The sequence below is a fragment of the Erythrobacter sp. genome (assembly GCF_024305245.1).
Lineage (GTDB): Bacteria > Pseudomonadota > Alphaproteobacteria > Sphingomonadales > Sphingomonadaceae > Erythrobacter.
This window is the reverse complement of sequence record NZ_JAMWYX010000016.1, coordinates 1-44,550: the sequence shown is the minus strand read 5'-3', so window position 1 is coordinate 44,550 and position 44,550 is coordinate 1. Positions and strand designations below refer to the sequence as shown.

47 protein-coding genes, 1 tRNA gene and 1 pseudogene are annotated in these 44,550 nt (G+C 63.4%); 17 read left to right on the top strand and 32 right to left on the bottom strand.

Going from position 1 to position 44,550, the window contains the following annotated elements; genetic code table 11:
- Window positions 1–650: 650 nt before the first annotated feature.
- The 6 genes from Q0L48_RS16115 to Q0L48_RS16090 all read right to left on the bottom strand — a co-directional run bounded on the left by Q0L48_RS16115 (window position 651) and on the right by Q0L48_RS16090 (window position 6,456).
- Entirely contained in the window at window positions 651–3,125 is a 2,475-nt protein-coding gene (locus Q0L48_RS16115; protein ID WP_296722661.1) for a hypothetical protein, read from the bottom strand.
- Window positions 3,126–3,174: 49 nt separating this feature from the next.
- On the bottom strand, window positions 3,175–4,314 hold the full coding sequence (locus Q0L48_RS16110; RefSeq protein ID WP_296722660.1) for a hypothetical protein: 1,140 nt from the start codon (window positions 4,312–4,314) through the stop codon (window positions 3,175–3,177).
- Window positions 4,315–4,351: 37 nt separating this feature from the next.
- Window positions 4,352–4,663, bottom strand: coding sequence for a hypothetical protein (locus tag Q0L48_RS16105; RefSeq protein WP_296722658.1), 312 nt, complete (start codon window positions 4,661–4,663; stop codon window positions 4,352–4,354).
- 558 nt (window positions 4,664–5,221) lie between these two features.
- On the bottom strand, window positions 5,222–5,605 hold the full coding sequence (locus tag Q0L48_RS16100) for a single-stranded DNA-binding protein (RefSeq protein WP_296722666.1): 384 nt from the start codon (window positions 5,603–5,605) through the stop codon (window positions 5,222–5,224).
- Window positions 5,606–5,926: 321 nt separating this feature from the next.
- Window positions 5,927–6,202 (bottom strand): Arm DNA-binding domain-containing protein, encoded by a 276-nt coding sequence (locus Q0L48_RS16095; protein WP_296722657.1) that lies wholly within the window; start codon window positions 6,200–6,202, stop codon window positions 5,927–5,929.
- A gap of 167 nt (window positions 6,203–6,369) precedes the next feature.
- A tRNA-Leu gene (locus Q0L48_RS16090) sits at window positions 6,370–6,456 on the bottom strand.
- Between the two features lie 239 nt (window positions 6,457–6,695).
- On the opposite strand from Q0L48_RS16090, the gene Q0L48_RS16085 reads away from it, so the two are divergent.
- A complete protein-coding gene (locus Q0L48_RS16085) occupies window positions 6,696–7,655 on the top strand; it encodes a complex I NDUFA9 subunit family protein (protein ID WP_296722655.1) in 960 nt (319 codons plus the stop codon).
- Between the two features lie 232 nt (window positions 7,656–7,887).
- On the opposite strand, the gene Q0L48_RS16080 is transcribed toward Q0L48_RS16085, so the two are convergent.
- Window positions 7,888–8,766, bottom strand: a complete 879-nt coding sequence (locus tag Q0L48_RS16080) for a dienelactone hydrolase family protein (RefSeq protein WP_296722654.1) — start codon at window positions 8,764–8,766, stop codon at window positions 7,888–7,890.
- Between the two features lie 126 nt (window positions 8,767–8,892).
- On the opposite strand from Q0L48_RS16080, the gene Q0L48_RS16075 reads away from it, so the two are divergent.
- Entirely contained in the window at window positions 8,893–11,064 is a 2,172-nt protein-coding gene (locus tag Q0L48_RS16075) for a PQQ-dependent dehydrogenase, methanol/ethanol family (protein WP_296722664.1), read from the top strand.
- A gap of 10 nt (window positions 11,065–11,074) precedes the next feature.
- Here Q0L48_RS16075 and Q0L48_RS16070 read toward each other — a convergent pair whose 3' ends face one another.
- The 7 genes from Q0L48_RS16070 to Q0L48_RS16040 form a co-directional block, all read right to left on the bottom strand.
- Window positions 11,075–12,343: a serine hydrolase gene (locus Q0L48_RS16070; RefSeq protein WP_296722653.1), complete on the bottom strand. Its 1,269-nt coding sequence runs from the start codon at window positions 12,341–12,343 to the stop codon at window positions 11,075–11,077.
- 19 nt (window positions 12,344–12,362) lie between these two features.
- Window positions 12,363–13,241, bottom strand: a complete 879-nt coding sequence (gene purU / locus Q0L48_RS16065; RefSeq protein WP_296722651.1) for a formyltetrahydrofolate deformylase — start codon at window positions 13,239–13,241, stop codon at window positions 12,363–12,365.
- 1 nt (window position 13,242) lies between these two features.
- Entirely contained in the window at window positions 13,243–14,253 is a 1,011-nt protein-coding gene (locus tag Q0L48_RS16060) for a nitronate monooxygenase family protein (RefSeq protein ID WP_296722650.1), read from the bottom strand.
- 11 nt (window positions 14,254–14,264) lie between these two features.
- Window positions 14,265–15,464 carry a formate-dependent phosphoribosylglycinamide formyltransferase gene (purT, locus tag Q0L48_RS16055; protein ID WP_296722648.1) on the bottom strand — a complete coding sequence of 400 codons (1,200 nt, stop codon included), beginning with the start codon at window positions 15,462–15,464 and terminating at the stop codon, window positions 14,265–14,267.
- Window positions 15,465–15,506: 42 nt separating this feature from the next.
- Window positions 15,507–16,427, bottom strand: coding sequence for a sensor domain-containing diguanylate cyclase (locus Q0L48_RS16050; RefSeq protein WP_296722646.1), 921 nt, complete (start codon window positions 16,425–16,427; stop codon window positions 15,507–15,509).
- Window positions 16,428–16,690: 263 nt separating this feature from the next.
- A complete protein-coding gene (locus Q0L48_RS16045; protein WP_296722644.1) occupies window positions 16,691–17,389 on the bottom strand; it encodes a helix-turn-helix domain-containing protein in 699 nt (232 codons plus the stop codon).
- Between the two features lie 110 nt (window positions 17,390–17,499).
- Window positions 17,500–18,786 (bottom strand): aspartate kinase, encoded by a 1,287-nt coding sequence (locus tag Q0L48_RS16040; RefSeq protein WP_296722643.1) that lies wholly within the window; start codon window positions 18,784–18,786, stop codon window positions 17,500–17,502.
- A 51-nt stretch (window positions 18,787–18,837) separates the two neighbouring features.
- Here Q0L48_RS16040 and ubiG point away from each other — a divergent pair, with 51 nt between their 5' ends.
- A complete protein-coding gene (gene ubiG, locus Q0L48_RS16035; RefSeq protein WP_296722642.1) occupies window positions 18,838–19,575 on the top strand; it encodes a bifunctional 2-polyprenyl-6-hydroxyphenol methylase/3-demethylubiquinol 3-O-methyltransferase UbiG in 738 nt (245 codons plus the stop codon).
- Between the two features lie 107 nt (window positions 19,576–19,682).
- Here the strand turns inward: ubiG and Q0L48_RS16030 are convergent, their stop codons facing one another.
- The 4 genes from Q0L48_RS16030 to Q0L48_RS16015 all read right to left on the bottom strand — a co-directional run bounded on the left by Q0L48_RS16030 (window position 19,683) and on the right by Q0L48_RS16015 (window position 22,354).
- Window positions 19,683–20,705 (bottom strand): glycerophosphodiester phosphodiesterase family protein, encoded by a 1,023-nt coding sequence (locus tag Q0L48_RS16030; protein ID WP_296722640.1) that lies wholly within the window; start codon window positions 20,703–20,705, stop codon window positions 19,683–19,685.
- Window positions 20,684–21,031 (bottom strand): arsenate reductase, encoded by a 348-nt coding sequence (locus Q0L48_RS16025; protein ID WP_296722639.1) that lies wholly within the window; start codon window positions 21,029–21,031, stop codon window positions 20,684–20,686. Before Q0L48_RS16025 ends, Q0L48_RS16030 begins: the two co-directional genes overlap by 22 nt.
- 12 nt (window positions 21,032–21,043) lie before the next feature.
- The gene (gene ruvC / locus Q0L48_RS16020) at window positions 21,044–21,517 is read right to left on the bottom strand and encodes a crossover junction endodeoxyribonuclease RuvC (RefSeq protein WP_296722637.1); all 474 of its coding nucleotides are present in this window, start codon (window positions 21,515–21,517) and stop codon (window positions 21,044–21,046) included.
- 93 nt (window positions 21,518–21,610) lie between these two features.
- On the bottom strand, window positions 21,611–22,354 hold the full coding sequence (locus tag Q0L48_RS16015; RefSeq protein ID WP_296722636.1) for a YebC/PmpR family DNA-binding transcriptional regulator: 744 nt from the start codon (window positions 22,352–22,354) through the stop codon (window positions 21,611–21,613).
- A gap of 50 nt (window positions 22,355–22,404) precedes the next feature.
- On the opposite strand from Q0L48_RS16015, the gene Q0L48_RS16010 reads away from it, so the two are divergent.
- Window positions 22,405–23,157 (top strand): CPBP family glutamic-type intramembrane protease, encoded by a 753-nt coding sequence (locus tag Q0L48_RS16010; RefSeq protein WP_296722635.1) that lies wholly within the window; start codon window positions 22,405–22,407, stop codon window positions 23,155–23,157.
- A gap of 4 nt (window positions 23,158–23,161) precedes the next feature.
- Here Q0L48_RS16010 and Q0L48_RS16005 read toward each other — a convergent pair whose 3' ends face one another.
- The 3 genes from Q0L48_RS16005 to Q0L48_RS15995 form a co-directional block, all read right to left on the bottom strand.
- Window positions 23,162–23,509, bottom strand: a complete 348-nt coding sequence (locus tag Q0L48_RS16005) for a heavy metal-binding domain-containing protein (RefSeq protein ID WP_296722633.1) — start codon at window positions 23,507–23,509, stop codon at window positions 23,162–23,164.
- 87 nt (window positions 23,510–23,596) lie between these two features.
- Entirely contained in the window at window positions 23,597–23,842 is a 246-nt protein-coding gene (locus tag Q0L48_RS16000) for a DUF2312 domain-containing protein (RefSeq protein ID WP_296722632.1), read from the bottom strand.
- Between the two features lie 79 nt (window positions 23,843–23,921).
- The gene (locus Q0L48_RS15995) at window positions 23,922–24,233 is read right to left on the bottom strand and encodes a DUF1244 domain-containing protein (RefSeq protein WP_296722663.1); all 312 of its coding nucleotides are present in this window, start codon (window positions 24,231–24,233) and stop codon (window positions 23,922–23,924) included.
- Between the two features lie 80 nt (window positions 24,234–24,313).
- On the opposite strand from Q0L48_RS15995, the gene pyk reads away from it, so the two are divergent.
- The 5 genes from pyk (at window position 24,314) to Q0L48_RS15970 (ending at window position 27,733) form a co-directional block, all read left to right on the top strand.
- The gene (gene pyk, locus Q0L48_RS15990) at window positions 24,314–25,786 is read left to right on the top strand and encodes a pyruvate kinase (RefSeq protein WP_296722631.1); all 1,473 of its coding nucleotides are present in this window, start codon (window positions 24,314–24,316) and stop codon (window positions 25,784–25,786) included.
- A 69-nt stretch (window positions 25,787–25,855) separates the two neighbouring features.
- A complete protein-coding gene (locus Q0L48_RS15985; RefSeq protein WP_296722630.1) occupies window positions 25,856–26,167 on the top strand; it encodes an I78 family peptidase inhibitor in 312 nt (103 codons plus the stop codon).
- Window positions 26,164–26,553 carry a RidA family protein gene (locus Q0L48_RS15980; RefSeq protein ID WP_296722628.1) on the top strand — a complete coding sequence of 130 codons (390 nt, stop codon included), beginning with the start codon at window positions 26,164–26,166 and terminating at the stop codon, window positions 26,551–26,553. The genes Q0L48_RS15985 and Q0L48_RS15980 overlap by 4 nt, the downstream gene beginning before the upstream one ends.
- On the top strand, window positions 26,550–27,179 hold the full coding sequence (locus Q0L48_RS15975; protein ID WP_296722626.1) for a DUF1214 domain-containing protein: 630 nt from the start codon (window positions 26,550–26,552) through the stop codon (window positions 27,177–27,179). Before Q0L48_RS15980 ends, Q0L48_RS15975 begins: the two co-directional genes overlap by 4 nt.
- Window positions 27,176–27,733: a DUF1254 domain-containing protein gene (locus Q0L48_RS15970; RefSeq protein WP_296722624.1), complete on the top strand. Its 558-nt coding sequence runs from the start codon at window positions 27,176–27,178 to the stop codon at window positions 27,731–27,733. The genes Q0L48_RS15975 and Q0L48_RS15970 overlap by 4 nt, the downstream gene beginning before the upstream one ends.
- Here Q0L48_RS15970 and Q0L48_RS15965 read toward each other — a convergent pair.
- Window positions 27,704–28,087, bottom strand: coding sequence for a hypothetical protein (locus Q0L48_RS15965; protein WP_296722622.1), 384 nt, complete (start codon window positions 28,085–28,087; stop codon window positions 27,704–27,706). The two genes, Q0L48_RS15970 and Q0L48_RS15965, sit on opposite strands and share 30 nt — an antisense overlap.
- 137 nt (window positions 28,088–28,224) lie before the next feature.
- Between Q0L48_RS15965 and Q0L48_RS15960 the strand changes: the two genes are divergently transcribed.
- Genes Q0L48_RS15960 through mmsB form a run of 6 tightly spaced genes read left to right on the top strand, consistent with a single transcriptional unit; the run spans window position 28,225 to window position 32,727 of the window.
- Complete coding sequence (locus Q0L48_RS15960) at window positions 28,225–29,370, top strand: acyl-CoA dehydrogenase family protein (protein ID WP_296722620.1); 1,146 nt, start codon at window positions 28,225–28,227, stop codon at window positions 29,368–29,370.
- Window positions 29,370–29,774, top strand: coding sequence for a VOC family protein (locus Q0L48_RS15955; RefSeq protein ID WP_296722618.1), 405 nt, complete (start codon window positions 29,370–29,372; stop codon window positions 29,772–29,774). Before Q0L48_RS15960 ends, Q0L48_RS15955 begins: the two co-directional genes overlap by 1 nt.
- Window positions 29,774–30,829: an enoyl-CoA hydratase/isomerase family protein gene (locus Q0L48_RS15950; RefSeq protein ID WP_296722616.1), complete on the top strand. Its 1,056-nt coding sequence runs from the start codon at window positions 29,774–29,776 to the stop codon at window positions 30,827–30,829. Before Q0L48_RS15955 ends, Q0L48_RS15950 begins: the two co-directional genes overlap by 1 nt.
- Window positions 30,826–31,620 (top strand): enoyl-CoA hydratase-related protein, encoded by a 795-nt coding sequence (locus tag Q0L48_RS15945; RefSeq protein ID WP_296722614.1) that lies wholly within the window; start codon window positions 30,826–30,828, stop codon window positions 31,618–31,620. Before Q0L48_RS15950 ends, Q0L48_RS15945 begins: the two co-directional genes overlap by 4 nt.
- Window positions 31,617–31,859, top strand: coding sequence for a hypothetical protein (locus tag Q0L48_RS15940; protein WP_296722612.1), 243 nt, complete (start codon window positions 31,617–31,619; stop codon window positions 31,857–31,859). Before Q0L48_RS15945 ends, Q0L48_RS15940 begins: the two co-directional genes overlap by 4 nt.
- Before the next feature lies 1 nt (window position 31,860).
- Entirely contained in the window at window positions 31,861–32,727 is an 867-nt protein-coding gene (gene mmsB / locus Q0L48_RS15935) for a 3-hydroxyisobutyrate dehydrogenase (RefSeq protein ID WP_296722611.1), read from the top strand.
- Here the strand turns inward: mmsB and Q0L48_RS15930 are convergent.
- The 10 genes and pseudogenes from Q0L48_RS15930 to cysD all read right to left on the bottom strand — a co-directional run bounded on the left by Q0L48_RS15930 (window position 32,724) and on the right by cysD (window position 42,772).
- On the bottom strand, window positions 32,724–33,452 hold the full coding sequence (locus tag Q0L48_RS15930; RefSeq protein ID WP_296722609.1) for a hypothetical protein: 729 nt from the start codon (window positions 33,450–33,452) through the stop codon (window positions 32,724–32,726). The genes mmsB and Q0L48_RS15930 overlap by 4 nt on opposite strands.
- A complete protein-coding gene (locus Q0L48_RS15925; RefSeq protein ID WP_296722608.1) occupies window positions 33,449–33,598 on the bottom strand; it encodes a hypothetical protein in 150 nt (49 codons plus the stop codon). Before Q0L48_RS15925 ends, Q0L48_RS15930 begins: the two co-directional genes overlap by 4 nt.
- Window positions 33,599–33,677: 79 nt before the next feature.
- Window positions 33,678–34,814: a non-hydrolyzing UDP-N-acetylglucosamine 2-epimerase gene (wecB, locus tag Q0L48_RS15920; RefSeq protein ID WP_296722607.1), complete on the bottom strand. Its 1,137-nt coding sequence runs from the start codon at window positions 34,812–34,814 to the stop codon at window positions 33,678–33,680.
- The gene (gene wecC, locus Q0L48_RS15915) at window positions 34,811–36,115 is read right to left on the bottom strand and encodes a UDP-N-acetyl-D-mannosamine dehydrogenase (protein ID WP_296722605.1); all 1,305 of its coding nucleotides are present in this window, start codon (window positions 36,113–36,115) and stop codon (window positions 34,811–34,813) included. The genes wecB and wecC overlap by 4 nt, the downstream gene beginning before the upstream one ends.
- A gap of 107 nt (window positions 36,116–36,222) precedes the next feature.
- Window positions 36,223–37,479 (bottom strand): glycosyltransferase family 4 protein, encoded by a 1,257-nt coding sequence (locus Q0L48_RS15910; RefSeq protein ID WP_296722601.1) that lies wholly within the window; start codon window positions 37,477–37,479, stop codon window positions 36,223–36,225.
- A gap of 2 nt (window positions 37,480–37,481) precedes the next feature.
- A pseudogene (locus Q0L48_RS15905) lies at window positions 37,482–38,747 on the bottom strand (nucleotide sugar dehydrogenase).
- 109 nt (window positions 38,748–38,856) lie between these two features.
- Window positions 38,857–39,612 (bottom strand): 3'(2'),5'-bisphosphate nucleotidase CysQ, encoded by a 756-nt coding sequence (locus Q0L48_RS15900; protein WP_296722600.1) that lies wholly within the window; start codon window positions 39,610–39,612, stop codon window positions 38,857–38,859.
- Complete coding sequence (locus Q0L48_RS15895) at window positions 39,609–39,875, bottom strand: DUF2061 domain-containing protein (RefSeq protein WP_296722598.1); 267 nt, start codon at window positions 39,873–39,875, stop codon at window positions 39,609–39,611. The genes Q0L48_RS15900 and Q0L48_RS15895 overlap by 4 nt, the downstream gene beginning before the upstream one ends.
- Window positions 39,876–39,896: 21 nt before the next feature.
- On the bottom strand, window positions 39,897–41,810 hold the full coding sequence (gene cysN / locus Q0L48_RS15890; protein ID WP_296722596.1) for a sulfate adenylyltransferase subunit CysN: 1,914 nt from the start codon (window positions 41,808–41,810) through the stop codon (window positions 39,897–39,899).
- Window positions 41,810–42,772, bottom strand: a complete 963-nt coding sequence (cysD, locus tag Q0L48_RS15885) for a sulfate adenylyltransferase subunit CysD (protein ID WP_296722594.1) — start codon at window positions 42,770–42,772, stop codon at window positions 41,810–41,812. The genes cysN and cysD overlap by 1 nt, the downstream gene beginning before the upstream one ends.
- 121 nt (window positions 42,773–42,893) lie before the next feature.
- On the opposite strand from cysD, the gene Q0L48_RS15880 reads away from it, so the two are divergent.
- Both Q0L48_RS15880 and Q0L48_RS15875 read left to right on the top strand, forming a co-directional pair.
- Entirely contained in the window at window positions 42,894–43,976 is a 1,083-nt protein-coding gene (locus Q0L48_RS15880; protein ID WP_296722592.1) for a CaiB/BaiF CoA-transferase family protein, read from the top strand.
- The gene (locus tag Q0L48_RS15875) at window positions 43,976–44,425 is read left to right on the top strand and encodes a MaoC family dehydratase (RefSeq protein WP_296722590.1); all 450 of its coding nucleotides are present in this window, start codon (window positions 43,976–43,978) and stop codon (window positions 44,423–44,425) included. The genes Q0L48_RS15880 and Q0L48_RS15875 overlap by 1 nt, the downstream gene beginning before the upstream one ends.
- The last annotated feature ends 125 nt before the right edge of the window (window positions 44,426–44,550 follow it).

Sequence of the window (44,550 nt, the reverse complement as noted above, 5' to 3'; positions counted from 1 at the left end):
CCGCGCCCGCAAAGGAATCCCCTCCGAGTCAGAACGTGGGGAAAACGCTCTAAATCAGGCACTTACGTGATGGGATATTTTCGAAAGGACCGGAAAAGGCCCTTAGGGACCAAATAAGCTATTGGTTCGATGCCTTTTTCAGAACTCTAAATTGACTTTTCCCTCCTGAAAGCTGGGTGGAAATCGATGTTCGATTTGCGCCCTCATTGCAGTCATAGCGGACGGTTTGTAATGGGCCTGAAAGCAGACCGTCAGATTTCAGTTAGGTGTCATCAGCCTATGTCCGATCATGAGTAGGCTGCCGACTGGCGTTTTTTATATACGAGTTGAGGTAAGCGTACCTTTGGCCGACGACAAAACTAGGGTCGGTTGCGGACCGTCTGCTCGAGGCGTCAAAACGAGGATGGGGGCCTCTCAGCAGGTCAGCTTGTCGTCGCAGTTCTCGTTGATCCACTGCGAACAAGCTGAGTACCTATCCGGCCCGAAAAGGGTCTTGGGTTCGTAGTCCGGACCTGGCTTAAAATCTCCTCCTAAGGGAATCTTCACCGGCTCGCAGGCCTTGCTCCGCTTACGCCGGAACACCTTGTGGTCTTTACTCTTCTTGGGGGGACGCTCGCCATAATTTATCTCCTCTCGAGAAAATTCTAACGTCACCACGTTACCCGCCAGCGTATCGTGGGTCGCGTATATTTCTTCCAGCCGCGTCCGAGTTCGTCACGGATGTTCTCGAGTGCTCGGCCGGATTCCCGCCACACGGTCTCGAGAACGGGCCCAACCTGCTTAGCCGGAAATCCGACAGCGGTGAGCGTGTCCTTCAACGCCTCCTTGGTCAATAAAGCGAAACCCTCAGCCAGATATTCGGCGGCGTGCCCCACCGAAACTCCAGCCTTGAAAAGAAACTTCGCAACTTCCTTCGGTGACCTGACAAGCTGTCCCATTACCTCGGCTGTCAGCTTCGTGTCCCTCAACATGTCGTGAATTTCGGCGATCGCCTTTTCGGTGCCATAGCCAGCCCGCATCATGAAATCAGCCACGGTGTGAGCGGTAAATTTCGCAACGTCGGCTTTGCCGATCTCTCTCATCCAGTCGAGTACTGCCCTTTCGGCAAAGCCACCCGCGACCTGCAACAGGTCCCTGATGTTTTCGTAGCCCGCGCCGAACCCATTTTCGAGGACGAGGTATGCGTTGTTAATGTCGTAACCGGCGTCGCGCAGCGCTGCTGCAGCCTGTTCTGCCGACTTGCCGAAACGTCTGTTCAGTTCAAATCCGATCGCTGCGGCCAAACGCGCGGAATCTTCAAAAAATTCGATCGTTTCGTCGAGGATCGCTTCCAGCCATTTGACTGCGTTCTCGAGGGCGGCCACGATCTGCTTTTCGACCTCTCGTTGGATTTTCTCGACCAGCCCGTTGACGTCCAGTGGATCAAAATCGAGGGGGAACGCGAGCTGGACTGGCCCTAGCGATGCACGGACATCGGCGCGGCCGGTCGCACTGCCGGGCCGTGCCTCTATCTTGAGATCAGCCTCGACCTTTGCGGCCTTGTTGATGCTGAATTTGCCAGAGCCCCAGTCGGCCTTGACGCTCACCTCCATCTGGACCCGAGCCCTCAACGTCGCCGTATCGTTCGCCATGGCCGCGCTGAAGCCAGTCTCCCCCAATGGCTGCGGCAGTTTGGCCTTGATGACGAAATCCATGGAGCGATCGTTCAGCTTGCCAACCACATCTATGGTCGATTGGCCGAATAGCCGCACCTTGAGCGAAGCAGCGGCCGAATGATTGCGCGAATCGACCTCGACCATGATCGCGTTCTTGCCGACGTTATTGCCCGAAAATCCCCGCGGGCTTCCCGCCCCGCTCCCACTGATTTCGATGATGTTGCCCAACTTGATCGGAGCGAACTGGAAGCGGGCGGCGAACCTGCCGGCAACGGCTTCGACCTCTCCGTAGGTTTTGTATCCCAAGAGCGTCACGTTCGAATAAGCTTTGATCCCTACCTCGCTGGGCACGCCGCTCATCGTAATCATGCCGGGCTTTTGCGCTGTATAGATGTAGGTTTCGCGCAACTCGATAACCCGATCAATGGATTGCGGCAGCCGAACCTCGAAACCCGATGCGAGCGTTGCCACATCGGACAGCGTAAGCCGACTGGACTTCAGCTCGAACAGGTCGGGAATGCCATTCGAGGGCCCCGAGGAATACTTCACCAAAAACCGGCCGGTATTGCCCGACCCGGCGATCGCGAAATCGCCTTCCACCCCCACGGCGTATCCCGCAAGGGATCCGTCGACGCTGGCAATGACTCGATCAAGGACGAGGAATTTGAAAAGGGGGGCGTCGATCTTTGGAATGAAACGACCCAGACCGATCTGGAACGCCACACCGGCGGTGCTCACCCGCACATCGGCGGGAATTTCGAGTTTTTGACCGAAGAAATCGAAGACGCCTTCGCCGGCGAAGCGAATTGCTTGTGCTCCTTCGATTCCGATCGAGCGCACGGTAACCTGAAGCAGTGGCCCAATCGGCAACACGATACGCGTTCTTGTATTGAAATTGAGCGCACCGGGAAAATTGGCCAGATAGAAGATCGTACGATCCAACTTGAGGGAGTTGAGAAGACTGCCGCCAAGTCGAAACATGTAGCTATGCCCCGCCTCGATGACGGCTTCACCAAGTTCATGTCCCGGTGTATGCACGTGAATCGTTCCTTGCGTCTCGGAACTCAGGGCAACCCACATGCCGCTCATTTCTACCGGCAGCGCGTCAAGCACGCGAGCGAGATCGCCAAGCATCGCCTTGGTGGCCGACGGAGTTACAGCAAAGATGACTGTGTATCCGATCCCAGATCTCGCTCGTGTGAACCGCGCATCGACGCCGATCTCGATCTTCCGGTTCCCTCCCGCCGAAAGCCTGACGGGTCCCGCCACGCGCACCGCCGCCTCGCCCTGCTCGAGCAGGCGCACGTTTTCAAGTCGCAAGGTCGTCAGGCCGAGATAGTCGGCAAGGACCCCCGTTAGCCCACCGGCTATATCTGCCGTCGCTATTTCCACTGCGCTCCCGACCGAAGCGACGAGATGATCCCGCAAGTCTTCGAAAGTCAGGCCATTCGCGTTCTTCTGCGGCATCATCGATTCTCTCGTTGAGGCCCGGAATGCGTACCTGCCCGTGGACGGCGCATCACAGGTTGCTGATATCGGCGTAAGTCAGGCAATTATGCGAGGGTTCGGTGAACCACAGGCTATCCGATCCCATATCCAGTCTGAAGAGATCGGAGTTCGGCGTCGCGCAGGGATACTCCTTCACGATCCGCTTGCGGTTGAGCTTGAACAGAGATTGTCCACGCTTGCCCGTAAACCAGATGTTATCCTCAGTAACGACATGCATCCAACGGATTCCGGTGCCTTGAGGCAGCTGGATTTCGACAATCTTATCATAACCTTCGACAAAGCCGATGACGTCGCGTCCGGGGTCCATGTAGATCAGGTTGCCATGGCTGGCCGCGGGGCCTTGGATGAATCCCGGCTTGCTGTTCCCTCCCTTCAGGGCCGCCCACCGTTCCCCGCGTTCATGTCCGGGGAAGAAACACACCAGTTTGGAATTCGCAATCTGCCATGCCGTATCGTCCGCAATGCCAATGAGATCGATGGTGGGGGTCCATGTGGCAAAGCGCCGATTTTTCTGAAGGTCGAGTACGAAACCCGCATCGGTCGCGACTATAGGCGAGTTGAAGTCGCTCCCATTAGGGCCGAACATCACGGGGTGGGCACCGGCCTCGAGAACGATTTCGTCGCCGAAGACGCCGCTGTCCGATATGAAACCGATCCTGCGACCCTGTGGATCCAAATAACGCCAGCCGTAGTCGGGTAAGGACCGCTCGAACCACATCACCGTCGGCATATGGCCAACGGTCCGCTTGACGATCGACAGGTTACGCGCCTCGTCAAAGCGTGCGAAACAATTCGCCGACCCGCTGAACCATACGCTGCCTCCCCAACTCACCCGCACGTCGTTGGGCGTGCCCGCCGCGCCGGTTGCAAAGCGCTTGGTGACCAGGTTGGAAGCACCTCGCTCGTAGGTTGCTTGGCGATATTGGTAATCGAAATCGGGTTGGGGTTCGTCGCGGTAGTAGGGGCCGAAGCTAACCCTTGCGAGTGGAACGCCATGATGTTTGGCGACCTGCTTGCGCACGGCCTCGCGGTCGCCGTTCACCACCATGCTCAATGCGTGATACCCATCTTTCGTAACGTGAGTATAACTAAGACGGCGGATGCCATTGGAATCGACTCGATTGGGTCCAGTTATTTCGATGCTCTCCATCAATCGACCTTTCGAGAAGCTGATAGCCCGATCGCGCCTACTTGCTATCGAGCTTCCACTCGATCTGCTTAAGCTCGGTTTGACCCGTGCCGGTCGCTCCAATCGGCGAGTTCGCAAGCAGCTGGTTGAATGTGGCCACCCATTTGCCGGTGGATGATAAGAGCTTGAGGCCGAGTTCCCCGCTAAGCTGAAAAGTGAACTTGCCTTCTTTAACAGAGAGGTAAGTACTTAGGTGAGTGCCGAACGCAGTCCATATCAAATCATCCGTGTTGAGTAATACGCTAAAGCTTTTGGCGGTGCCGCCGCTGGTTTGCTCGGATTCCTTGCCAATGATTGTCCACTGGGCCATTTCGTTCTCCCTGTTGCATGAAATCTAAACGCTTAGGCCGACAGGTCTATATCACTGTTATACAGACCTAAAAATAGCCACTTTTTGAAAGCCTCCAATTTCTTGATGTTCAAAGCGCCACTGGAACCAGTGGAGCTAATTTTTCTAGCGTTTTCAATATAATTGTAATTAATGGGGATTTGAACGAACGACCTCCAAGTTATGAGCCTGATCCCCTGAAATGCTAGCTTTTGGAACAGCCGTTGACATACGAAGCGGCCGATTTTGTGGCCGCTTGGCAGACTGCTTTTCGGTTTCCGTTTCCGGGTTGAAAGCGCAACGGCAGCTTTTGAGTAAATCTAGACAAAAGGAGACCGCCAGCAACCGGCCCACAATCAGTCAGAGAGTTAAGGGCTAAAGATTTTTGCGGGGCAAACTGAGGGCCTCGATACGAGACACAGTCAGCGTTTCGATTACCCACCAGACAGTTAGATTGTCATCAACGTAGCTTTTTCGGGACTCGGAGCTGTATTTCGAGCCGTATTGGCAGGAAGATGGCTGTCCGAAAACGAGGTCGGCTTACGTGCATCCCGATAGGGCGGCAATTAGGATGTCATCATCGTCGCTGCGGTTGCTGGCGCGCGAGAGAAAGTCGATCTTGTCCGCCAGCACCTCGCAGCCGTAGCGCTTCACGCCGTCCTGATCTTCCCACTGGGTGTAGTGGAGGCGCCCCTGGACCGAGACCAGCTGGCCTTTCGAGCAGTACTGGCCGACCGTCTTGGCCAGGCCATTGAAGCAGGTCACCCGGTGAAACTCGCTGTCCTTGGCGGTGAAGCCGTTCTCGTCCTTGTAGGTGTTCCCGTCCTTGTCGCGGGCGGGGCGGTCGGTGACAACCGTGATGCCGGTGACGCTGGTGCCGCCCTTGGTTTCGCGGGTTTGCCGCTCAGATCCTGTGCGAGAAATGTGCGGTGGATCGCGATTGGGCCTTCGTCGAGACTAACCGCAGCGATAAGGGCCGGCACGAACCGCGTATGGCCCTTCGGGCCAAGCGGTGTGCGCGAATGAAACCGCAGCGCCGGCGAAGCAGCGAGAATGCCGCGACCTTCAAGGTAGGTCTTGGCAGGGCTTCCGGGCAGAGGCGCGGCCTCCCGCCAGATCTTGAGCGCAGCCGCTGATGATTTGCGCGCGCTGCTCGCGTGAGGCGCAATTGGCTCTGACCCCCCTGCGAACAGGGCTGGTGCATCGATGCCTTCCCTTGCGAGAGCCGCAAGCACGCTCTGCTGGTCACAGCCGGCAAAGCAGTGGAACAGGATTGCCTTTCGGCCGAGGGTCAGCGACTGAATGCCTTGCCGCATCGGCGGCGTTGCGCGCCTGCTTGAGATTGATCTCGGGGTAGGGGCCGATCGCAAGCTTCTTTTCGACATTGCCGATCCGGTAGCGGAATCGCCACAGCTTGCCGCCTGACGGAGTGACCTCGATGTACAGCCCGCGGTGGTCAGCGACCTTGTACGACTTGTCCTTTGGCTTTAGCGTCCGAAGCCTGTTTTCGGTCAGCGCCATGTGTGGGCCTTTTCCTCAATGTGGTTTTCACATGAGCCCGCAAAAGGCCCGCAAAACCGTTCGGAAAGCCCGGGATTTGCTGGGACGATCCGAGACCATCCAAGGGCCAATTCCCTTGGATTTCTGCGGCTTTTATACATTTTTTGGGATGTTCTGAGAAGAACAAATGGTGCCCAGAAGAGGACTCGAACCTCCACGCCCTTGCGAGCGCCAGCACCTGAAGCTGGTGCGTCTACCAATTCCGCCATCTGGGCACGGTTTGCTTCCGGTCGTCGCTGCCGGATGCAGGGTAGGGGCGGGCCTTTAGCGAGGGGTGGGGGCTTATGTCAACGCAAACCTCTCGGGATAATTGCTTGCGGCCTCTGCGCCGTGGCGCGGAGCGGCAATCTGTTCGATCATCCTGCTGGAACTCTTGCCCGACGCGGCGCATTGACGCATGGCGCAGTGCAGTTTTTCCGGGCACTTTCCGGCCCGCCAGCAAGAGCAACCGACCATGCCCACATCCTCCCCGCTTTCCGGCCAGCTTGTCACCATTTTCGGCGGCAGCGGCTATATCGGCAATTACGTCGCCCAGAGCCTGCTCGAATGCGGTGCGCGGTTGCGGCTTGCCAGTCGCAATCCGCAGGCCGGCTTTGCGCTCAAGCCGCTCGCCAATCTCGGACAGTTGCAGTTCATGCCGTGCGACATCACGCGCGAGGAACACGTTGCCGCCGCGCTCGAAGGGGCCAGTTACGTGGTCAACCTCGTCGGCGCGTTCGAGGGCAACCTCGATGCGCTGATGGGTGAGGCTCCCGGCACGATGGGCCGGATTGCCGCTGCCAACGGCGTGCGCGCGATGGTGCATCTGAGCGCGATTGGCGCGGATGCCGGCTCCACCGCTGCCTACGCCAAGGCCAAGGCGCTGGGCGAGCAGCGCGTGTTCGCCGCTTTCCCGAACGCCACCGTGCTGCGTCCCTCGATCGTGTTCGGCAAGGACGACAATTTCCTCAACCTGTTCGGCGGCATGATCGAGATGCTGCCTGTCCTTCCGGTGTTCGGCCCCGATGTGAAGCTGCAGCTGGTCTATGCCGACGACGTGGCCGAGGCGGTGCGGACCGCGTTGGAGCATCCGGACAGCCACGGCGGGCACATCTACGAACTCGGCGGGCCGGAGCAGCTGACGATGATGGAGACTCACGAGCGGATCGCCGCCGCACAAGGGCGCAAGCGGCGCTTCATCGCCATGCCCGATGGCGTGTCGAGCACATTTGCCGCGCTGCCCGGCACCCCGATGAGCCGCGACCAGTGGACGCTGCTGAAGGCGAGCAATGTGGTGTCGGGCGAACATCGCACGCTGGCCGACATGGGGATCGAGCCGCGCCCGCTGGGCCTGTTCCTCGACAAGTGGATGCTGCGGTACCGCAAGCACGGCCGGTTCGGCGCGGAGAACGAGCGCGCCAAGGCGACGCGCTGATACCGATCCGCGAACCGGTGCGAGCGATCCACGCGGGCGGACCGGCCACAAGCAGCCCGGTCGCCGCCCGTGTAGGAGATACATGAGACACAGTCCAGGAACCGGAAAACCGGGCCCGCAGCTGTGCGGATTTGCGCGCCGACGGGCGAAATCCTTGCGTGATGACGAAGGCGGGCGGACTTGGCGGCAACCTATGCCCCGCCATGTCCGGTAGGAAAGCGCCTTCGCGCGCTCAGAGCGCCGCGGCGTAGAGGTTGAGCAGATCGGCCTCGCCCCTGGCGGCGGCCGCGGCGTCATAGGCCGGGCTGTCCGGCACCATCCAGCCGTGATCCCCGGCATAGACCTGCACTGTGGCGGGCACATCCGCAGCCTCGGCCGCATTGGCAAACGTCACCTTGTCCTGCGGCGCTTCGGCATCGTCGTCCTGCGCCACGGCGATCAGCAGGCTGGCATCGACCTTGTCCAGCACGTTATGCGGGCTCATCGGGTTGCCTTCGCGCACCAGCCCGCCGCCGTGGAAACTCGCCGCCGCCTTGATCCGCGACGGCACGGCGGCCGCGCTCCAGATGGTGAACGGCCCGCCCATGCAATAGCCCTGCGTGCCGATGCCCTGCGCCTGATCGACGCCTTCCTGCCGGTCGAGCCAGTCGGCGATGGCGGTGGCATCGCGCATGATTGCGGGCGCATCCAGCTTGCCGCGCCACGGGCCGACCTTCTTGAACCCGCCATCGGCGATGAAGGCGGCGAAATCGGCGAATTGTTCGCCGGTCACGTCGCGGTAATAGGGGTTCACCACCAGCACTGCATAGCCTTCGCGCGCCAGATTGCGGGCGATATTGCGCTTTGATTCGCGGATCCCGGCAATGTCTGGCCACAGGATCACGGCGGAGTGATTGCCGTTTTCGGGCTGCACGAAGAACCCGTCCAGCGTGCCGTCGGCGGTGGCGAAATTGACCCCGCGTTCGGTCAGGCCGGCGGCGGCCGGCTGGGCAACGCCGGTGCCTTCACCCGGAGCGCAGGCCGCCAGTGCCGCTGCACCGCCGAGTGCGCCGAACTGGCGGCGGCTGATCGTTTGGCGGGCCCAATCGGCCAGTTTGTTCTCGTCGCACATGATCGTTTTCTCCTGCTGGCCCCTCGCACCGCCTGATAGGCCGAGGCGGCAAGCATGGACAAGCGGCGATTCACCCGTCAACATGCCCGGCAAAAGAACACGGGGAGAGCTGGGCTGATGGATATCATGCGGTGGGGGCTGGGCGCAGTCTTGTTGCTGTCGGCGGGGACGCTGGCCAATTGCAGCCAGATTTTCGAGGCTTCGGGCGCAGAGGGTGAGGGGATCACCCATGCCGCGCTGGTCGGGGCGGACGCGGACAGCGCCAACTGGATCAGCCACGGGCGCACCTATTCCGAACAGCGTTATTCGCCGCTCGACGCGGTAAACACCGACACGGTCGGCGATCTGGGTCTGGCATGGTTCGCCGACATGGACACCGCGCGCGGGCAGGAAGCGACCCCGCTGGTGATGGACGGCAAGCTGTACGTGACCACAGCATGGAGCAAGGTGAAGGCATTCGACGCCGCCACCGGCCAGCCATTGTGGCAGTATGATCCGCAAGTCCCGGGCGAAACCGCGGTCAAGGCGTGCTGCGATACCGTCAACCGCGGGTTGGCAGCGTGGGGCGACAAGCTGTTCCTCGGCACGCTAGACGGGCGGCTGGTGGCGCTTGACCGCGATACCGGCGCGGTCGCGTGGGAGAAGGTCACGGTCGATCAGGCCAAAAGCTACACCATCACCGGCGCGCCGCGCGTGATCGATGGCAAGGTGATCATCGGCAATGGCGGGGCCGAATTCGGCGTGCGCGGCTTTGTCGCGGCCTATGATGCCGATGACGGTGAGCAGTTGTGGAAGTTCTACACGGTTCCCGAGGGCGGCGATCCCAAGGATGCGCCCGCCTATCTGCAAAAGGCCGCCGAGACGTGGAACATGGACGTGCTGGGCGCGACAGACGCGATCGGCGGCGGCGGGACGGTGTGGGATTCGATGGCCTACGATCCCGAGCTTGACCTGCTGTATATCGGCGTCGGCAACGGCTCTCCGTGGAACCGCGCCTATCGTTCGCCCGGCGCGGACGGGACGGGGGAGGGCGATAACCTTTACCTGTCCAGCATCGTCGCGGTGCGGCCATCGACCGGCGAATATGTCTGGCATTACCAGACCACGCCGGGCGAGACGTGGGATTACACCGCCACGCAGCACATCATGTTGGCCGACATGACGATCGACGGCGCGGTGCGCAAAGTGCTGATGCAGGCGCCCAAGAACGGTTTTTTCTATGTGATCGACCGGGAAACTGGCGAGTTCATCTCCGCCAAGCCCTATGTCAGCGTGAACTGGGCGAGCGGGATCGATCCCGAGACGGGCCGTCCGATCGAAAACCCCGAAACGCGGGTCGACAAGACGGGCAAGCCTGCGTTGGTGACGCCGGGCGCGCTGGGCGGGCATAACTGGCACCCGATGGCGTACCATCCGGGCGAGAACCTCGTTTACATCCCTGCGTTCGAGGCCGGGATGCTCTATGCGCCCGAAGCCGACTGGAAGCCCGATACCGCGCGCGGCTTCAATGTCGGGTTCAATCTGGGTGCGGGCGATGTCCCGCCCGACGAAGGCTTCCGCAGGGAGGTCGCCGGCACGCTCAAGGGCATGCTGGTCGCGTGGGATCCGGTGAAGCAGGAACCGCGCTGGACGGTCGAGCATCCCGGCCCGTGGAACGGCGGCCTGCTGGCAACCGGCGGCGGGCTGGTGTTCCAAGGCACGACGGGCAGCGAGTTCAACGCCTATGATGCGGGCAGCGGCGAGAAGCTGTGGAGCTTCGCCGCGCAGACCGGGGTGGTCGCACCGCCGGTCACCTACACCGTGGACGGGGAGCAATATGTCGCGGTGCTGGCAGGCTGGGGCGGGGCTTACGCGCTCAGCGTCGACGGCGATCTGATCAACCGCAAGGCACCAGTGCGCAACATCTCGCGCCTGCTGGTGTTCAAGCTGGGCGGCAAGGCCGCGCTGCCGCCGGCGCCGGAACTGGCCGCAATCCCGCTCGATCCGCCGCCGAGCCGCGCGAGCGCAGAGGTTATCGCGGTGGGACAGACCAAGTATGGCCGCTACTGCGCGGTCTGCCATGCGCCGGGTGCGGTCGGATCGACCGTGCTGCCCGATCTGCGTCGTGCTGGGTCACTGGAAAGCGCCTCTGCATGGAGCGCGGTCGTCCATGACGGCTTGCTCAAGGACAACGGCATGGCGAGCTTTGCAGGATCGCTCAGCAAGGACGAGATCGAGGCGATCCGCGCCTACGTGATCCACCGCGCCAACGAGGACAAGGTGATCGAGGGGGCGGCGAAAAAGGTGGCGCGGCGGTAACCCGCGCGCCTCAATCCCCCGGCGGGCCGAGATACTCCGCGCCGTAGACAGCAACGCGGAAATCGCGGTGCAGATCATTGTCGAACGGCACCTTCTGGGTGGCGAGGATCACCGCCATGTCCTGCGCCGGATCGACCCAGAACAGCATCGATGGGAACCCGTCCCAGTAAAACTCGCCCACGCTGCCGCGGTTCTCTTGAGGCGATTGCGGCTGGCCGGTGCGCACGAACACATCGAAGCCGAACCCGCCGCTGCCCTTGCCCACCAACCATGAGCGGTTGGCAGGCGCGATGCGTGGATCGAGCTGGTCGGTCGCCATCAGCCGGATGGTTGAAGGCTTGAGGATGCGGGTGCCATTCAGCGAACCCTCACGCAGCAGCATCCGCGCGAACTTCATGTAATCATCGACGGTGGTGACGATCCCCGATCCGCCCATCGTCATCGGGCGGCCCATGAAGTTGGCGTCGAGCAGCTCGTCGTCCGCCCATGGTGCCAGCGCGCCGTTCTCGCCTTCGTAGACACGGGCGAGGCGCGCGCGGTCGGCAGCGCTGCGCTTCCAGCCGGTGTCCGCCATGCCGAGCGGCTGGAAGATATGCTGCGCCACATACTCGGCGAAAGGCTGGCCCGAAAGCACCTCGACCAGCCGCGCCTGCACATCAACGCCCGCGCTGTAATTCCAGTGCGTGCCGGGGTCATAAAGCAGCGGCACCTGCGCCATTTTCTGCGAGAACTGCGCCAGCGTATTGGTGGAGGACAGCGGCTGAAGTTCGGCCCAAACGCGGTCGGCGGCGTTTTCGGGCGCACCATCCGCGCCATAGGTGAAGCCCGCGGTGTGCCGCAGCACATCGCGCACCGTCACCTTGCGTTTGGGATCGCGCAGGATCGGAGAGCCATCGGCGTTTTCCCCATCAGCCACCTTCAAGGCCGCATATTCGGGCAGGTGCCATTCGAGCGGATCGTCCAGCCCGAACTTGCCCGCCTCCCATAGCTGCATCAGCGCTACGCCGGTGACAGGCTTGGTCATCGAAAAGATCTGGAACAGCGTGTCGCGCGCAACCGGGCGGGTCTGCTCGCGGTCGGCATCGCCAGCGGCCGCAAAGCAGCGTTCGGCCCCGTCCTTCCACACCAGCGCCGATCCGCCCACGGTGCGGCCTTCGGCAACAGCACTGTCGAGGAAAGCCGCAATCGTGGCGCAATCGGGTTCGTAGGCGGCTGCGTCCTGCGCTGCTGCGGGCACCGCCAGCAATATCAACGCCGCCCCTGCAATTGCCTTCATCATGTGCTCTCTCCCGCTCGGTCTAACCCCTGAACACCACCGTCCGGCCGCCATTCATCAGCACGCGTTCCTGCGCGAACAAGCGCACGGCTTCGGCCAGAACGCGGCGTTCGATATCCCGGCCCTTGCGCACCAGATCGGCGGGGCTGTCGGCGTGGGTGATGCGCTCGACGTCCTGATGGATGATCGGGCCTTCATCGAGGTCGGCGGTGACGAAATGCGCGGTCGCGCCGATGATCTTGACCCCGCGTTCGTGCGCCTGATGGTAAGGCCGCGCACCCTTGAAGCCGGGCAGGAAGCTGTGGTGAATATTGATGCAGCGCCCCGTAAAATGCGCCGATTGTTCGTCCGAGAACACCTGCATGTAGCGCGCCAGCACGATCAGCTCGGCGTCGGTCTCCCCGGCCAGCGCGCGGAAGGCGGCTTCGGCCTGCGGCTTGGTGTCGGGTGTCACCGGGATGTGATGGAACGGTATGTCGCCGATATCCACCAGGATCGCAGCATCGCGCGGGTGGTTGGAGACGATTGCCACCGGATCGATCGGCAATTCGCCGGTGCGCCAGCGATAGATCAGATCGACCAGGCAGTGATCGAACTTGCTGACGAGGATGATGGTGCGGCGCGGGCGGTCTTCGGCAACCATCGTCCATTCGAACGCATATTCGCCCGCCAGCGCGGCGAAGTCGGTGCGCAAGCTGTCAGCGGTCGAGCCATCGGGATCGAATACCACCCGCATGAAGAACCGGTCGCCGCCGCCCCCAAAAACCTTGGCGTCCGCCCGGTCGTTGAACTGCTGCGCATCGAGGATGTTGCACCCGCGCTCGAACAGGAACCCGGTGACCCGCGCGGTGATGCCGGGCCGGTCGGCGCAGGCGAGCGTGAGGATCAGCGGTGCAGCCATCTCAGCGGGCGAGCGCCGCCTCGCACTGGCTCATCAATTCGGCGATGATCTCGGCGGCGGGTTCTTCTTTGGTCACCATGCCCACGGACTGACCGGCCATGACGCTGCCGTTCTCGACATCGCCGTCCACGACTGCGCGCCGCAATGCGCCTGCCCAGAAATGTTCGATCTGCAATTGCGCTTCCAGCATGTCGACTTCGCCCGCATCGAGCAGCGCGGCGACTTCGCGCTGCTTGGCGGTGAACTCTTCGGTGCCCTTGTTTTTCAGCGCGCGAACCGGGATCACCGGCAGGCGCGGATCGACCTGCACGCTGGCGATCGCCTCGCGCGCGCTGGCGCGGAAGAACGCTTTCTTGAAATCGGGGTGGGCGATGCTTTCGGTCGCGCAGGCAAACCGCGTGCCCAATTGCACGCCCGCTGCGCCCATTTCGAGGTAGCTGGCAATCGCTTCGCCCCGGCCGATCCCGCCCGCGACGAAGATCAGGTGGTCGGCAGCGAGCGCAGGCAGGATTTCCTGCGCCAGCACAGAAGTGGACACCGGACCGATATGGCCGCCAGCCTCCATCCCCTCGATCACCATCGCATCCGCGCCCGAACGCAGCAGCTTTTTCGCCAACGCCAGTGTGGGGGCGAAACAGATCACCTTGGTATCGCCGCCCTCCTTGATCGCTTCGACAGAACCCATGGGCGGGATGCCCCCTGCCAGCACCACGTGGGTAACGCCATGCTTGCGGCACACCGCGATCAGATCGAACAGCGCGGGGTGCATGGTGATGAGGTTCACGCCGAAGGGTTTCGACGTCAGCGCCTTGGTCGCGGCGATTTCGGTGTCGAGCAGTTCGGGCGTCATCGCCCCGCAGGCGATCACGCCGAACCCGCCCGCGTTGCTGATCGCGGCGACAAGGTTGCGCTCGCTCACCCAGCTCATTGCGCCGCACAGGATCGCGGTCTCGCAGCCAAGGAAGTCGGTGCCGCGCTGCATCATGGCAGCGGTGTGGGGGTAATTGTTCATGGCGGCGGCGCTTAGTCCGAACCGGGGGAATAGACAATCCGCACGCTATCTGCAGCCTGTTTGGCAAGCTCCACAGCAGCGGAAGCATCGCCCCCCCGGGCCAGCGCGACGCCCATGCGGCGGTAGGGGCGGGTGACGGGCTTGCCGAAGATACGCACGTCCACCTCAGGCGAAAGCGCCAGCGCATCGGCGATCCCTTCGAACGCGAAGTCGTCGCTGTCGCGGTCGGCAAGGATCACGGCAGAGGCGGCGGGACGGGCGGCGATTTCGGCGGGCACCGGCAGGCCGAGGATAGCGCGGGCGTGGAGATCGAATTCGGTGAGATCCTGCGAGGCGAGCGTCACCATGCCCGTGTCGTGCGGGCGGGGGGAGAGTTCGGAGAAGATCACCTCGTGCCCCTTAACGAAGAACTCGACGCCATATAGCCCCCAGCCGCGGCCTTCGCCTTGCAGCGCCATCACGACCTTGGCGGCCATATCCTGTGCCTTGGCGAGCGCTGCGGGGGACATCGCGGCGGGCTGCCAGCTTTCGCGGTAATCGCCGCGTTCCTGCCGGTGGCCGATCGGCGGGCAGAAGCTGATGGCGTCCCCGTCTTTGGCTTTATGCCGCACCGTCAGCAGAGTGATTTCATAGTCGAAGGCGATGAATTGTTCGCAGATCACCCGCGCCCGGTCACCGCGCATATTGGCGACGGCATATTCCCATGCGGCCTCCAGTGTAGCGGCGTCATCGACCTTGCTCTGGCCCTTGCCCGATGACGACATCACCGGCTTCATCACCAGCGGATAGCCGATGCGCTGCGCCACCTCGCGCGCTTCGGCAAAGCTTTCCGCATAGCCATATTGCGAGGTCACCAGACCCAATTCACCCGCCGCCAGATCGCGGATCGCATCGCGGTTCATGGTCAGCTGCGCGGCGCGGGCGGAAGGCACAATGGTGAAGCCCTCTGCCTCCAGACGGCTAAGCACTTCGGTGCGGATCGCCTCGATTTCAGGCACGATCAGATCGGGACGGTGCTTTTCCGCCGCTGCCCGCAGCGCATCGCCATCGAGCATGGAGAACACCTCGCGCGCGTCCGCCAGCTGCATCGCGGGGGCGTTGTCATAGCTGTCACAGGCAATCACCCGCGCGCCGAGGCGCTTGGCGGATATGACGAATTCGCGGCCCAGCTCGCCCGAACCGAGCAGCAGGATGGTGGCAATGTGGCTCATGGAAGCGCCTTACCCGCCGCTGCGCTTCAGGCCAACTGCGGATCACGCCACCCGGCGATAACCGGCCAAGGCAACCTGCCCGCCGCCGCCCGCGCGCGCCAGCACAAGGCCGAGTTCTGCCTCGCGCAAGGTCCAGTCGACAGTGCATTCGACCCGCGCCAGCCCCGCGCTGGCGGTCAACTGCGGCGCGCGGGCGGAGGCGGGGATTGCGAGTGCGGCAAAGGTCTGGACCACATCCTCCGCCCATTCGCGGGCGCCGCGCAGGCTCATCACCGGCAGCAGCACGCCGAAGCGCTCCCCGTCGAGCTGTGCCAGTTCGTGTCCGGGCAGGGCCATGGTTTCGAGGAATTTGGCAAAGCCCCATAGAATTTCGTCCGCAGTGCGCTGGCCGTAGCGCAGCAGCAGCGCGCGGGTGCCGTCGACAGCCAGCACCGCGACCATCTGGCCGCCGCCGCCCGCCAGATGCCGCCGCAGACTGGCGCAATAGGCCTGCCGATTGGCGAGCCCGGTAAGCGGATCGGTGACCGCGCGGTTGTAAAGCTCGCCCTCCAGCAGGCGCAGGCGCTGCACCGAGCGCAGCAGGCACAGGGCGCCGTCGACGCTGCCGTTGTTCTCGACCATCGGGCGCAGGCTGAACGCATACCACCGGCGAACGGCCGGGGCGGCGGCGGCATCCTGCGGCGGCGCGGCGACGACGGGAAATTCGATCCAGTCCGTCGGCGGCGCGCCCTGCAGCACGGCGTTGACCTGCTCGCCCACGAAGGCGGCATAATCAGCATCGGCAAGGTCGGTGATATGGGGCAGCAGCAATGCTTCGCCGAAATCGAATCCAAGCTCGGCGATGTTGGCAGAAGCATGGATGATAAAACCGCGCCGGTCGATCCTGATGACGATATCGCCCGATGCGTCTTCGATCAGGCCGTGCAGCACACGGCCTTCCACATCACTCAATCCAATCTTCATGCCCACAATGCCCCAGCGGTTTAACGATAACTTCGCCAATTCGCCTCCAGCCTGATTTACGTTGGGACTAACAGCAGGCCATCAGGAACAATAATTCCCCTGTTTTCCTGACCTAGACTGCACTTCCTGTTAGTTTCGTAAATTCAACAGACTAAAAAACGAATCACCTCCGGATTTTGTTTACCACGTTTCTAAATTTGGGCAGCAGTTACGTGAATATTTGCTCTGGTAGTCTGCGGGCTCGGGGCTTCACTTCTGTAGTTTCACAGCTCGATCATGATCCGTACGGCATGGGGCGTGGTGTTGCAGGCTTCGGCGATCCGCTGGCGGCAATCTTCGATCAGCATTCCGATGTCAGCGCTGGAGCCAACCGTTTCGACCAATTGTTCGGGCGCCACGCCAAGCGCCTCGGCGATGGCATCGATGCGTTCGGGCAGCGGGCGCGCCTTGCCCTTTTCCCATGCCCAGACGGTCGGCTTGCTGACGCCGAGCCGGAGCGCGACATCGGCCAGTGTCAGCCCCGCCTCGCGCCGCAGCCGGTTGAGCCGCGAGCCGAGGCTCTCCCCGGCGCCGGTTACGGGCGGTTGTACGCCCGCCTGCACGCCCGCCGGATCGACAGACGGCTTACTCTCGGCGACCGGCAGGCCCTGCAACTGCGCTGCGGCGAGCGCGCCCGCGCCGAGCGGGGTGGCAAAGGCGCAGCCATAGAGCTGTTCACTGCGCCACATGATCGCCGCCTCGACCAGCCCTGCCTCGGGCAAGTCCAGCACCAGCTGTTCGCCGGTGGCGAGATCCAGCCCGGTTTCGAGCAGAAGCCCGGTGGCGGAGATATTGTGGACGGTGACATTGGCCTCGTCCCCGTCGGGCAACATGCCGCTGGCTTCCAGCCGCAGGTCGCGGCGAGGCGTGGCACGCTGGCCTTCGCCCGGTGCCGTAGGATCGAGGTGGGCCTTGATGGCCATATGTGCGACTCCGCTTGCTCTCCCGCATTGTTGCGGGCGAGCAGAGTCCGGGCCAAATACCTAAGTCGGGGTTATCAAAAAAGGTTAATGGCGATGAAGCGGGCTTCCTGTCAGCTAACCGCATCCAGCCCGTAGGCGGTGTGCAGCACGCGCACCGCGAGTTCGGTTTCGTCCTCGTCGATCATCACGCTGACCTTGATCTCGCTGGTGGAGATCGCCTGGATGTTGATGCCGCGGTCGGAAAGCGCGCGGAACATCGTGCTGGCGACGCCTGCGTGGCTTTTCATGCCGACCCCGACAACGCTGATCTTGGCGATCTTGCTGTCGGTGATGATGCGGTTGAAACCGATCGCGTCGCGGCGATCCTCCAGCAGCGCCTGCGCGCGGGCGAGGTCGGATTGCGGGACGGTGAAGGTCACGTCGGTCTCGCCCTTGTCGCGGCCCACGTTCTGGATGATCATGTCGACATTGATGCTGGCCGCGGCCAGCGGCTCGAAGATATTTGCCACCGCGCCGGGCCGGTCGGGCACGCGGGTGAGAATGATCTTGGCTTCGTTCTTGTCATGCGCGATGCCGGTCACAAGCTGGCGTTCCATCAGGCCGTTCTCCACCAATTCGTCCATTTCCTGTTCCGAGACAATCATTGTCCCGGGCAGATCATCGGCGGGCGGTGCGCCTTCGCCGATGAAGCTCGATAGCACCTGCACCCGCACCTTTTCCTTCATGGCGAGCCCAACGCTGCGGGTCTGGAGCACCTTTGCGCCCACGGATGCGAGTTCGAGCATTTCCTCGTAAGTCACCGCCTTCTGCTTCTTCGCCTTGGCGACGATGCGCGGATCGGTGGTGTAGACGCCATCGACGTCGGTATAGATGTCGCAGCGGTCGGCCTTGATCGCCGCTGCCACCGCCACCGCCGAGGTATCCGAACCCCCGCGCCCCAGCGTGGTAATGCGGCCATCGTCCGAAACGCCCTGAAAGCCGGGTATCACCGCGATCTCTCCGGCGTCGAGCGCCGCGATCAGGCCCGGCGCGTCGATCGCGTCGATGCGTGCCTTGGCATGGGCCTCGATCGTCTGGATCGGCAACTGCCAGCCCAGCCAGCTGCGCGCCTTGCACCCCAGCGCTTGCAGGGTGAGCGCCAGCAATCCGCTGGTCACCTGTTCGCCGCTGGCGACCACCACGTCATATTCCGCCGGATCATACAGCGGGTTCGCCTCGCGGCAGAAATTGACCAGCCGATCGGTCTCGCCCGCCATCGCGCTGACGACCACGGCCACGGAATCGCGCGTCCCGTCGGGCTTGGGCGCCGCCTGCGCGCGCACGAGATTGGCGACCCGGCGGATACGCTCCGTCCCGGCCATCGAGGTGCCGCCGAATTTCATCACAATGCGAGCCAAAGCGGAGCGCTCCTGCTGGTGAGTGTTCGCTGGGGCTGTTAAGAGGCGTTCATGGGAAACGCAAACGTATCGAATGTAACTATCCGCCCCGAGGAAGCCGATTTCTTCGCCAAGCTGGCGCGGGACTGGTGGAACCCCAAGGGTCCGATGGCGAGCCTGCATCAGGTAAACCCGGTGCGGATGGCGTTCATCCGGGACGCGATCGACGGCCACTGGCCGGGTGCACGCGCGCAGGCAAAGCCGCTGGCAGGCAAGGCCGCGCTCGATATCGGATGCGGCGCGGGGCTGGTGTGCGAACCGCTGGCGCGGCTGGGCGCGGACGTGACCGGCGTTGACGCAGCAGGAGACAATATCGCTGCGGCTGCGGCCCATGCCGAAGCGGTCGGCCTCGATATCCGCTACATGGCGGGCGAGGTTGCGGGGCTGGACATCGGCACCTTCGATCTGGTCACCTGTGTGGAGGTGATCGAGCACGTCGCGGACAAGACGGCGTTCCTGCGCGATGTCGCGGCGCGGCTGGCGCCAGATGGACTGCTGGTAATGTCGACCCCGAACCGCACGGCAACGTCGCGCGTGCTGCTGGTCGGCGCGGCGGAGGCGGTGGGTTATGTCCCCAAGGGCACCCACCACTGGGAGGATTTCGTCACGCCCGACGAGTTGGAGGCGTTGCTCGCCAATGCGGGCCTGACGGTAACGGCCAAGCGCGGAATCGCGTGGCGACCGGGCAAGGGACTTCACCTGTCGGAGGATATGGCGCTGAATTATATCCTGAGCGCGCGGCGGGTGTGAACCTCCTGTTCCGTTCGCCCTGAGCTTGTCGAAGGGCTGTCCTTCTACAGCGCCGTCGAAAAAAGTGACGGACAGTGCTTCGACAAGCTCAGAACGAACTGGAGTGGTTAGGGACAGGCCCGCCCCTTCAGCGCCCCGTCACTGAACACGCCCGCTACGCCTGCGTCCTTCAGCATCGCCGCCAGTTGCACATCGCCGCAGCCCGTGCCCTTGGGGTCAGCGCCCGCGCGCAAGCCCGGCGGCAGAAATTCGTTCTCCGGCCGCAGTGTCCATGCATGGACTTGCAAGCCGGCTGCCTTGGCATCGGCCACCAGCGAAGTCGGCGTACCATCCGCGCCAAGAATCATCGCGATATGAGCGCCCACGCCATCGGCATATTTCGCCACCTCGACCAGTCCGGTGGAGGTCACCATCTCGGCATAGCGCATCGCGGGTTCGTCCGCCGGGCCAGCGATCGGCGCGACCAGCTGCACCAGCTTGAAGTCGCTGCGCTGGGCCAGCCGCTGCAGCGGGCCGACTTCGAAGCTCTGGATGAACACCGGATCGGCGGGCGTGATCCCTAGATCGCGCAGATCGCGCAGCAGCAGGTCGACCATGTCGATCCCGGCGTTCTGTAACAGGAACTCGGGATGCTTGAGTTCGGGATACAGGCCGATCCGGCGACCGGTGGCGGCCTCCTTGGCGCGCACCAGTTTTACGATCTCGGCAAAGGTCGGCACCTGATAGAGTCCATCATAGCGCGCGTTGGCGGACCGGACCGAGGGGATGCGCTCCTTGGCGCGCAAAGTGCGCAGTTCGGCGAGGGTGAAGTCCTCGGCGAACCAGCCTGCAACCTTTTGCCCATCGATGGTCTTGTCGCGGCGGCGGTCTTCGAATTCCTCGCGGGCGGCGACATCGGTGGTGCCCGACAGCTCATTTTCGTGGCGCGACACCAGCACCAGATCCTTGGTCGCGACCAGATCGGGCTCAATGTAATCCGCGCCTTTATCGATCGCGAGTTCATAGGCGGCGAGCGTGTGCTCGGGCCGCTCTGCGCTGGCGCCGCGATGGGCGATGATCAGGAAATCGTCTGCCGCCGCCGGAACCGGCGCGAGCGCCAACAGCGCGATCAAAGCAAGGCTGCGGACCATTCGTCTTCCTTGAAACCGACCAGGATGCCGCCGGAATATTCGACGATTGGCCGCTTGATGATGCTCGGTTGCTGAACCAGAAAAGCGACAGCCGTGTGACTGTCAGCGGCAGCAGCCTTGTCGGCGTCGGACAGCTTGCGATAGGTGGTGCCCTTACGGTTCACCACGGTGTCCAGCCCCGCGGCAGCGATCCATGTAGCGACGCGGTCAGGATCGGCGCCTTCCTTCTTGTAATCGTGGAAGGCGTAATCGCGGCCCTGCGCGTCGAGCCACACGCGGGCCTTCTTCACCGTGTCGCAATTGGGGATGCCGTAGAGGTGCATCATTGTTCGCTCCCTTCAGATCCGCGGCGCGAGATGCGCGTCCGCAATCGCCACCGCCAGCGCATCGGCCGCGTCGCTTCCGGCGATGACAACCCCCGGCAACAGCACCTTCACCATCGCGGCGACCTGCGCCTTTTCGGCTCCGCCGGTGCCGGTGACGGCTTTCTTGACCAGCCGCGCGGCGTGTTCGTTGACGCCGAGGCCTGCCGCCCCGCAGGCCGCCAGCACGCATCCGCGCGCCTGGGCCAGCTTCAGGGTGGATTGCGGGTTCTTGTTGACGAAGATTTCCTCGGCGGCAGCGCGTGCCGGGTGGTGGGCGGCTATGACCTCTGCCAGACCCGCCTGCAACGCCGCCAGCCGCTCGGCCATTGGCCCGCCCGCATCAGTCTTGATCTGGCCGTTGGCGACATGGCTGATTCGCGCGCCTTCGCAGCGGATCACGCCCCAGCCGGTGCAAGATAGTGAAGGGTCAAGGCCGAGGATGATCACGCCCTCACAGCCCGACCCGCAAGCCGAACCGCCACAGCATCGCGATCAGGAACGCGGCCCCGAGCATGATTGCCAGCAGCCATTCGCGCTTTCTCAGCCCAGTTTCTCCATCACCTCGTCGGAAATCTCGTAATTGCCCCACACGGTCTGCACGTCGTCATCATCGTCGAGCGTGTCGATCAGCTTCATCAGCGTGCCCGCGGTGGCTTCGTCGACATCGACGCTCAGCACCGGCTTCCACGCCAGCTTGACGTTCTCCGCCTCGCCCAGCGATTGCTCCAGCGCGCCCGCCACGCCGTGCAGCGCATCGGCGGCGGTCCAGATTGTGTGGCCGTCTTCTGAGGATTCGACATCATCCGCGCCCGCTTCGATCGCGGCTTCGAGCACCTTTTCCTCGTCGCCTGCCGAAGCAGGATATTCGATCAGCCCGCGCCGTTCGAAGCCGTGGGACACCGAGCCTTCCGAGCCAAGATTCCCGCCGTTCTTGCTGAACGCGGTGCGGACATTGGTGGCGGTGCGGTTGCGGTTGTCGGTCAGCGCCTCGACGATCAGTGCCACGCCGCCGGGGCCATAGCCCTCGTAGCGGATTTCGGCGTAATCCTCGCCGCCCGCCTGCGCCGCCTTGTCGATTGCGCGCTGGATATTGTCCTTGGGCATCGACTGCGCCTTGGCCGCGTTGATCGCGAGCCGCAGGCGCGGGTTCATGTCGGGATCGGGCAGGCCCATCTTGGCCGCCACGGTGATCTCCCGGCTCAGCTTGGAGAACATAGCCGAGCGTTTCTTGTCCTGCGCACCCTTGCGGTGCATGATGTTCTTGAACTTGGAATGGCCTGCCATTGGACGAACTTCACCGGAATGTTGGAAAACTAGGGGCGGGCCTTACTCCGATGCCGGACGCGGACGCAAGGCCGCTCGTGCCTGCGCGGATCGGTCTGCGTGCACGGCTGGCCGATCTGGCCGGCTTCATTATGCGACCTACGCCGGGCAGCGGACGGCCGGGGTGGAGCATGGCGCTGCTGGCCGTGCTGGCGCTGGTGTTCGCGCTCGACCTGACGATCGGCTGGCTGGCGGGCGAGACGCTGGCGGTGCTCGGAGGCGATGGCAAAGGCGGCGGAATTCTGCCCGTGCCGCGCGAGCAGGACATGACATTGGTCGAGGATCTGTTCAGCTTCCTCGTGCTGGCGCCGCTGCTGGAAGAACTGCTCTATCGCGGCTGGTTGACCGGGCGTGTGGCGGCGCTGCGGTTCGCGGCCTATGGCTTTGCTGCCGAGGCGCTGTTCATCGCTGCGCTGTTTCTAGACGAGACCGCTGCGCAGATCGCAGGGCTGATGGCGGTCGGGATGGTGCTGGCGGGCCTGCTGCAATGGCTCGCCGTCCGCGAACGCGACAGGCAGGTGCCGCCATGGTTCTCCCGCAATTTCCACTGGATCGTGTGGGGCAGCAGCCTGCTGTTCGGCCTGATGCATCTCGGCAATTACGAGGCTGTCACCCACCCGCTGGGCATGTTGGTGGTACTGCCGCACATCATCGGCGGGTTGCTGCTGGCCTATACCCGCACACGGCTGGGCCTTGGCGCGGCAATGGCGCAGCACGCGGCCTATAATGCCGTGGTTCTGGCAGCGCTTTACGGCGCTGCGTAAACGATCAGACCTTCACCGCTGTCCCGCTGGCCGATACCATCAGCATCGAGCCGTTGGCGCCGATCACCTCGTAATCGAGATCGACCCCGACCACCGCATTGCCGCCCATCGCCGCTGCTTCCGCCTGCAGTTCCTCGATCGCCTGCTTGCGCGCATCGGACAGGATGCGTTCGTAGCTGCCCGAACGTCCGCCGACGATATCGCGGATATTGGCGAACAGATCGCGGAACAGGTTCGCGCCGACGATCACTTCGCCGGTGACGATCCCGCAATATTCCTGAATCGGTTTGCCTTCGATGGTCGGCGTGGTGGTCACGGTGATGCCGCGCGCGTCTTTCCAGGGTCCTGCCATTGGTGCTCCTCCTCTTGCTGTGTTAGCTAGATAACACAGGCGAGTGATAATTCAATGACAGCCGCGCACGGCACACGTCGCAAGCGATCACGCCATGCCGAGCGCGTTCTTGTAGGTCTCCAGCAGCATGTCCTGCTCGCTGCGATCATCGGGCTTCATTTTGCGCAGCCGCACGATTTGGCGCATGATCTTGGGATCGTAACCCACGGCCTTTGCTTCGGCGTAGACATCGCGGATGTCGTCGGCGATGCCCTTCTTTTCTTCTTCGAGGCGTTCGATGCGCTCGATCAGCAGGCGCAGGCGGTCGTCGGATGCGTTGGCGTCATCGGCCATAGGAAAGCTCCATCGGAAAAGAGAATCGGTTGGCCGTGCCGATAGCCAGCCTGCAGCGCCGATTGAACCGGCAGCGCAATTATTCCTGTGCGTTCTTCGCGATACTGGCTTCCATTCGCGCCAATTGCTTCTCGGTGGCCGGGGTCTGGCGCGTGGCTTTCCACTCCGCGCTCGGCATGCCGTGGATCAGTGCGCGCGCATCCTCCTTGTCGCCGGGGTAGCCCGCATTGCGGATCCAGTCGGCCAGGCAGTTGCGGCAGAAGCCCGACAATCCCATCAAATCAATGTTCTGCGCATCGTGGCGGTGCTGCAGATGCCGCACCAGTCGGCGGAAAGCGGCGGCGGCTTGGCGGTCATCGAGCGCTTCGAGCGGATCGGCATTGCTATTCATCGCGGCTTTTCCTTGAGTTGAAAAACGGGTGTGCCATAGGCCACCATAACGAGGGCCAGCCTCAAACGGGATAGCCAAAAATGTCACGACGCGATCAGTCACGGATCGACCCGCGCGGCCGCAAGGTCAAGATTCTCGCCACCATCGGCCCGGCCAGCCGGTCGCCCGAAATGCTGGCGCGGCTGGTGCGCGCCGGAGCGGACGCGTTCCGCCTCAACATGAGCCACGGCGAGCACGCCGATCACGAAGCCGCGATCCACGCCATCCGCGCGCTGGAAAAGCAATTCGGCCGGCCGATTGCGATCCTTGCCGATTTGCAGGGGCCGAAGCTGCGGGTCGGCAGCTTCAAGGACGGGCAGGCGGTGATCCGCCATTCGGGCCACTTCACGCTCGACCGTGACGAGACGCCGGGTGACGAAAACCGCGTGTGCCTGCCGCATCCCGAACTGTTCGGCATCATGCAGCGCGGGCAACGCCTGCTGATCAACGACGGCAAGATCCGGCTGAAGGTGCTGGAAGCCGATGACAGCCGCATCCTGTGCAGCGCTGAGGTGGGCGGGGTGATTTCCGACCGCAAGGGTGTGAACGTGCCCGACGCCGAAGTGCCGATCCCGGCGCTGACCGCGAAAGACCGCCGCGACCTCGCCTTTGCGACCGAACACGGGGCGGATTGGATCGCGCTCAGCTTCGTGCAGCGGCCCGATGACATCGCCGAGGCGCGCAAGCTGATCGGCACCCGCAATGTCGCCTTGTGCGCCAAGATCGAGAAGCCGCAGGCGCTCCACCGGCTCGATGAAATCATCGAACTGGCCGATGGCATCATGGTCGCGCGCGGCGATCTGGGTGTGGAGCTGGAACCCTACGAAGTCCCGCCGCTGCAGAAGAAGATCGTCAACACGGCGCGCCGGGCGGGCAAGCCGGTGATCGTGGCGACGCAGATGCTCGAATCGATGATCGAAGCGCCGACCCCGACCCGCGCCGAAGTCTCCGACGTGGCCAATGCGGTGTATGACGGGGCGGATGCGGTGATGCTCTCTGCTGAAAGCGCGGCAGGTGCCTGGCCCGAGGAATCGGTCGCGATGATGCACCGGATCGCGGTGCAGGTCGAACGCGATGAAGGCTACAAGGAGCGCGTGCGGTTCCTGGACACGCCGCCCGATGCGACCACTTCGGACGCGCTGGCCCATGCCTGCATGACCATCGCGGATACCGTGCCGATCAGTGCGATCACGGTGTTCACCGCCAGCGGATCGACCGCAAGGCGGGTGGCGCGCGAGCGGCCCGGCACGCCGATGCTGGTGCTTACCCCCTCGACCCGCACCGCGCGGCGGGTGGCGCTGTTGTGGGGGGCGCATGCGGTCGTCACCAAGGATATCGGCAGCTTCGAAGAGATGATCGGCAAGGGCAAGCGCATGGCGCTGCGGCACGGCTTTGGCGAGGCAGGCAACAAATTGATCGTGCTCGCCGGGGTGCCGTTCGGCACGCCGGGTGCGACCAACCTGCTGCACGTGGTGACGGTATCCGGCGACGAATTGGACAAGCACAAGGGCTAGACGGCGGCGGCGGGCCTGATACCTTCCTTGCCGGAGCGGACTTGGGCCGCAGGGATGAGGGAGGATGCAATGAAACTCGCAAATTCTGGACTGGCTGGCATCGGCCTGGCGGCTTTCGGCCTTGCGGGCTGCGCGGCGGGTAGCGGCGGCGAAATGCTGGACACGGCCATTGCGCCGATGACCTGCGATGCCGCCCCCGCGCAATATCACATCGGCCATGATGCGACGCAGGCGATGGGCGCGGCGATCCTCAAGGACAGCGGCGCGCGCACGCTTCGCTGGGGGCCGCCCAATTCGGCGTGGACGATGGATTACCGGCAGGACCGCGTGAATGTGCGTTACGACGGCCAGATGAAGATCGTCGAAATCACCTGCGGATGAGCGTGCGGGATCGGGCGACATCGGGTTCGCCATACGAAGCCGCCTTCGGGTTCGCCCGCGCTGTGCGGGTGGGCAATCGCATCATTGTGGCAGGCACCGGGCCGGTTGAGCCCGACGGGTCGACGACACCCGGCGGCGCTGCGGCCCAGGCGGAGCGGTGCTCCGCGATCATCGTCGCCGCGATCGAGGAAATGGGCGGCACCGCACGCGATGTGGTGCGCACCCGGATGCTGCTGACCGACCCGGCCGATCAGGACGCTGTCGGCGCGGTGCATGCGCGCTTTTTCGGCGCGGCGCGGCCAGCGGCGACCATGGCCGGGGTGGCATGGCTGTGCCAACCGGAATGGAAGGTTGAGATCGAGGCCGAGGCGGTGGTCAGCGAATGATCCGGCGCATCTTCGCCTATCTGCTCGCGGTAGCGGCGGGTTGCGCTATCGGCATCGGCTCAGCGCTGGGCATGGCGGGGCTGCTGCCGGGCACCAACTCGCTGGCGTTCGGCGATGTCGATGTTGGCGGTTGGCGCAGCGATTTTGCGACCGGGTCCGAAGCGGCGGATGCCTACACCCGCGCACGCGTCGCGCGCCACGGGCTGCTGGCGCTGGCCAAGAGCGAGGCGGTGTATTTCACCCGCGCGACGGATGATGACGGCCAGCCGCTGCGCGAGGCCTGCACCTATCGCCTCACCACCGGGGCGATGCCTGCGGGCTGGTGGTCGATCACGCTTTATAACGGCGACAGCATGCTGCCTGATAATGACGACGAGGCGCTGTCGATCAACGCCGGGCAGGACATGGCCGCGCGCATCGGTGACGAGATCGTCGGCCAAGGGGGCACCGCCACCATCGCGCCGCGCCGCCCCGAAGGCCGCGGACTGTGGATTTCCAGCCGCAATGCCGGACGCTTCGATCTCACCTTGCGGCTTTATATGCCCGACGATGCGCTGCTCGCCGACCCTGCCGGCACCCTCGATCCGCCGCAGATCGAGCGGTTGGCTTGCGAGGACGCGGCATGAGCCGCTGGCTCGGCCCTGTGCTGGTGCTGTTAGCCTGCGCGGCGGGCGTCCACGCACTGACGCTGAATGTCGCGCCCGGCTTCATCATGGCGCGGGCGATGGATGCGCTGGCGCAGCGCGGCGTGACGCTCCATGATTTCACCGCGCCCCGGCGCATCAGCCCGCAGACGCAGGCCGTGGTGCGATCCTCGCCCGATCTCTACTATGCGCTGTGCCGATATGATCTGGGCCAAAACGGGGTTGACCAAGCCGCCGAGCAGCGCCTTGCCGTCGCCATGGCGAAATGGGGCGACTACCAGTCGCTGTCCTTCTTCGATGCCCGCACCAATAATTTCGCCACGGTCCGGGGCACGGGCAAGGCTGTGGCGGTCAATCTGCTTCCCCCCGGCAGCGCGCCGCAGAAAGGAGCGATCGTCAGCCCCAGCGCCAAGGGCGTTATCCTGATCCGCCGGCTCGCGCCGACCCGCGAATTGTTCGATCAGGCTGCAGCCAGCGTGGGGGACGAGTGCCGGTTCCTTGCGGAATCAGGGCCGCAAACCGGGCTGTCTCGCTAGGCCAAGCCGATTATCCAGCAGCGCAATCAGGGCCGCAAGGTCGGGCAGCGAATCAAGCTCGCTTGCGCTGACCAGCAGTTCGGGTTCGCCTGGTCCCCGTGCCAGCAGGATCGCCGGCAGCTCCAGTGGGCGCGGATCGAGGTCTTCGCGCAGTTCGTCGCGATACAGGAACAGTTTTTCATGCTCCAGCCCGGCCAGATATGCCCGCCATTCGCTCCGCATCGCAAACGCGCCATAGGTTAGCGCGCACAGCGAGCAGGGATACGTCAGCGGTGAGGCGATCTTGTGCACCATATCGCGCAAGGCGTTCAGTAAGCCGCCATCGGCATTATAGACGAAGATCACAGTGGTCATGCAGGATTCCAGAATGTTAGCTGCGAGCTAACCGGTAGGACGGTTTGGCAAATTGCCGACAAACTGGCAAATTTCCCTACATCAACGGTCCGCGACGCTCTTTTCCAACCCCGACACAGGCGCTAGAGCCTCTTCCCATGAACGGACAATTTCAACTCACCGACGACCAGCTGGCGATCCGCGAGGTCGCCCAGCGGTTCACCGCCGACAACATCACGCCCCACGCGGCAGAGTGGGACGAGAAACACATCTTCCCGCGCGACACGATCCAGCGCAGCGCGGAACTCGGCTTCGGTGCGATCTATGTGTCGGAAGAATCGGGCGGGATCGGGCTGGGGCGGCTGGAGGCGGCGCTGATTATGGAGGCGATGGCCTACGGCTGCCCGTCGACCAGCGCCTTCATCTCGATCCACAACATGGCCGCCTGGATGATCGACCGCTTCGGCGGAGAGCCGGTGAAGGCCAAGTATCTGCCGCAGCTGATCACGATGGAACATATCGCCAGCTATTGCCTCACCGAACCGTCGAGCGGGTCGGACGCATCCGCGCTGCGCACCACAGCGCGGCGCGACGGCGATCATTTCGTGCTCAACGGCACCAAGCAGTTCATCTCCGGCGCGGGCGCGAACGAGATTTACGTTGTGATGGTGCGCACGGGTGAGGACGGGCCGAAGGGCATTTCCTGCGTTGTCATTGAAAAGGACATGCCCGGCGTCAGCTTCGGCGCGAACGAGAAGAAGCTCGGCTGGCATTCGCAGCCGACCGCGCAGTTGATCCTTGAGGACGTGCGGGTTCCGGTCGAAAATCTCGTCGGCGGCGAGGGTGAAGGCTTCCGCATCGCGATGATGGGACTGGATGGCGGGCGGCTGAATATCGGCGCGTGTTCGCTGGGGGGCGCGCAAAGGTGCCTCGACGAAGCGATCAATTACACCAAGGAACGCAAGCAGTTCGGGCAGGCCGTCGCCGAATTTCAGAACACCCAGTTCATGCTCGCCGACATGGCTACCGATCTGGAGGCGGCGCGCGCGCTGCTATATCTGGCCGCGGCCAAGGTGACCGACAACGCGCCCGACAAGACGCGCTTTTCCGCCATGGCCAAGCGGCTGGCGACGGACAATGGCAGCGCCGTGGTCGACCGCGCGCTGCAATTGTTCGGCGGATACGGGTATTTGCAGGACTACCCGATCGAACGCTTCTGGCGCGACCTCAGGGTCCACTCGATCCTCGAAGGCACCAACCAGATCATGCGCATGGTCGTGGGCCGGGACTTGCTGCGCCAGTGATGGGCGTTTTGCTTGCCCTGACGGCGCTGGTGGTGCCTGATTACGATGCCGGCATCGCATTCTGCGTTGGCGCACTGGGTTTCGATCTGATCGAGGACACCGACATGGGCGGCGGCAAGCGCTGGGTGGTGGTCGGCGGCAAAGACGGTGCCAAGGACGGGGGCCGCCTGCTGATTGCCAAAGCCGCGAACGGCGCACAATTTGCCGCTATCGGCAACCAGACCGGCGGCCGGGTCGGCTTTTTTGTGCACACCGATGATTTTGCAGTTGCTCAGGCACGCCTTGTCGATGCGGGGGTGCAGTTCGAGGAGCAACCGCGCCACGAAGCCTACGGCACTGTTGCAGTGTTCAGCGACCCATTCGGGAACCGCTGGGACCTGATCGAACCGAAAGAACCGGCATAATGACCGATGATGTCCTGATCCGAACCAACGGCCCGATCGGCCATATCAGCCTCAACCGGCCCAAGGCGCTGCACGCGCTGACGCTGGAGATGTGCCACGCGATGAGCGCCGCGCTGACCGCGTGGGCCGATGACGACATGATCAAGGCGGTGATCCTCGACCACGACGAAGGGCGCGGCTTTTGTGCAGGCGGCGACATTGCCTTCCTGCGCGATTCGGCGCTGAACGATGGCGGCATTTCGGGACGCAGGTTCTTCCACGACGAATACCAGTTGAACCATCAGATGTTCACCTATGCCAAGCCGATCGTCGCCTTCATGGATGGCATCACGATGGGCGGCGGCGTGGGTATATCGCAGCCTGCCAAGTACCGGGTGGCGACCGAGAATACGCGTTTCGCCATGCCCGAAACTGGCATCGGGCTATTTCCGGATGTCGGCGGCGGCTGGTATCTTTCGCGGCTGGGGCGGCGGCTGGGGCAGTTCCTCGCGCTCACCGGCGCGCGGCTCGATGGGGCGGAATGCCTGTGGACCGGGCTAGCCACGCATTATGTGCCGCACGCCATGCTGGAAGACATCAAGGCGCGCATCCACGATCATCCCGAGCGGATCGCGGGCATTCTGTCCGAGCCTGTCGGAACTCCGCCCAAGGCGCGGATCGAGGCCAATGCCGACAAGATCGCCAAGCATTTCGCCTCCGATAGCTACGAGGACATCCTCGCTAGCCTCGAAGCTGCAGCAGAGGGCGGCGACGACTGGGCGGCGAAGGAACGCGACACGCTCGGCACCAAGAGCCCGCAGACCTGCAAGGTCGCGCTGCGGCAATTGGCGACCAGCGCCGAACTGACCGACTTCGCCGACAACATGCGGATGGAATACCGCATCGCCAGCCGTGTGCTGACCCGTCCCGACTTTGCCGAGGGCGTGCGCGCGGTGATCACCGACAAGACCAACGACCCCAAGTGGGACCCGGCCACACCCGAGGAGGTGAGCGAGGAATTGCTCGACGCGATCTTCGCCCCGCTGCCCGCCGATGAGGAATGGAAACCGCTATGAGCTTTGAAACCATCACCGCCGAAACCGATGCGCAGGGGCATAAGGGCGTCACGCTCATCACGCTCAACCGACCGCAGGCGCTGAACGCATTGAATTCCAAGGTGCTGGAGGAGCTGATCGCCGCCTTCGCCGCCTATCAGGCGGATGCTTCGCAGCTGTGCGCGGTCATCACCGGAAGCGGCGACAAGGCGTTTGCTGCAGGCGCCGACATCAAGGAAATGAGCGAGAAACCGGCGGCGGATTTCTATCTCGACGATTTCTTTTCGCCGTGGACGGCCGAGATCGTCAAGAAGACCCGCAAGCCGTGGATCGCCGCCGTGAACGGATTCGCGCTGGGCGGTGGGTGCGAATTGGCGATGATGGCGGACTTCATTATCGCTAGCGACAAGGCCAAGTTCGGCCAGCCTGAAATCAAGCTGGGCGTCGCGCCGGGCATGGGCGGATCGCAGCGCCTGACCCGCGCAATCGGCAAGTCGAAGTCGATGGAAATGTGCCTCACCGGCCGGATGATGGGTGCCGAGGAGGCCGAGCGCAGCAATCTAGTCGCGCGGGTTGTGCCGCATGAGGACCTGCTGGCGGAAACATTGAAGACCGCCGCCACCATCGCAGGCATGCCGCCGATGGCCGCGATCGCCAACAAGGAAATGGTCAATGCGGCGTTTGAAATGACGCTGGATCAGGGGCTGATTATCGAACGCCGGATCTTCCAGATCCTGACCGCCTCCGAGGACAAGGCCGAAGGCATGGCGGCATTTATCGAAAAGCGTGAAGGGCAGTGGAAGGGGCGGTGATCGGCGCGCTCTTCATCGGGTTGGGCTTGGTCGGATCTTGGCTTGCATATGCCCAGTTCAAAGACTGGCGGCGTAGCGAAGGTGAGTTCTTTCCGCATGAAGAGAGCACTGCTGATCGCTGGTGGATGTTGAATACGAAGCTGCGACGGATCAACTCGCATTTGGATTTGTGGATTTTCATGGCCCTCGCCCCGATTTGCATTGTTGCTGGGTTGGTCTTGATGGTTCGAGGAGAGTGACATGAAAATCGCCTTTATCGGCCTCGGCAACATGGGCGGCGGGATGGCCGCGAACCTTGTGAAGGCGGGCCACGAAGTCCGCGCTTTCGACCTCAGCGAACAGGCGCTTGCCGCTGCGCGTGAGGCTGGATGCACAACCTTTGCCACCGCCAAGGAAGCCTGCGCAGGCGCCGAAGCGGTCGTCTCGATGCTGCCCAACGGCGGAATCGTGAAGCAGGTCTATTGGGACGATGTGATCGGCCACGCGCCTGAGGGCGCGATTCTGCTCGATTGCTCTACCATCGACGTCGCCACTGCGCGCGAGGTCATCGAAGTGACCGAAGCGCACGGATACCAGATGGTCGATGCGCCAGTTTCGGGCGGGATAGCTGCGGCCAATGGCGGCACGCTGACCTTCATGGTGGGCGGCTCTCCGCAAGCCTTCGGCCGCGCCCAGCCGATCCTTGCCGAGATGGGCAAGGCGGTGATCCATGCAGGGGACGCGGGCAACGGGCAGGCCGCCAAGATCTGCAACAACATGCTGCTGGCGATCCAGATGATCGGCACCTGCGAAGCCTTCGCCATGGCCGAGAAGCTGGGGCTGGATGCGCAGACATTCTACGACATCTCCAGCGTATCGAGCGGCCAGTGCTGGTCGATGACGTCTTATTGCCCCGTCCCCGGCGTCGGCCCGGTCAGCCCAGCCGACAATGACTACCAAGGAGGATTCGCGGCAGGCCTGATGCTCAAGGATCTGCGGCTGGCGATGGAGGCGGCGTCGAAATCGGGCGCCAAGGTAGAGCTCGGCGAACATGCCAAGGCGATCTACGAGGCTTTTGCAAAGGACAATGCCGGGCTGGATTTCTCCAGCATCATCCGCACGCTTTAGCTCTCATCGCAGCGCGGGCTGATCGCCTGCTGCAGTTGCGCCGCCGCAGCGGGATCGCGCTGTCGCAGGCCCTTGACCGTCTGTGCGAGCAATCCGCAGTCGAACGCTGCGCCCTGCGTCATGCTGGTGCTGACGATTTCGATGAAGGGATCGTTCGGCATCACCTGCAGCCCGCGCCGCAGGAACAGGTTGTGCCACCGCTCCGCCCCGCTGACGATGTCGGCGATGGTATGGCGGCCTGCCCCCGATGGATTGCCCAGCACCTGCGGACCCAGCTCGACCAGCAGCTGATCGGGCGTGGCACTGCGCAGAAACAGCGCGGCATAACGGCGTGGGGCCTCGGCCTCATCGCCCGCCTGCAATGCCAGCCGCAACACGGTTTCCTGCGCCAGCGGCTCGCGCCAGCCGCGCTGGCCGGCGATCTGGATGGTCATGGCGGCCTGTTCGGCCTGCCCGGCCTTGGCCTGTGCCACAGCCAGCAAGGTCAGGTATTCAGCCGGCACCGGACGGCGACGGACCAACCGTTCTGCCTCGGCGAGGGCAGTGGCGGGATCGCCGCTTTCGATTGCAGCGGCAGTGACCCGCGTCTGCGCAAAGTCGCGCAGCGGTCCGGGCACTGCCTGGGCCAAGGCGGGGGTGGTTTCGGACTGTTTGTCCAGCTGCAACATTGCTGTCAGCAACGCGATGGCCAGCAGCGCGCCGAGCCAGATAATCCGCGCGATCATGTCCGCGCGCCCCTGCGAATGCGACCGTGTTCGCTGGCGCCTCGGGCCAGCATCACCAGAGCAAGTCCGGCAAAGGCGAGGATCGTCTGGCTGCGGAGCGGATAATCGGTGATCGATTGTGGCCCGTTCAAGATGAATTGGATCATCGATGTGGGTGCCAGTCTGATCGCGGCGGACGCGGCCGTCTACTATCTTTATCTGGTGCGGCAGCGGCCTTGATGCGGCTTAATGCAGTGCGGCAATGATGCCTGCAATCTGGCGGCTGGCGTTGCCATCACCATAAGGATTATGCGCCCTGGCCATCGCATGATAGGCCGCCGCATCGTCCAGCAACCGGCTGGTTTCGGCAAGAATAGCACCGGCATCAGCGCCCACCAGGCGCGCGGTTCCGGCTGCCACGCCTTCGGGCCGTTCGGTCGTGTCGCGCATCACCAGCACCGGCTTGCCGAGGCTGGGGGCTTCCTCCTGAATCCCGCCGGAATCGGTCAGGACAATGTCGCAAGCGGCCATCATCGCGACGAAATCCAGGTAATCCAGCGGGTCGATCAGCGCGATATTTTCATATCCCGCCAGCGCCGGACGCATCACCTGTGCGACGTTGGGGTTGGGGTGCAGCGGATAGATGATTGCGACATCATCGCGCGCGGCAAGCTGCTGTAAGGCGGAAGCAATCTGCGTCATTCCGGCACCGAAATTCTCGCGCCGGTGAGCTGTCACGGCGATGATCCGCTTACCCGCAAAGCGTGCCTTCAACGGCGCGATGGCGGGGGCGAGTGCGGGATCGGCGGCGACCCGGCCTTGCGCGAACATCAGCGCATCGATCACGGTGTTGCCCGTTACGTGGATGGATTTTTGCGGCACGTTTTCAGCACGTAACGCGGCGGCAGCTGTCTCGGTCGGAGCGAAATGCAGGTCGGCGACTGCGCCTGTCACCTTGCGATTCACTTCTTCCGGCCATGGTGAATAGATGTCGCCGCTGCGCAATCCGGCCTCGACATGCCCCACCGGAATCCGCCGGAAATAGCACGCCAGCGTCGCCATCATGGTGGTCAGGGTATCGCCGTGAACCAGCACCCGATCGGGCTTCAAGTCGTCCAAAGCTTCGCCAAAACGCGTCAGAATGCGGGCCGACAGCGCATCGAGCAACTGGCTAGGCTGCATCAGGTCGAGGTCAAGGTCAGGTCTGAGCGAGGCTAAAGCGAGCACCGAATCCAGCAATTCGCGGTGTTGGGCTGTCACCACAACCTTCACATCGAAGCGTCCGCTTTTCCGCAGCGCATCGACCACGGGGAACATCTTGATTGCTTCAGGCCGGGTGCCGAAGGTGACGAGGATGCGCGGCAGCGCGCGCGCTTCACTCATCGCTGCAGCATGCCGCGGGTGTCGAACACCAGCTTGCCCGCCAGATCGGCAGGGGACAGGTGTTTGAACGCAGTGTGATCGACCAGCACCACCACGATTTCGGCCTGACGCAGCGCCGCGTCAAGCGTGACCAGTTGTGCGCCCGATCCCGCGAACGCCTTGGGCAGGGCTGCGGTGAAGGGTTCCACCAACAATATGCGATTGCCGTGCGTGCGGGACAGCGCTTCGGCGATTTCGAGCGCGGGGCTTTCGCGGAAGTCATCAATGTCGGGTTTGAAGGCGAGGCCGAGCAGCGCGACCTTGCCTTGCGGCGCGGCGTCCAGCAGCGCCCGCACTTTGCTTTCGGTGTGCACCGCCTTGTGATCGTTTACTTCGCGCGCGGTGCGTACCATCCGCGCGGCTTCGGGAGCGCCCGCGACCAAAAACCACGGGTCGACCGCGATGCAATGCCCGCCCACGCCGGGGCCGGGTTGCAGAATGTTGACGCGCGGGTGGCGGTTAGCCAGCCGGATCACGTCCCACACATCCACCCCGATCACATCAGCGATCATCGACAATTCGTTGGCAAAGGCGATGTTCACATCGCGGAAGCTGTTTTCGACCAGCTTCACCGTCTCGGCCACGCGGGCGGTGGTGTAGAGGCAATCGCCCTTCACGAAACTGGTATAAAGCACCGCCGCGCGTTCGGCGCAGGCGGCTGTCACGCCGCCGATCACGCGGTCGTTGTTGACGAGTTCGTTGACGATCCGTCCCGGCAAGACGCGTTCGGGGCAATAGGCGAGCGCGATGTCCGCTTCGTCATTCCTGCCGTCGCGCGGCACCACCAGATCGGGGCGCAATTCGGCGATGATCGCTGCCACGCGTTCGGTGGTGCCGACCGGCGAGGTGCTTTCGACGATCACGCAGGCGCCCGGCAGGATTTTGGGCGCAATCGCGCGGGCTGCGGCTTCGACATAGGAAATGTCGGGCGCGTTGTCCGGCCCCAGCGGGGTGGGCACGGCGATCATGTAGAAACTGGCAGTCGGCACCTCGGTCGAAGCGACCAGTGTTTGCGCGGTGATCGCGTCATGCACCAGCTTGTCTAGATCGCGTTCCTCGATATGCACGCCGCCCGCGTTGACGGTGTCCACCACCTTCTGGGAAACGTCCACCCCGCACACGCTCCAGCCGTAGGAGGCAAGCAGCGCGGCGGTCGGCAGGCCGATATAGCCCAGCCCGATCACCGCGACCTGATGGTCGGGCAAGGGATGATCGGCCGCCTTGCGCCCCAGCGCAGCGGTGGCATCAAAGGGTGCGTTCATTAGGTCACTGTCCCGCGGTTCACGGGGAGGACCTTGGCCACGAAGCCCTTAAAATCGCGTTAGGCTTGCCGGGATTTTCACCATTTCAGGCGTGTTGCAGGCCGATCCTACTTCGCCAAAGCCTGCATGTAAGCATCCAGCAGCGGATTGATCTGGTGCTGCCAGTTCAGTTCGCTCACCACCCGCTCGCGGCCATAGGCTCCCATCTTCTCGCGCGCGGCCGGATCGTCGACCAGCGCGACAATCTTCTCGGCCAGATCGACCGGATTGTTGGCTTCGGCGTAGAGCGAAGCCTCCTGCGCCGAATACCGCCCTTCGGTGACGTCGAACTGCACCATCGACTTGCCGAGGCTCATATATTCCATGATCTTGTTCATGGTCGACTTGTCGTTCATCGCGTTCACGCGGTCGGGATTGACCCCGAGGTCCATGGTCGAGAGCACTTCGAACAGGTCCTGATCCGGCGCGCGGCCGGTGAAGGTGAGGAAATCGGCGAGGCTGCGCGCAGCGGTGAGTTGCTTCAGTTCGGCCAGCGCAGGCCCGCCGCCGACCAGCACGAACTGGATATCCTCGCGCTTCATCTGGCGCACCACATGTTCGACCGCGTCGATCAGCAGATTGATCCCCTCCTGCTCGCCCATCACGCCAACATAGCCGACCATGTGTGCACGGCCATTCTTCCAGCTTTCGACCGGAGCAACGCGCTTGAGCTTCGACATGTCGGGGCCGGAACGCACCACATGGACGCGGTCAGGCGCCATCCCGCCGCGCTCGATGGCGATCTTGCGGTAGGAATGGTTGGTTGCGATCGAGACATCGGCCGCCTTGAAGGTCAGCTTTTCGAACAGCACCATTAGCCACCAGAAGAACCCACGCTTGTTGAACTTGGCTTCGTAAAGCTCGGGATTGATATCGTGGTGATCGAAGATGTAGCGTACGCCCAGCAGCTTGAACGGCCACGCGACAAGGAAGATCAGATCGGGCGGGTTGCAGCCCTGGATCACATCGATCCGGCGTTTCCTATGGATGCGCCACGCCAGCAGCGTTTCACAGAACAGCGCCGCGCCATATTCGGCCAGAAAGCCGATCGCGCCCTTGGGTTCGAGCGGGAGGGTGTGGCGGTGGATGTCGATGCCTTCGATCACTTCGAAGCGGCTCTCGTAGCTCTTGCCGGTGGGGCAGATGATCGAGACATGCGCGCCTGCCGCCTTCAGCGTGCGCGCTTCCTGCCACACCCGCCGGTCGAACGGCAGGGGCAGGTTTTCGACCACGATCAACACGTGGCGGCCCTTCAGCGGCTCGCCTTCGATGACTGCCGGAATGCCTTCTTCGGCGGTGATGCTGGCGGCAAGCGCGGTGTTCATCGTCAGCCGATGCTGCTGGTGTCGACCAGTTTTGCAGGGTCGATGCTGAGCGTATCGATCAGCCGGTTGGTGGCGATGATGCGCGCGTAATCGCGACTTTCGGCGACATCTTTGGTCACCATCAACCCGTCGATCCGCGGCAGCACCGAATAGGCATAGCCGAGGTTCTGGCCGACCAGATTGTCGGGCGCGACCTTGGGGTCGTAGATATCGAGATCGAAGCCTGCTTCAAGCAGCTTGCGCGCCATATCGACCGCCGGGCTTTCGCGAAGATCGTCGGTCTCCAGGTTGAAGGCGAGGCCGACCAGCAGCACTTTGGCGCCGGGCTCCAATCCTCGCGTGGCGGCGAGGAACTGGTGGTGCTTGTGCGCTTCGTTAGACCGGATCAGCGCATCCACAAGATGGGTGGCTGAACCGGTATCGGCGGCGATATATTGCAGCGCGCGCACATCCTTGGGGAGGCACGATCCGCCGAACGCCCCGCCGGGGCGGGTGTAGTAGGCCGACAAGTTGAGCTTGGTGTCGCTCGTGAAAATGGCGTGCACATCGCCCGCGGAAATACCGAGGTTCTGGCACACCCGCCCGATCTCGTTAGCAAAGGCGACCTTGACCGCGTGCCAGGAATTATCGGCGAACTTGGTGATCTCCGCCTCGCGCAGGCCGACTTCGAACAGCGGTGCGTCGATCCCCTCGTTGAGCTTTGCCATGTTGGCTGAAGGCTGCCCGCCCAGCGTGCCGATCACGATCTTGGGGGGATTAAAGAAGTCTTCGATGGCCGAGGCTTCGCGAAGGAATTCGGGATTGTAGACCAGCTCAACCGCGTTTTCCGCCGCATTACCCAGATGGCTCTGCAGGATCGGCCAGATGATGTTTTCGCAGCTTCCGGGCCGCATGGTGGAGCGGTAGGCGAGGGTGAGCGGTGCCGCGCGATCCGGCTTCAACGCAGCGGCGATGGAGCGCGTGACCTGCGCGATGTAGCTCATGTTGTGCGCGCCATCGACGCCGCTCGGCGTGCCGACACAGACGATCGCGACATCGCAATCGTCGAGTTCGTCGGTCAGCTTGGTCACGGCCTTGATCCGGCCATCGGCACGAGCGGCGGCCATCAGATCATCAAGGCCGGGCTCGTAGACCGGGGCGCGGCCTCAGTTGAGCGCGGCGACCTTGGCATCGCTGACGTCGACGCCGATTATGGAGTGCCCTTGGCTGGCGAGGCACCCTGCGGCAGCGGAGCCGACGTAACCCAGTCCGAAAATAGCAACTTTCACAGATGATCCTCAGCGGCGCGACCCAGTAATAAGTAAAAGCGCGTAGCAAGCGGCTGCCGATGTTGCAATGCACAACGGGCAGGCTGGCATGGCCCGGCGATGCATGGTTTCAGGCGCCGACCCGCGTAACTTCGGCGAGCACGCGCTCGGTCCATTCGGGGCGGCAGATCAGCAGATCGGGCATGTAGGTATCGGGTTGGTTATAGACCAGCGGCGACCCATCGATGCGCGAACAATGCAGCCCGTATGCCTGTGCCACCGCCACTGGCGCGCAGCTGTCCCACTCGTATTGTCCGCCAGAGTGGAGATAGACTTCGGCTTCGCCCCGCACCACGGCCATCGCCTTGGCTCCGGCGCTGCCCATCGGCACCAGATCGCCGCCGAGCGCCGCGGCCACAAGCTGGGCCTCGCGCGCGGGGCGCGTACGGCTGACAAGGAAGCGCGGGCGCTGGGCCATGGGGGCAAGCGGCTGCGGCCGGTCGGAGCGCAGCACCACGCCGCCATCCAGCCCCGGCAGCGCGACCGCGCCGGTGATCGCCGCGCCATCCACCGCGAGCGCGACATGCACCGCCCAGTCGCTGCGTTGTTCGCCATATTCACGCGTGCCATCGACTGGATCGATGATCCAGACCCGGCGATTGGACAGGCGCGCGGGATTGTCCTTCTCCTCCTCGGAGAGCAGCCCGTCTTCCGGGCGCAGGTGCCGGAGCGCGTGGCACAGAAACTGGTTGGCGGTTGCATCGCCGGCCTTGCCCAGCGCCTTGCCGTCCAACATCGCGCTGGCTTTCACCTCCACCAGCAGGCGGCCTGCTGCCTCGGCCAGCCGGGCGGCGAGTTCGGCATCGTCCATGAAGATGTTACTCATCCAAGTGTTTCCGGCGACGGGGCGAGCACTGGTGGAGCATCATCGGGTTTCATCCCCCATCGCACCGAGCTCCACGCACGTTCGTGGAAATAGTAGAGCACCATTTTGGTCAGCACTTCGGTCAAGGCGATGGCGCTTGCCGCCTTGGCCGAGCGAGTGAACAGCCAGCTCAGCAGGAAGGTATCGATGCTGCCCAATATGCGCCAACTCGCTGCCTTGGCCAGAGACCGGCTGTGGGCCTCGCGACCGCTGAACAGGAACATTGCAGGTCTCCTCTGGCGAGCTTACTTGAGCGGCAGGATCTGCTGGATGATGAAGCGCGCCGCTTCCTGCGGGGTCATGTCGACCGTATTGACGCGAATTTCAGGGCTCTCCGGCGGTTCATACGGGCTGTCGATACCGGTGAAGTTCTTGAGCTGGCCAGCGCGCGCCTTCTTGTAGAGGCCCTTTACGTCGCGGGTTTCAGCCACTTCGAGCGGGGTGTCGACGAAGATCTCGATGAACTCGCCTTCGGGCAGCATGTCGCGCACCATGCGCCGCTCCGCGCGGAACGGGCTGATGAAGGCGGTGAGCACGATCAGCCCGGCATCCGCCATCAGCTTGGCCACTTCGCCGACGCGGCGGATATTCTCGATCCGGTCAGCCTCGGTAAAGCCGAGATCGCGGTTGAGGCCGTGCCGTACATTGTCGCCGTCGAGCAGGAAGGTGTGACGGTTCATCAGGTTGAGCTGTTTTTCGACCTCGTTGGCGATGGTCGATTTGCCGCTGCCCGAAAGCCCGGTGAACCACAGCACGCGCGGTGTCTGGTTCTTCATGCCGGCGTGATCCTCGCGCGTGATCGCGGTCGGCTGCCAATGGACGTTGTCCGCGCGGCGTAGGCTGAAGGCGATCATGCCTGCCGCCACGGTCGCGTTGGTGAACTTGTCGATCAGGATGAAACCGCCGAGCTGGCGATTGTCTGCGTAAGGCTCGAAGGTGATCGGCTTGTCGGTGGCGAACTCGGCGACCCCGATGGCATTCATTTCAAGCGTCTTGGCCGCCAGATGCTCGCGGCTGTTGACGTCGATCTCGTATTTGGGCGGCTGGACCGTGGCGGTGACGGTCTGGGTGCCCAGCTTGAGCCAGTAACCGCGTCCGGGCTTCAGCGCTTCCTCGTCCATCCACACCAGGGTGGCAGAGAACTGGTCGGAGGCCTGCGGCGGATCGCCCGCAGCGGCAATCACATCGCCGCGGCTGCAATCGACCTCGTCGGTCAGGCTGATGGTGACGGATTGTCCGGCGACCGCTTCCTGAAGCTCGCCATCGAAGGTCGTGATTGCCTTGACCGTGCTGGTCTTGCCGGACGGCACGATCCGCACCGGATCGCCCACGCGCACAGTGCCGCTCGGGATCAGTCCGGCAAAGCCGCGGAAGTCGAGATTGGGGCGGTTGACCCACTGCACCGGCATCCGGAACGGCTGAGCTTGCGCGGCGGCATTATCGACTTCGACCGTTTCCAGATGCTGGATCAGCGCCGGGCCTTCATACCAGGGCGTGTTGGCCGAGGGCGCAGCGGTGATGTTGTCGCCCTTGAAACCGGAGATCGGGACGGCGGTGAATTGCTCGATCCCGATGTCCTTCGCAAAGCTGCGATAATCGGCGACGATCGCGTCGAAGGTGGCTTGATCGTAACCCACCAGATCCATCTTGTTCACCGCCAGCACCACGTGACGGATGCCGAGCAGGTGGACGAGCCACGAATGCCGCCGGGTCTGCTGCAGCATCCCCTTGCGCGCATCGACAAGGATCACCGCCAGATCGGCGGTCGAGGCGCCGGTCACCATGTTGCGGGTATATTGTTCGTGCCCCGGCGTGTCGGCGACGATGAACTTGCGCTTTTCCGTGGTGAAAAAACGGTAGGCGACGTCGATCGTGATGCCCTGTTCGCGTTCGGCGGCGAGGCCATCGACCAGCAGCGCGAAATCGATTTCCTCGCCTTGCGTGCCGTGGCGTTTGCTGTCGCTTTCGAGCGCGGCAAGCTGGTCTTCGAAGATCATCTTGGAATCGTAAAGCAGCCGCCCGATCAGCGTCGACTTGCCGTCATCCACGCTGCCGCAGGTGATGAAGCGCAGCAGGCTCTTGTGCTGGTGGGCGTGCAGATAGGCGTCGATATCCTCGGCGATGAGAGCATCGGTCTGGAAGGAAGAGGGCGTGTCCATCAGAAATACCCCTCCTGCTTCTTGTCTTCCATCGAGGCGGACTGTCCCTTGTCGATCGCGCGGCCCTGCCGTTCGGAACTGGTTGCGAGGAGCATTTCCTGGATGATCGTGTTCATGTCCGCAGCATCGCTCACTGTCGCGCCGGTCAATGGGTAGCAGCCGAGCGTGCGGAACCGGACGGAGCGGGTCTCCGGCTCCTCGCCCGGTTCCAGACGAAAGCGGTCGTCATCGACCACAAGGATCATCCCGTCGCGTTCCACCGTGGGGCGCGGCTTGGAGAAATAGAGCGGCACGATTTCGATGTTTTCCAGCGCGATATACTGCCAGATATCCAGCTCGGTCCAGTTCGAGATCGGAAAGACGCGGATGCTTTCGCCCTTGGATTTCTTGGCGTTGTAGAGGTTCCACAGCTCTGGACGCTGGTTCTTCGGATCCCACCGGTGCGCGGCGGTGCGAAAGCTGAAGATGCGTTCTTTCGCCCGTGCCTTTTCCTCGTCACGCCGCCCGCCGCCGAAAGCCGCGTCGAACCCGTGGGCCGTCAGGGCGCGCTTGAGCGGATCGGTGAGCTGCGCCTGCGAATAGAGCGCGCTTCCGGTGTCGAACGGGTTGATGCCCTGCGCCTCGGCCTCTTCGTTCTCGGCGATGATGAGGCGTAGCCCATATTCGCGCACGGTCTTGTCGCGGTGGGTGATGAGATCGGAAAAATCCCATCCGCTGGCCACGTGGAGCATGGGGAAGGGCGGGGGCGCAGGATAGAAGGCCTTCCGCGCCAGATGCAGCATCACCGACGAGTCTTTGCCCACCGAATAGAGCATGACCGGGTTTTCTGCCTCGGCAACGACTTCGCGGAAGATATGGATGCTCTCGGCCTCAAGCCGCTCGAGATGGGTAAGACTACGCATGGCGCGTGCTGCTATACGCTGCACTGCACAAGGCAAGCAAATTTGCCTTTGCTTCGCCATGGCAGGGCTTGGATGCGGCGCCATCACGGCAGGCGGGCGGTGCCAGTACGGCGATGCATCCACCTCAAGGCTTGCTCTGCGCACGTCGACGCGCCACAGGCATCACGAAAAGGAGAGGCATATGAACCAGCCGAGCGGCCCACTTTCCGGGCTAAAGGTGATCGAATTCAGCGGCATCGGGCCCGGCCCGCACGTCGCAATGCTGCTGGCCGATCTGGGCGCGGAGGTGGTTCGGATCGAGCGGCCCGGCACGCAGGTCAGCAATCCGGTGGTCGAACGCGCCCGGCACCGGTTGCCGCTCGATCTCAAGACCGATGAAGGCCGAGCAATGTGCCGCGAGGCGGCAAGCCAGGCTGATGTGCTTATCGAAGGTTTTCGCCCGGGCGTCATGGAACGGCTGGGGCTGGGGCCGGACGAGCTGCTCGCCCGCAATCCGCGCCTCGTTTACGCCCGGATGACCGGCTGGGGGCAGGACGGCCCGCTCAGCACAGCGGCCGGGCACGACATCAACTACATCGCGATTACGGGCGCGCTGGCGGCCATCGGTAAGGCCGACGAGACTGCCATTCCGCCCCAGAACCTCGTCGGCGATTTCGGCGGCGGGTCGATGTATTGCGCCTTCGGGATCATGGCCGCTCTGTATGAACGCGAACGATCGGGCAAGGGGCAGGTGGTCGATGCCGCGATCGTCGACGGGACGACCAGCCTGATGAGCTTTTTCTTCGGTGTGCGCGGCAGGCCCTTCATAACCACCGAGCGCGGCAAGGGGATGCTCGGCGGCGCGGCGCATTTCTACCGCTGCTTCACTTGCGCCGACGGGAAGGAAATCTCGCTCGGAGCGATCGAGCCGCAATTCTATGCCGAGCTGCTCGTCAAGGCGGGCGCGCCTGCGGATATGGCGCAGGGTCAGATGAACGCCGCCAACTGGGAGGAAAATGCGGAAAAGCTCGCGGCGTTGTTCGCGACGAAAACGCAAGCCGAATGGTGCGAGCTGCTCGAAGGATCGGACGCCTGCTTCGCTCCGGTGCTCGAGTTGGACGAGGCGCGCGACCATCCGCACATGAAGGCGCGCGGTGCCTATGTCGAACATGAAGGCGAATGGCACACCGCCCCCGCACCGCGGTTCAGCCGGACGCCGGGTGCAGTGCGATCCAGCGCCGATGACGGCACGGATGTGGTCGCGCGCTGGAAGAGGGGCGCATAATGGCGGGCAAGTTCTTCGACGAGTGGATCGTTGGCGACCGGATCGAACACGAGATCCGCCGGACCGTGACTGAGACAGACAACCTGCTGTTCTCGACCATGACGCACAACCCGCAGCCGCTGCACCTCGATGTCGAGGCGGCCAAGGCCAGCGGGTTCGGGCAAATCTTGGTCAATTCGACCTTCACCTTTGCGCTGCTGGTCGGGCTATCGGTCGGCGACACCACACTGGGCACGCTGGTGGCCAATCTCGGGTTCGACAAGGTGGTGACCCCCAACCCGGTGTTCATCGGCGATACCTTGCGCGCGGTGACCGAGGTGAAGGAACTGCGCGCGAGCAAGTCGCGTCCGGACGCCGGGATCGTCACCTTTGTCCACGAAATGTGGAATCAGCGCGGCGAGGTGGTGTGCCGGTGCGAACGGTCAGCCTTGCTCAATCGCCGCGCTTGATGTTCCGATATCTCCGCCCAGCGCCTGCCACAGCAGGATGCGGGCGCGTGCAGCGCGGCCCAGTGCCGCAGCAGCGCGCTCACCGCTGGCATCAGCGGCGCGGCGGGCTTCGAGCACTTCGAGGA

Coding starts and splice junctions, on each gene's coding strand:
- Q0L48_RS16115 (WP_296722661.1), bottom strand. CDS start 3,125: ATGATGCCGCAGAAGAACGCGAATGGCCTGACTTTCGAAGACTTGCGG.
- Q0L48_RS16110 (WP_296722660.1), bottom strand. CDS start 4,314: ATGGAGAGCATCGAAATAACTGGACCCAATCGAGTCGATTCCAATGGC.
- Q0L48_RS16105 (WP_296722658.1), bottom strand. CDS start 4,663: ATGGCCCAGTGGACAATCATTGGCAAGGAATCCGAGCAAACCAGCGGC.
- Q0L48_RS16095 (WP_296722657.1), bottom strand. CDS start 6,202: ATGGCGCTGACCGAAAACAGGCTTCGGACGCTAAAGCCAAAGGACAAG.
- Q0L48_RS16085 (WP_296722655.1), top strand. CDS start 6,696: ATGCCCACATCCTCCCCGCTTTCCGGCCAGCTTGTCACCATTTTCGGC.
- Q0L48_RS16080 (WP_296722654.1), bottom strand. CDS start 8,766: ATGTGCGACGAGAACAAACTGGCCGATTGGGCCCGCCAAACGATCAGC.
- Q0L48_RS16075 (WP_296722664.1), top strand. CDS start 8,893: ATGCGGTGGGGGCTGGGCGCAGTCTTGTTGCTGTCGGCGGGGACGCTG.
- Q0L48_RS16070 (WP_296722653.1), bottom strand. CDS start 12,343: ATGATGAAGGCAATTGCAGGGGCGGCGTTGATATTGCTGGCGGTGCCC.
- purU (WP_296722651.1), bottom strand. CDS start 13,241: ATGGCTGCACCGCTGATCCTCACGCTCGCCTGCGCCGACCGGCCCGGC.
- Q0L48_RS16060 (WP_296722650.1), bottom strand. CDS start 14,253: ATGAACAATTACCCCCACACCGCTGCCATGATGCAGCGCGGCACCGAC.
- purT (WP_296722648.1), bottom strand. CDS start 15,464: ATGAGCCACATTGCCACCATCCTGCTGCTCGGTTCGGGCGAGCTGGGC.
- Q0L48_RS16050 (WP_296722646.1), bottom strand. CDS start 16,427: ATGAAGATTGGATTGAGTGATGTGGAAGGCCGTGTGCTGCACGGCCTG.
- Q0L48_RS16045 (WP_296722644.1), bottom strand. CDS start 17,389: ATGGCCATCAAGGCCCACCTCGATCCTACGGCACCGGGCGAAGGCCAG.
- ubiG (WP_296722642.1), top strand. CDS start 18,838: ATGGGAAACGCAAACGTATCGAATGTAACTATCCGCCCCGAGGAAGCC.
- Q0L48_RS16030 (WP_296722640.1), bottom strand. CDS start 20,705: ATGGTCCGCAGCCTTGCTTTGATCGCGCTGTTGGCGCTCGCGCCGGTT.
- Q0L48_RS16025 (WP_296722639.1), bottom strand. CDS start 21,031: ATGATGCACCTCTACGGCATCCCCAATTGCGACACGGTGAAGAAGGCC.
- Q0L48_RS16015 (WP_296722636.1), bottom strand. CDS start 22,354: ATGGCAGGCCATTCCAAGTTCAAGAACATCATGCACCGCAAGGGTGCG.
- Q0L48_RS16010 (WP_296722635.1), top strand. CDS start 22,405: ATGCCGGACGCGGACGCAAGGCCGCTCGTGCCTGCGCGGATCGGTCTG.
- Q0L48_RS16005 (WP_296722633.1), bottom strand. CDS start 23,509: ATGGCAGGACCCTGGAAAGACGCGCGCGGCATCACCGTGACCACCACG.
- Q0L48_RS16000 (WP_296722632.1), bottom strand. CDS start 23,842: ATGGCCGATGACGCCAACGCATCCGACGACCGCCTGCGCCTGCTGATC.
- Q0L48_RS15995 (WP_296722663.1), bottom strand. CDS start 24,233: ATGAATAGCAATGCCGATCCGCTCGAAGCGCTCGATGACCGCCAAGCC.
- pyk (WP_296722631.1), top strand. CDS start 24,314: ATGTCACGACGCGATCAGTCACGGATCGACCCGCGCGGCCGCAAGGTC.
- Q0L48_RS15985 (WP_296722630.1), top strand. CDS start 25,856: ATGAAACTCGCAAATTCTGGACTGGCTGGCATCGGCCTGGCGGCTTTC.
- Q0L48_RS15980 (WP_296722628.1), top strand. CDS start 26,164: ATGAGCGTGCGGGATCGGGCGACATCGGGTTCGCCATACGAAGCCGCC.
- Q0L48_RS15975 (WP_296722626.1), top strand. CDS start 26,550: ATGATCCGGCGCATCTTCGCCTATCTGCTCGCGGTAGCGGCGGGTTGC.
- Q0L48_RS15970 (WP_296722624.1), top strand. CDS start 27,176: ATGAGCCGCTGGCTCGGCCCTGTGCTGGTGCTGTTAGCCTGCGCGGCG.
- Q0L48_RS15965 (WP_296722622.1), bottom strand. CDS start 28,087: ATGACCACTGTGATCTTCGTCTATAATGCCGATGGCGGCTTACTGAAC.
- Q0L48_RS15960 (WP_296722620.1), top strand. CDS start 28,225: ATGAACGGACAATTTCAACTCACCGACGACCAGCTGGCGATCCGCGAG.
- Q0L48_RS15955 (WP_296722618.1), top strand. CDS start 29,370: ATGGGCGTTTTGCTTGCCCTGACGGCGCTGGTGGTGCCTGATTACGAT.
- Q0L48_RS15950 (WP_296722616.1), top strand. CDS start 29,774: ATGACCGATGATGTCCTGATCCGAACCAACGGCCCGATCGGCCATATC.
- Q0L48_RS15945 (WP_296722614.1), top strand. CDS start 30,826: ATGAGCTTTGAAACCATCACCGCCGAAACCGATGCGCAGGGGCATAAG.
- mmsB (WP_296722611.1), top strand. CDS start 31,861: ATGAAAATCGCCTTTATCGGCCTCGGCAACATGGGCGGCGGGATGGCC.
- Q0L48_RS15930 (WP_296722609.1), bottom strand. CDS start 33,452: ATGATCGCGCGGATTATCTGGCTCGGCGCGCTGCTGGCCATCGCGTTG.
- Q0L48_RS15925 (WP_296722608.1), bottom strand. CDS start 33,598: ATGATCCAATTCATCTTGAACGGGCCACAATCGATCACCGATTATCCG.
- wecB (WP_296722607.1), bottom strand. CDS start 34,814: ATGAGTGAAGCGCGCGCGCTGCCGCGCATCCTCGTCACCTTCGGCACC.
- wecC (WP_296722605.1), bottom strand. CDS start 36,115: ATGAACGCACCCTTTGATGCCACCGCTGCGCTGGGGCGCAAGGCGGCC.
- Q0L48_RS15910 (WP_296722601.1), bottom strand. CDS start 37,479: ATGAACACCGCGCTTGCCGCCAGCATCACCGCCGAAGAAGGCATTCCG.
- Q0L48_RS15900 (WP_296722600.1), bottom strand. CDS start 39,612: ATGAGTAACATCTTCATGGACGATGCCGAACTCGCCGCCCGGCTGGCC.
- Q0L48_RS15895 (WP_296722598.1), bottom strand. CDS start 39,875: ATGTTCCTGTTCAGCGGTCGCGAGGCCCACAGCCGGTCTCTGGCCAAG.
- cysN (WP_296722596.1), bottom strand. CDS start 41,810: ATGGACACGCCCTCTTCCTTCCAGACCGATGCTCTCATCGCCGAGGAT.
- cysD (WP_296722594.1), bottom strand. CDS start 42,772: ATGGCGAAGCAAAGGCAAATTTGCTTGCCTTGTGCAGTGCAGCGTATA.
- Q0L48_RS15880 (WP_296722592.1), top strand. CDS start 42,894: ATGAACCAGCCGAGCGGCCCACTTTCCGGGCTAAAGGTGATCGAATTC.
- Q0L48_RS15875 (WP_296722590.1), top strand. CDS start 43,976: ATGGCGGGCAAGTTCTTCGACGAGTGGATCGTTGGCGACCGGATCGAA.